This window comes from Paludisphaera soli (genome assembly GCF_011064595.1).
GTDB lineage: Bacteria > Planctomycetota > Planctomycetia > Isosphaerales > Isosphaeraceae > Paludisphaera > Paludisphaera soli.
The window spans coordinates 115,344-171,205 of record NZ_JAALJI010000013.1 but is presented as its reverse complement, the minus strand read 5'-3'; the positions used below and the strand labels follow the sequence as shown (position 1 = coordinate 171,205).

The window sequence follows — 55,862 nt, the reverse complement described above, 5'->3', positions numbered from 1 at the left end:
ACAATCCCCATCTATCCGACTCGACACTTCGACAGCCCCGATAGGACGATTTATCCAGGAAGAACCGAAAGATCCGGCTGGCGTGATGGTCTGGCAACCCTTCGGGTCCGCGTCTTCGTTAGAAAGAATTTGCTCGGGCGAGAGGAGGGCCCGAACGCGGGGCGGGGAGGCAGACATCGCCTCGGCGATACCATATCATTCTATCGTCCCTTCCCGCCCTTCAAGTATCCACCCCACGACACACCGTTCGGTCGCGACGGCCCGCCTCTTCGCGACGAATGTTGACTTTGATACCGAAGTTACTTACCATTGAGGGCGATCCCATGGTCCCCCGGAGTCCCGACGAGTCATGGCCACCGTGACGGAAAAGCTCTCTGCGGAAGAACTTGCCGAAGCCAATGCCGCCCTTGCCGGGGCCTCCCCCACGGAGATCCTGAGGTGGGCGGTCGAGCGTTTCGGGTCGCGGCTGACGATGGCCACGGCGTTCGGTCCGGAGGGGTGTATCCTGATCCACATGCTCGCGCAGATCGGGGCCACCACCCGGATCTTCAACCTCGACACGGGCTATCAGTTCGCCGAGACCCTGGCGGTCCGGGACCGGCTGATGGAGAAGTACGGCATCGAAATCGAGCTGGTGAGCGCCGAGAAGTCGGTCCCGGAGTACGAGCGAGAGCATGGCGGGCCGTTGTACGTCCGGAACTCGGACCAGTGCTGCTACGATCGCAAGATCGTGCCGCTGCGTCGCGCCCTGGAGGGCTACGAGGCCTGGATCACGGCCATTCGCGCCGACCAGTCTTCCCATCGAGCCCAGGCGAAGATCGTCGGCTGGGACGGCAAGTTCGACCTGGCGAAGGTGAACCCGCTCTTGAAGTGGACCCGCCGCGACGTCTGGGCGTTCATCGTGGCCAACAAGATCCCCTACAACCCGCTGCACGACCAGGGCTATCCCTCGGTCGGCTGCTTCCCCTGCACGAAGGCCGTGGGCGCGGGGGAAGACGAGCGAGCCGGTCGTTGGGCCGGACAGGCCAAAACCGAGTGCGGCCTGCACTCGCTGGATAGCAGCCAGCTCTGACGAGTCGCGTCGAGCGGCGGACGCCCCGCACCGAGGTCCCGGGCCCGATGAAGGTATCCGCCAAAGCCGAGTACGCCTGTTTGGCCGTTCTGGCCCTCGCCCAGCAGGGCCCCAACGCGCCTCCGCTGCGGATCCGCGACATCTCGGAATCCCACGGCATCCCGGAACGCTACCTGGTCCAGATCCTGCTCCACCTCAAGGGGGCGGGCCTGGTCGTCAGCACGCGAGGGGCCGCCGGGGGATACCAGTTGGCGAGGCATCCCGAAGCCATCTCGATCCGCGAGGTCCTGACGGCCGTCGACGGCCCCGACGACGCCTCGCGCGAGACCGCCGCCCCCAACCGCCGCGCCGCCCAGATCTTGAACCACCTGTGGGATCAGGTCCGCGCGGCGGAGCGGGCGGTCCTCGACCGGACCACCGTGGCCGCCCTGGTCGCCCAGGCCACGCCGCACGAATGGACGATCTGACGCCGGAACGGCCCGACGAAGGGAGGCACGCGATTAGCGCCGCGAACGAGTCGAATGGGGCCCTGATCACGCCTTACGGAGGCGCCCTGGTCGACCTCGTGGTTGAGGAAGGCCGGGCCGTCGCCATGAAGGCGGAAGCGAAGGATCACCCCAGCGTGACCCTGGACGAGCGCGGCGTTTGCGACCTGGAGCTTCTGGCGGTCGGCGGTTTCTCGCCGCTCCGGGGGTTCCTCGGCAAGGCCGACTACGAACGCGTCGTCCGGGAGCAACGTCTCGCGGACGGCACCTTCTGGCCGCTGCCGGTGGTCCTCCCGGTCACGCCGGGCGAGGGCGTCGCCCAAGGCGGGACCCTGGCGCTGCGCGACGTTTACGGCAACCTGCTGGCGTTCCTCCACGTCGAGGAGATCTTCCGGCCCGACAAGGAAGCCGAGGCCCGGCACGTCTATGGCGCGCTCGACGCGAAGCACCCGTCCGTCGCCTACCTCGGCCGGATCCCGAATCATTACGCCGCCGGCCGTCTCGAAGTAGTCCGCACCCCGCCGCACTACGACTTCGTCGATCTGCGACGCACTCCCGCCAAGCTTCGCCAACACTTCCGGTCCCTGGGCTGGTCCCGGGTCGTCGCCCTCCATGCCGACGAGCCGGTGCATCGCGCCCAGGAGGAGATGGCCCGGCGCGCCGCCGAACAGATCGGCGGAGGGCTGCTGATCCATCCGGTCGTCGGTGTGGCCCGGCCGGGCGACGTGGAGCATTACACCCACATCCGCTGCTACCGCGCCCTGCTCGACGACGGCCCTGGGCCGGGGGGCCCGGTCCTCAGCCTGTTGCCGCTCTCGATGAGGGTGGCCGGCCCCCGCGAGACCCTCCTGCATGCGATCGTCCGTCGCAACTTCGGCTGCTCGCACCTGATCGTCGGCCGCGACCTCGCAAGTCCCGGCGAGGCGACGGCGGAGTACGCCGACGAGTTGGGCGTCGGCCTGGTCGACGCCCGACCGATGGTCTACCTTCCTGGCCGGCGGCGGTACGAGTACGTCGACGCCGCGCCCGAGGGGGTCGAGACGGCCGCGCTCACCGACGCGCAGGTCCGCGACGAGTACCTCGCGAAGGGCCGGCTGCTCCCCGACTGGTTCAGCCGACCGGCCGTCGCCGAGATCCTCAACGAGGCCAATCCCCCCCGCTCGCGTCAGGGCCTGACCATCTGGTTCACCGGCCTCTCCGGTTCGGGCAAGAGTACCGTCGCCCACGCGCTGGTCGAGCGGCTGGCCGAGTACGGCCGCAACTGCTCGCTGCTCGACGGCGACGAGATCCGAACCCACCTGTCGAAAGGCCTGGGCTTCAGCAAGGAAGATCGCGACGCCAACATCCGCCGCGTCGGCTACGTGGCGGGGCTGGTGGCCCAGCACGGCGGGACCACGCTCTGCTCCGTCATCAGCCCGTACAAGGCCGTCCGCGACGAGGCGAGGGCTCTCTCGAAAGGGAACTTCGTCGAGGTCTATTGCTCGACGCCCGTCGACGTCTGCGAGCGTCGCGACGTGAAGGGCCTCTACGCCCAGGCCCGCGCCGCGGTCGGGGCCGGCAAGGGGATGAGCTTCACCGGGGTCGACGCCCCTTACGAGGCGCCGGAGGGCGCCGAGGTGACCCTCGACACCTCCCGGCTCGGCGTCCCCGAGTGCGTCGACGCGATCGTGGAGAAGCTGCTGGCCCTGGGCTACATCCTTCCCCAGCGACGGATCGGCGCCTGATCGCGCGAGGGAATCTTCAAGCGTCGCGGGCTCCCCGCGACGCTTGAAGGCGAGGACGCCGTCTCAGGCGGGTGCGAGGTCGGCGTCGAACACGCGGACCTGCTTCCACGTCGGCTTGTTCTCCTCGATGAACTTCATGTGCCGGGGGGCCACCTGATAGACGTCGTGCGACGCCTTCGAGTCGAAGACGACGTGGAGGGCCACGTCGAACGCCTGGTCGTTGACCGGGCGCGTCAGCTCCTTGTTCAGGGTGCCGACCCCGAAGAAGACGACACCCGGGTGGTCGGCGAGGTAGGTTTTGCAGGCCTCGATCAGGGCGTCGACGGAGGCTGGCGAGGGGTCGTGGAGCGAGAAGAAGACGCTGTGGGCCAGCATGAGTCGTCCCCGATGGGAGGAAAAGGAGTGTGGAAAGTCAGGATCCGGCGGCCGGCTTCCCGATCATGGCGCGGACCGAAGCGGCGTCGACCGGGCTGATGACGCCGCGCTCGGTGATGATGCCGGCGATCAGCTCGGCCGGCGTGACGTCGAAGGCGGGATTGTAGACGGCGACCCCCTCGGGCGCGGTCCGGAGGCCGAAGCCCTCGGTCACCTCGCGCGGGTCGCGCTCCTCGATCGGGATGCCCGATCCGTCGGCCAGGGTCAGGTCGAACGTGCTGGACGGCGCGGCGACGTAGAACGGGACGCCGTGGGCCTTCGCCAGCAGGGCCACGCCATAGGTGCCGATCTTGTTGGCGGCGTCGCCGTTGGCCGCGATCCGGTCGGCACCGACGACGACCTTGCGGATCTTGCCTTCCTTCATGACCTGCGCGGCCATGTTGTCGCAGATCAGGGTGACGTCGACGCCGCGGTTGACCAGCTCCCAGGCCGTGAGCCGGGCGCCCTGCAGGAGGGGCCGGGTCTCGTCGGCGAAGACGCGGGGAGCCTTGCCCAGCTCGTGGGCCGTGAAGATCACGGCGAGCGCGGTGCCGTAGTCGGCCGTGGCCAGGCCGCCGGCGTTGCAGTGGGTGAGGACGCCGTCCCCCTCGTCGATCAGCTCGGCCCCGAACCGGCCGATCGCGCGGCACATGGCGCGGTCTTCCTCGGCGATGGCGCGCGCCTCGTCGAGGAGGCGATCCAGCAGCGGGCCGCGGGGCTCGCGGATCGCGGCGTCGGCGGCGGCCTCCATGCGGTCGAGCGCCCAGAAGAGGTTGACGGCGGTGGGACGGCTGGTGCGGAGGTGGGCGGCGGCGGTGCGGAGGGCCTCGCGGATCGCGGCGGGATCGTCGCTGTCGGCCGTGCGGGCGCCGATCACGGCGCCGAACGCGGCGGCCACCCCGATGGCCGGGGCGCCCCGTACGCTCAGCCGCTTGATCGCCCCCCAGACCGACTCGACGTCCTCGCAATCGATCTCGACGCATCGGTTCGGCAGGAGGGTCTGGTCGATCATGCGAAGCCGCCCCGCGACGGCGTCGCCCACCCAGTAGACCGTGCGGAAGGATCCCGGGGCGGACGGGGCGGCCTCCTCGCGAAGGCCGCCCGCGGTGTCCCCATCGCGGACGATGGTCATTCCTCGTCCTCGTCCATCTCTTCTTCGTCGTCTTCCTGGGTCTCCTCGGGGTCGATCCACGAGTAGAACTCCGCGAAGACGTCCCAGATGTTCCGCAGGGCGTTGCGGACGTCGCCGGGCTTCAGGGGGCCGTGCGGGCCGGAGTAGCCGGCGACCTCGGAGGCGATCTTCAACAGCTCGAGGTTCTGCCGCCGCATCTCCAGGAAGATCTGGCTCTGGGTGTCGAGTTCGAGGGCCTCCTCCAGCGCCTCCTCGACGTCCATCTCAGGTTCGTTGTCGGGGTTGATCTCGTTCTCGTCGTGGCTCATCGTCGTCTGGACTCCCTTTGGGGAAGGCTTGCGGGGGAAGGATAACGGCCCGTCGCCGTCGATCCGGGATCGAGCGGCGACGGGCGACGGGGTGACTGGGTGTCGGGGGCGATCGGGGCGGCTCATCCCCGGACGGGCGAGCCATCCTTCCAGTCGTCGAAGGGGAGGCCGAAGGTCTTGGCGACGGCCTGATTGGTGACGCGACCGGCGTGGACGTTGACCCCCGCCGCCACGCCCGGGTCGCCCTGAGCGACGGTCCGCCACCCCAGGCTCGCGAGCTGGAGGACGTACGGGAGGGTCACGTTGCAGAGGGCGTACGTGCTGGTCCGTCCTACCGCGCCAGGCATGTTGGTGACGCAGTAGTGGACGACGCCGTCGACGACGTAAGTGGGTGCGTGGTGCGTGGTCGGGCGGCTGGTCTCGATGCAGCCCCCCTGGTCGATGGCGACGTCGACGATCACCGCCCCCGGCTTCATCCGCGACAGGTCTTCGCGACGGACCAGCCGGGGCGCCCGGGCGCCGACGACCAGGACCGCCCCGACCACCAGGTCGGCCGACTCCACGGCCTCGCGGATCGTGTGGCGGTCCGAGTAGAGGGTCGTGACGTTGGGCGGCATGATGTCGTCGAGGTAGCGGAGCCGATCGAGGTTGACGTCGAGGATCTTGACGTTGGCCCCCATGCCCGCCGCGACCTTCGCGGCGTTCGACCCGACCACGCCGCCGCCGAGCACCGCGACCTCGGCGGGCGCGACGCCGGGCACGCCCGCCAGGAGGATCCCCCGACCTTCCTGGGGACGCTCCAGGAACTTGGCGCCTTGCTGGATGCTCATCCGGCCCGCCACCTCGCTCATCGGCGTCAGCAGCGGCAAGGCGCCCTTGGCGTCGCGTAGCGTCTCGTAGGCGATCGCCGTCGCGCCGCTGTCGATGACGGCCCGCGTCAGGGCCTCGTCGGCGGCGAAGTGGAAGTAGGTGAAGAGGGTCTGCCCGGAGCGGATCAGGGGCCACTCCGACGGCATCGGCTCCTTCACCTTCACGATCAGGTCGGCCTGGGACCAGATCTCGGCCGCTTCGGCCGCGATGGTCGCGCCGGCGGCCTCGTACTGGGCGTCCGCGAGGCCGCTCCCCTGCCCCGCCCCGGCCTCGACGATCACCCGATGTCCGCCGTGGGTCAGTTCCTCGACGCCGACGGGGAGCATGGCCACGCGGTATTCGTCGGACTTGATCTCCCTGGGAACCCCAACAATCATCGGCTCGACACCCCCCGCGTCGGGACCTCGTCCCGTCCCCTCCGGCTCTCCCCGGCCGGCCCGATCGCCATAAACATTCGATCAGACTCGGGTTCCCGAATCAAGAGTTCCCCGCCTCCCGCAGCCCGCCGGTGGGACGGTCCTCGGGGTCCTGACCCGCCTGCACCAGCTTCCGGGCATCGCCCCGGACGAGCCATCGATCCTCAACGTCGCACGTCTTGGACACGTCGTCAGAAGTGGGGTCGAGACGACGGAGCTATCGAACGGGGGGTCATGGCTCGTTATGATTTCCCGGTCGCCGAGCCCGAGGCGTCGCGAATCGAGTCGGGGCGTCAGCGTCGATCCGGCCGAGGCCGTCCTTGAATGGGTGATCGTTGTCCATCGATTTGAGCGTCCAGCTTTACTTCCCGACGTCCAACGCGGCGCAGGTCCTGGAGGCGACCCGACAGGTGCTGCGGAGGCCGCGATATCGGCTGGGCATCCAGATCCAGGTGCCGGATGGGGCCGTCGTACGACTCCCGACGGAGAGCGGCCTCGGCGACAGCCAGGTCGAAGTCGAGGGCCCGGGAGGGACCAGGATGATCAAGGTCCCGACCATCTCCGCGCTCTTCCCCAACGTCATCGGCGAGGAGCCGGTGTTCTTACTAAGCGAAGAGACCCGGATCTCGGGCTTAAGCGCCGATGTCGCATTTCGGAGGGGGGGCAAGGTGGTTGATTCGCTGCCGGTGGACCTCTCTCTCGCTCGTGGTCGCGATTACCTGGAGCTGTCTCTCATGAGCCCCTCAAGCGGCTTGGTCAACCATTTCTTGCAACCGCCGTTTCGGTCGAAGCTCGGCAAGATCCTCGAGGCCGGGGGCGGGGTCGCGGCGGCCTACGTGGGGATGGGCGAGTGGTCCGCCTTGTCCGACCATCGGCTGATCGGGGTGCCCGAGGTCGGCGACGAGCCGGCGGCGATCGACGCGCTCGTCGATTTCCTCATCCGGCGACTCGGAGAGTCGTCATAGCTTCGTCCCCGGCAGATCGAGGGGATCGGCCCCGACCGGGCGGGCGAGGCGGGGCGAACGTCATGCTAGAATGGGGTTCCATTGGAGGCCGGCGCGAGGCCGCGGCGGCCGATCCCGGCGGTCCGATCGAGGAGCCTTGATCATGAGGATGTCGTCCATCCGTCGAGTCCCGGCGTTCCTTGTCCTGTTGACGACCCTGCTGGCGCGGGCCGACGAAGCGGCCGACGTCCCGAGCGCCCTGGAGGCCGACCCCGCCGGCTGGAGCGACCTGCTCGCCCCCTCGGGGGCGGGGCTGGACGCCTGGACCCGAGAGCCCATGCCGGCCGGCGGCGACCTCGTCGAGGACTCGCCCTGGAAGCTAGACGCCGCGACCGGCGTGCTGGCCGGGACGTCGCCCGGAGCGGTCCGCGAGTGGCTCCGGCTGGACCAGGTGCTGCTCGACTTCACCCTCCACGTCGAATGGCGGATCGTCCCCGACGCGGAATCCAAGTCCGCGCCCGCGAGCGGCGGCGTCTACGTGCGCAACTCGAACGACGCCGGACTCTGGCACGAGGCCCGGCTCGGAGCGTCCGGGGTGGGCTCGCTGGTCGGCGCGACCTACGCCAACCAGGTCGTCAAGCCGTTCGAGGTCGAGCCCGGCGTCAAGGACGCCCGGGTGAAGCCGGCCGGCGAATGGAACACGTATGAACTCACCTGCAAGGGCCGATCGGTGACCCTATGGGTCAACGGCGCGGTCGCCAACGAATGGAAGGGCTGCGGCGTCCCCCGGGGCTACATCGGCCTGGAGGTCGACGGCGGCCGGGTGGAGTTCCGCAACCTCAAGCTGAAGGCGCTCTGAGGCCGCGAGGCCCGGTCGACTTCAGCCCAGCTCGAACTCCAGGCCGAAGGCCCGAAGGGCGATGCGCAGGCGGTCGATCGACTCCTCGGGGACGACGGCCGAGACCGGGCCCAGGCGGTCGCCCAGCAGGGGCCGGGTCTCGGGATGCTGGAGCACGCCGTCGAGCAGGTCGGCCGACGGGGCGGTCAGGATCAGCAGCCGGCGGGCGGGCCAGGGCTTCGCCCCGCCGCTCGTCGGGGCGGGCCGCATCATCAGCCGGACGGCGGGGGGGGGCCCCTCGCCAGTGCGGCGGCGGAACCAGTCCGCGAGGATCGGGGGCGTCAGGCCCGCGTCGGCCGCGCGGTCGAGCGACGCGCCGGACACCAGGAACTTCCGCCTGGCGCCCCCGGCCCGCGACGGCGCGGAGGACGGCGGCGGCCCTTCGTCGGCGAACCGCGCCAGCTCGGCCTCGACGAGGAGGTCGGATCGGGCGGGGTCGAGCGTCAGGGTCACGCCGTCGGCCTCGACGGCCACGCAGCGCTCGGGGGGGAGTCTGTAGTCCCGCGAGGCGGTCGTGCTGATGCGGGCCGTCGGGATCTCCTGCGCGTTCTCGACCAGCAGGAAGCGGTCGCCCACGGCGACGAACGGGCGTCGGGGGGCGCCCTCGGCCTCCCACGAGATCATCGCCTGGTCGCGCTCGGCGCGGGTGTTGAACTCGATCAGGGTCGCGGCCGAGTAGAAGGTCACCTGCTCGCGACGATCGGCCCAGCGGTCGACGGCGTCCTTCACGCTCCCCGGCAACGCACGCTGGCTGTGCTGCGAGAGGACGTCGAGGATCTGCGAGGCCGTGAGCCCCCACTCCAGGCCCAGGGCGATCGACTCCTGCGTCAGCCTCAATTCGACCGCCGCGCCGATCTTGGACCACCAGGCGAACCGGCTGAGCCGACCGACCAGCGGGGGGGTCAGGCCCTGGCGATAGGCGATGACCTCCAGGTTCGGCTGGACGAACAGGAAGTGCTCGAACGTGGGGCGGGGCGGCGGCGGGGGGCCGACCGCCAGGACGTAGCGGCCCAGCGGCGTGAGCTGGACGGCGCGCCGGTTCGTCTCCTTCTCCTCGCCGACCCGGACGAGCCCCAGGGCGTAGGCCCCGCCCAGGAGGATTCGCTCCAGGACCCGAGCCGCCTGGGCCTCGCGGGTGAGCGCGGGGCCGCGCCGGTTCGGGTTCTTGAGGCGCCGGGGGTTCGTCGCGGCCGGGCTCGCGGGGTCCTCGAAGGTGATCCGCTCCCAGCCGGGGGCCACGGCGTCCAGCCTCGCGGCCAGGTCGTCGAGCGTCGTCCAGGCGTCGGGCTCCAGGGTGGCCAGCCAGAGCAAGGCGGCCGGGCGGAGGAAGGCCAGCGGCGGGCCGGGGGCCGGTCCGTCGGCGGTCGGCGTCGGGTCGGCCCATTCGTTCCAGGATCGGATGCCCAGCCAGGCCGAGGCGATCATCTGGGGGAGATGCACGGCGTTCTCGGTCCAGAACTCGGCCGGCGCGGCCTGGAGCGACTCGTCGCCGGGATCGACGTGGATCAGCCCCACGCGGCGGGCCAGGCCGATCCAGAGGGTCGGCAGGGCGGGCAGCTCCACGAGCGCGTCGTCGACGGCCGCCGAGAGGACGCCGTCCTCCTCGATCCGCTCGCGGTCGCGCTTGTAGAGGACGCCCTGCTGAGTGCGTCGCAGCGGCCCGGCCCCGGTCCGTTGCCAGAGCGCGGCGAGGCGGAGGATCGGCTCCAGGCCGTCGGATTCGCGGACCTGGACCACCGAGCCGGCGGTCGCGGCAGGGGGTTCGGCCGGCAGTCGGGGCCGCCCGCCCGAGGTCAGCGACGGGTGGGCCCAGATCTCCAGGTCTCCGGAAGCCTCGGCCGTGATCGCATGCGACGGGTCGGCCGCCTCGATCTCGGGGGGGAGGTCGACGGCGAGCAGCCCGCGTCGGACGAGCCCGGCGATCACCGCGTCGGCGTCGACCGCCAGGGCCTTCAGGGTGTGGCGGAGGCCGGCCAGGGGCCAGCTCCTGGACTCGGTCAGGCCGAACAGTCCCAGGGCCAGGCGGTCCTCGTCGGAGAGTTCCTTGCGGACGGCGGCCAGCGAGAGCATGTCGTCGAGCTGATCGGTCAGCTCGCCGGCCAGCGTCGGGGCGCGGACGGCCTCGGACTCGTGGCCTCGCCCGGCTGCGATGCCGCGGAGGAAGGCCAGCGGCGTGCGGCCGAGTAAAGTGCGGAAGACGAACCGGGGGTCGGCGTCCTCCGGGAACGGGCTGGCGGGGCGTCCCGGCCGATCGGCGGGCGTCCCCGTGCTGGGTATCGAGGCCATCGGATTTTACCTCGCCTCAGCGTGCGACCCGCGGTGTGTGGCCCATCTTCCGCAGCTCGTCGACGGCGGCGTCGGCCTCGTCGGGCTTCACCAGGAGGACGGTCTCCGAGAGCCGGGCGAGGATGAGGCGGCCGAGCGACTTCCGCGCGAGCAGCTCCTCCGCGATCACCGGCTCCGAGGTGCGGATCAGGGTCACGTTCTTGTGGAGCTTGACGGGGGTCCGGGCGTTGGCTCGCGTCATCGGGCGGGTCCAGGTCGGTGTCGGTTCGGGGCGAGGGGGCGTGCGGCCGGGCCGGGCGTCAGCCCGTGGCCTTCGACTCCTGCAGGATCTGCGCGCTCAATTCGGACTCGTCGAGGATCTCGTAGCTGTAGCCCTGCTCCGTCAGGAAAAGCTGGCGGTGGTGGGCGAAGTCCATCTCGCGGGTGTCGCGGGTGATCAGCGAGTAGAAGCAGGCGGGCCGCTCCGCCTCCTTGGGACGGAGGATCCGCCCCAGCCGTTGGGCCTCCTCCTGGCGGCTGCCGAAGGTCCCGGAGATCTGGATCATCACGTTCGCGTCCGGCAGGTCGATCGCGAAGTTGCCGACCTTCGAGAGCACCAGCTTGCGGACCGCGCCGGTGCGGAACCGGGCGTAGAGGTCCTCGCGCTCGTTGTTGGTCGTCGCGCCGGTGATCAGCGGGATGTCGAAACGGTCGGCGATCCGTCGGAGCTGCTTGATGTACTGGCCGATGATGAGCACCCGATCCTCGGGGTGGTCGTGGCGGGTGAGCAGCTGCTCGATCAGGTCCTCCTTGACCGGGTTCTCGCTCGCCAGCCGGAACTTGTCGCGCCACTCGGCGATGGCGTATTCCATGCGGAGGTTCGGCGGCAAGCTCAGGCGGATCTCGTGGCACTGGGCCTCGGCGATCCACCCCTTCGACTCCAGGACCCGCCAGGGGACGTCGTACTTCTTGGGGCCGATGAGGCTGAAGACGTCCTCCTCGCGGTGGTCCTCGCGGACGAGGGTCGCGGTCAGGCCCAGGCGTCGGCGGGCCTGGATGTCGGCCGTGATTCGGAAGACCGGGGCCGGCAGGAGGTGCACCTCGTCGTAGATGATCAGGCCCCAGTCGCGGCTGTTGAACAGGCCGAAGTGGGGGAAGTCGCCGTCCTTCTTGGGGCGGTAGGTGACGATCTGGTAGGTCGCCAGGGTCACCGGCGCGATCGCCTTGGATTCGCCGGTGTAGGTGGCGACCTGCGACTCGTCGAGGTCCGTCTTGTCGAGGATCTCCCGCCGCCACTGCTCCACGGACGTGGTGCTCGTCGTCAGGACGAGGGTCTCGGTCTTGATGGCGCACAGGGCGGCGATCCCCACGATCGTCTTGCCCGCGCCGCAGGGGAGGACGATGACGCCCGATCCCCCCTTCACGTCGCCGCCCGCGTGAAAGGTGTCGACCGCCCCGCGCTGATAGTCCCGCACCGTGAACGGGGCGCCGGACTTGGCCACCTCGCGAAGCTCGACGGCCATCGCGGCGCCCTGGGCGTATCCCGCGAGGTCCTCGGCCGGGTAGCCGACCGCGATCAGGCCCTGCTTGAGCACCCCTCGGTCCAGGTCGTCGACGGCGAAGCTCGTCGGGTCGATCCGCTGGCCCAGGTATTCGCGGACGCCTTTCTGTCGCGCAAGCTCCTCGATCAGGGGCTGGTCGGCGGCGATCAGCCGGAGTTCACCCTCGACGCGCTGGAGCTTCACCCGCCCGTAGCGGCCCACCATGTCGCGGAGGTCGGCCGGCAGGTTCGTCGGCAGCGGGAACTTTGAGAAGGTCTCCAGGCGCGAGACCATCTCCTCCGCGGTCAGGCCGGCCGCGGCCGCGTTCCAGAGCGAGAGCGGGCTCAGGCGGTAGGTGTGGATGTGCTCGGGGCTCTTCTCCAGTTCCGCGAACGGGGCGATCGCGTCGCGGGCCTCGGCGTGCAGCGGGTTGTCCACTTCCAGGAGGATCGTCTTGTCCCCCTGGACGATCAGCGGGTTGGCCGGGTTGTACTGCATGGGCTCCTTGCCGGGTCGATCGGGTGAGCAGGACGAGCAGGCCGTCGGCAGTGCGAGACCGGGACCTCGGAACGCGAACGCTCCATGTTAGACGGAGCCCACTTGGGTGGCAAGGTCACGACCGCGGCCCCGAGCCGCCCTCCGGCGGGGCCGTCTCAGGGCCGCATCCCGGCTCGACAGAGAAGCCCCGATGGGTTAAGCACGGGATCCCGCCTCGCCCCCTTTCGCCCTCAACTCAACAGGTCGGCCCGTGACGAGCGACTTCGGACAGGAGTTCCGGCGATCTCGACGCCCGCGATCGCTCCTGCTCGCGACGGCCCTGGCCGCCGCATGGCTCGCTCAGTCGAGGGCGGCGGATGCGATCGTGCCCCCCGGGACGCCGATCGCCGAAGTCGACGTCGAGACCGAAGCTCGCCGGGAGGACTTCCGAGCCCCGTCCATCCTCCGGACGGATCGCTCGACCTACTCCGGGCCCGAATCGCGGGGCCGATTCTTCGCCCCGCCGGCCCGACGCGCCGCCCCGAAGCCGCGAGCGGTCGCGATCGTCCCGGGTCGCATGGCGCCCGGACCCCGCCCCTCGCCCCGTGCGATCGACGAGGTCGCCCGCGCCCAGTATCAGGTGGCTCCGGAGGCGCCGGCGGCACCCGATGAGCCGGCCCTCCCTTAGGGGCGATCGAAGATCGGGATGATCCGTCGATCGTCGAGGACCCGCCGGTCTCCTATTCCGGGCCCCCGCCCTCGCAGGTCGAGGACATCGAGGCCCGCGACGGCCCCCACATCCCTGAGCCGATGGTCTTCGACCTGGTGCGCGGGCTGGGCGCGCGTCGCGGGGAGTTGGAGATCAACGTGCTCGGCCTGGCTCCGCTCGGCCGCCGGGGTTCGCACTTCGACTGGGCGCCGGAGGTCGAGTACGCGGTCCGCGACGGCCTGGCGATGGAATTCGAACTGCCGATCTTCGGCACCGGATCCAGGCCGCCAAGGCAGCCGTGCAGTGCACCTTCGGGAACGCCCTGGACGACGCGTTCATCCACGGGGCGCAGGGCATCCTCTACTACGACATGACGAACGGGCGCTGGAGCCCCACGGCGCTGTACCTGGCCGGGATCCGGTTCGACAAGACCTGGAGCCTGCTGGGGATGGTCGGCGGCACCATCGGCGAGCAGATCTTCCCGTTCAGCGACGGGCCGTCTACGGTCGGGACCGATGTCATCACCAACTTGACGCTCTTCGCGGACGTGACCGACGACCTCGTGCTCGGCGTGGAGACGAACCTCTCGCGTCAGCTGCGCGGCCCCTCCGTGCTCCTCGTGATGCCACAAGTCCATTGGAAGCTCTCGGAGCACATCCGCCTCCAGTTCGGCGTCGGCATGCGCGACGACATCGAAGGCCGTCACGCGGAGCTGGGGTTTCGGGCGATCTGGGAACGCTAAGGCGGATCCAAGATCTCGACGCGAATCCGATTGCGGTACGCCCCCGCGCGGTGGCCGACGCAGTCCCAGCCGCGCCCGACCGACGTGCCGGCGAGGGTCATGTAGATCGAGGCCGTCGACGTCGGCTCGTCGCCCGCGAGGCAGAACTCGATCGCATTGACCGGCGCAAGCCACCCGGCCGTGGGCGAGAGCTGCACGTCGAGCTGCGCCGACCAATCGTCCAGGGTAAGCCGGGCTACGGCCCGGTCCTCGTCGTGGAACGTGACCGCGAGCGGCTCTCCCCGACCCAAAGGCCCGGACGCCAGTTCGCGGAACGGCCCCTTCTCGCCACTCGTCGCCTCGACGATGCGGAATCGTCCCGACGCCTCCAGGAACGCGAACCGTAGCGGCCGTCCGAAGGGGTAATCCATCGGCTCCACTCCGATTCGGGCGTCCGGGCACGGCGAGAACGAGAGCGACAGGCGCCGATGCCCCGTGACGTCGACGTCGCAGAATGAGTTCAGGTGCGACCACACGGGGATCGGCAGGATCGTCAGGGACTCCAGCCAAATCGTGCGGTCGTCCCGAGCCTCCACCTGCAGCGAGGCGTCGAAGTCGGAGCGATAGCGCAGATCGAGCCCGCCCCCGGTCGCGGCCGATCCGATCAGCCGCGAGTCTCGTCCTTCCCGCTCGGCCCTCGGGACGAGCACCGTCGGCCGGCCGTCGGGCGAACGCTCCAGGAAGCGGAGGAGCGGCTGGACCGTCAGCCGCAGCCTCCCGGCCTTGAGGCTCGTCGATCCTTCACCCAGCTGGACGAAGGCGTCAGGCCCCAGCCGGGCGTTGACGTCCTCGCGTGGCAACGTCGCGAGGGAGTGCGGTTCGGAGGCCGGACGCGTGCCCGCCGGCCGCGGCAGGCTGGCGGCGGCCGTGAGGAGTCCGAAGGCGACCGCGCCGAGCCGAAGCCCGACCGCCCACCGGGCCGACGTCGCCCCCGACGCTCGCCGTCGAAAGGTCCCGAGGTGGGCGGCTGCCAGGACGGCGGCGAAGGCCGCGGGCGCCAGGAACAGCGGATCCCGAAGCCCGGTCCGAAAGCCGACGAGCAGGACCATCGCCCCCGCGAGCCAGGCGATCGGCAATGCCCCAAGCGCCGCGGCCAGCTTCGGCCCGCCATCGGGGCGACGCGACCAGAACACGCTCGACACTACCAGCGCCAGCACCAAGGGCGGCGCGACCCGGTTCCGCCACGACAAGGGGTCCGCGACCGGGAATCCCCCCGGCGCGAGCCACCACCAACCCGCCGCCCCGACCGCATGGAATCCCAGCACGAGCAGCCAAAAGATCCGCCATGGCGCGCCCATGCCATCCCTTTCACTCAGCGGGCGGGCTCCGGCACCCGTGCCGAGCGAAGCCCCATGACAACTGTAACACGACCGATCTCCGCGACAAGTCCGCGACGGGGGCCCCGGCAAACTCGAGACGCCCGAGAAGCGCCCCTTGACGCGATCGCCGGCCGCAGGCTACATTCAAGACTCACAATTCGGCGCGTATCTTATCCAGAGTGGCTGAGGGAAGGGCCCTATGACGCCACAGCAACCGGTCCACCGTCTTGGTGGATGCTGGTGCTAACTCCTGCCGAGCGCCCGTTCGGGCGAGTCCGGGAAAACCCCGGATCGTCGAACGCGTATCGGACAGATAAGATGGTCTTCGGCGGCGGCGCTGTCCTTACAGCATCGACCGTTCCCGAACCCACCTGATCGCCCCCCGTCGACACTCTGGCTTCGAGACGCACCGACGCGGACGAGCGGCTCGTCCGTCCGGCTCCGACGCGTTCCAACGGCGCGTCAGCGGGCCCGTGTCGCGTCTTTCGCACGAGGGGGTCAATCTGGTGTCAGGTGAACTGGTGACGGGCCTGAAGTGTCGGCTCTGCGGCAAGCTCTACCCCAAAGAAGCGCTCAACTTCTGCACCGACGATTTCGGGCCGCTGGAAGTGGCCTACGACTACGAGGCGGTCGCCCGCACCCTCACCCGCGAGGCGATCGCCGCCCGCCCCCGCACCATGTGGCGCTATCGCGAGTTGCTGCCGGTCGACGGCGAGCCGACCGTCGGCCGCCACGTCGGCTGCACCCCCCTGATCCGCGCCGACCGCTTGGCGAAGGAACTGGGGGTCGCCGAGCTGTACCTCAAGAACGACGCGGTGAACTACCCGACCCTCTCGTTCAAGGACCGCGTCGTCGCCGTGGCCCTCTCGAAGGCGGTCGAGCTGGGGTTCGAGACCGTCGGCTGCGCCTCGACGGGGAACCTCGCGGGTAGCGTGGCGGCCAACGCCGCGGCGGCCGGGCTCGAGGCCTATGTCCTGATCCCCGACGGCCTCGAACAGGGGAAGATCCTGGGCGCCACGATCTACGGCGCGAAGGTCGTCGCCGTCAAAGGTAATTATGATCACGTCAATCGGCTCTGCTCGCAGATCGCCTTCCGCTACGGCTGGGGATTCGTGAACGTCAACCTCCGGCCGTTCTACGCCGAGGGGTCGAAGACGATGGGCTACGAGATCGCCGAGGACCTCGGCTGGCGGGCCCCCGACCACGTCGTCGCGCCGATGGCCGGCGGCAGCCTGATCGGCAAGCTCCACAAGTCGTTCCGCGAGCTGGAGACGCTCGGCCTGCTGAACGGCCCCGCCCGCACCAAGATGTTCGGCGCCCAGGCCACCGGCTGCAACCCGATCGCCAGCACCGTGAAGACGGGCGCGGGCAAGGTCAAGCCGGTGCGGAACCCGGACACCATCGCCAAGAGCCTCGCCATCGGCGATCCGGCCGACGGCTGGTTCGCCTCGAAGATGATCCGCGAGACCGGCGGCTGGAGCGAGGACGTGAGCGACGAGGCCATCGTCGACGCCATGCGACTGCTCGCCGAGACGGAAGGCATCTGGGCCGAGACCGCCGGCGGCGTGACCCTGGCCGTCGCCCGCAAGCTGATCGAGGAAGGGCGGATCGACCGCGACGGCTCTACCGTCCTCTGCATCACCGGCAACGGCCTAAAGACCCAGGAAGCCCTGGTCGACCACCTGCCCCGTCCGGTCGTCATCAAGCCGACGCTCGAGGACTTTGAAGCGCTGGTCGAAGGCGCGGAGCTTTCGGCGGGGCTCGCGGTCGCTTCGATGTGACGCCAGACCCCCGTTTTCCGGACCGCGATCGAGGCCGGCGGCCGAAGTCGCCGGGGCCGGTTCGAGCGTCGAGGCTAGTCGAGAGGATCGTCCTCCTTCGCCGTGCGCTTGAGGGTCTCCTCGGAATCGAAGTCTACCCCGCAGAATGGGCAGTATCGCATCTGCTCGTTGATCACGAAGAGGTTCGTATTCTTCTGCATGACGAGCCGTCCCAGCGACTTTCCGCACCGCGAGCAGCGAAACGCCGAGGACATGTCCACATAAACCAGGCCTACGAAGGCCAAGGCGAGCCCGGCCAGGGGTGCGAACGGGCCGAACGCTCCCAGCAGAGGTCCGAGGAACAACCCGGCGAAGAGGACGAGGATGGCCGCCGCGTAATAACAGATCTGGCGACGCTTGTTGCGATTGAGCCGCTCACGGATCGTCATGTTGGTTCCTCGCCGCACCGTCGCGAACCTTCCGTCGGATGCAGGCTCCGACCAAACCCAACCGGCCAGGGGATGCCCGGATGGACGCCCAGGTCCACGTCGCCCCTATTAGACTCCGCCATAGAGGAACTCGCATCATGCCAGTCGTCCGCATCCCCACCCCGCTCCGCCCGCAAGCCGCCGGACAAGACAAGGTCGAGGCCTCCGGCGCGACGGTCGGCGAGGTCCTGGCCGACCTCGGTCGCCAGCACCCGGCGATCCAGGAGCGCCTGTTCGACGGCGCGGAGATCCGCCGGTTCGTCAACATCTATGTGAATAACGAGGACGTTCGTTACCTCGAAGACCTGGAGACCCCGGTCGCCGAGAAGGACGAGGTCAGCATCATCCCGGCCGTCGCCGGCGGCTGACCGCCCCGGCCCCCCCCGAAACGCGAACGACGCACGCCCCCGGAGATCCGCATGTCCGCCGCCCTCACGCCCGACCCGCTCGACCGCTACTCGCGACAGGTCCGCTTCCCCGCCCTCGGCGAGGAAGGCCAGCGCGCCTTGATGAACAGCCGGGTGACGCTCTGCGGCTGCGGCGCGCTCGGGACCGTGCTGGCGAACCACCTGGCCCGCGCGGGGGTCGGCCACCTGCGGATCATCGACCGCGACTTCATCGAGACCCACAACCTCCAGCGCCAGATCCTGTTCGACGAGCAGGACGTGGCCGACAACCTCCCCAAGGCGGAGGCCGCTGCGCGGAAGCTCCGGCGCATCAACAGCACGATCGAGATCGAGCCGGTCGTCACCGACATCGACCACACCAACGCCCTCGCCCTGATGGGCGACGCCGACCTGATCCTCGACGGCACCGACAACTTCGAGACCCGCTACCTCATCAACGACGCGGCGGTGAAGCTGGGCAAGCCCTGGATCTTCGGCGGGGTCATTGGCTCGGAAGGCCAGACCATGACGATCCTGCCGGGCGAGACCCCCTGCCTGCGGTGCGTCATCGAGACCGCCCCGCCGCCGGGCATGACGCCGACGTGCGAGACGGCCGGCGTCCTCGGCCCGGCCGTCGCCATCATCGCCTCATTCGAGGCCGTCGAGGCGATCAAGGTCCTCGCGGGCAAGAAGGAGGCGCTCAACCGCGACCTCATCATGGTCGACATCTGGGACTGGACGTTCCGCCAGCTCAAGATCTCCGGCCTGTTCGGCAAGGTCGACTGCCCCTGCTGCAAGCATCGCAAGTTCGAGTGGCTGGAAGGCGAGATGGGCTCGCACACGACGGCCCTCTGCGGCCGCAACGCCGTTCAGGTCGCCAGCCGCCGCCCCGAGCCGCTCCAATTCCCCGAGATGGCCGAGCGGCTGAAGGGCGTCGGCGAGGTCCGCCACAACGCCTTCATGCTCCGGTTCGCCACCGAGGGCTACGAGTTCACCGTCTTCCCCGACGGCCGGGCCATCATCAAGGGGACCAACGACATCGCCAAAGCGAAGACGCTGTATTCCCAGTTCGTCGGTGCCTGATCCGCCTCGCACACCGCCTTCTCGAAAGGGCCGCCGCGTCCGGCCTCCCAGGAGCCTCGCATGATCTATCTCGACAACGCCGCCACCAGCTTCCCCAAGCCCGAGCCCGTCTATCAGGCCCTGGATCGGTTCGCTCGCAACTCGCTGGCCAACCCCGGCCGGGCCGGGCACCGGATGGCGATGGCCGCCGAGAAGGCCCTGGACGACGTCCGCCACGCGCTCAACCAGTTCTTCCGCGGCGAGGGCCCCGACCGCTGGATCCTCACCCTGAACTGCACCGACGCCCTGAACATGGCGATCAAGGGCGTCGTCCAGCCCGGCGACCACGTCGTGCTGACCGACCTGGAACACAACTCGATCAGCCGGCCGATCCGGGCCCTCGAGAAAGCCGGCGTGATCACGACCACGCGGGTCGCCTCGCGAGAGGGATACGTGACGGCCGAGGACGTCGCGGCCGCCCTGACGCCGAAGACGAGCCTCGTGGCGATCACCCAGGCGAGCAACGTGCTGGGGACCGTCCAGCCCATCGAGGCCGTTGCGACGGCGGTCCGCGCCACGGACGCGCTGCTCCTGGTCGACGCCGCCCAGTCGGCCGGCATCGTCCCGATCGACTTGAAGTCGACCCCGATCGACCTGCTGGCGCTCCCCGGCCACAAGGGACTCTACGGCCCCACCGGCACCGGCGCGCTCTACGCCGGCCCCCGGGCCGACGGCCTCATCCGGCCCTGGCGCGAGGGGGGGACAGGCGGCGACTCGTCCTCGGAGACCCAGCCCACGATCCGGCCCTACTTTCTCGAAGCCGGCACTCCGAACGTCCTGGGCTTCGCCGGCCTCGGCGCGGGGATCGCCTGGGTCGCCGAACGCGGGCCCGACGCCCTCCGCAAGCACGAGGTCGGCCTGCTCCAGCAGGTCGTCGACTGGGCCGAGCGGAACGACGCCTGGCGCGTCGCCGGCCGCTGGGAGCCCGAGACCCACGCGGGCGCGCTTTCGCTGTTCACGCCGGACGGCCTCTCTCCGCAAGACCTGGCCGCCGTGCTGGACGTGTCGTTCGACATCGCCGTCCGCCCGGGGCTGCACTGCGCGCCTTACATCCACCGCAACCTGGGCTCGTTCCCGGAGGGCCTGTTGCGGCTCTCGCCCTCGCCGTTCACCACGCACGACGATGTATCCCAGTTCCTGGAGGCGCTGTCGGAGATCACTGCAGGCGTCGCCTGACGCCCGGACGCGACCACCCTTGGTGGAACCGCACTTGGCTTCCGATCCGGGCGGCGAAGGGCTAGACTCGATCCCTCCGCGGCGCCCCGTGCCGTCGCCGACTCGATCACCTGGGAGAAGACCGACTGATGTCGCTCGCCGGCCTGTTTGCGCTCCTGGTCGTCAGCCTGAACCTCGTCGCTCTGCCGTTCCTGCTGATGCTGTTGCTCACGGCTCTGGCAGCCCTCTTCTCCCCAAGGCGGACGACGCTGCCGACCGCGCCTGAATCGCGGTTCCTCATCGTGATCCCAGCGCACGACGAGCGGGTGGGGATCGCGGAGACGGTGCGAAGCTGCCGGGCGCAGGCGTATCCCGCCGAACTCTTCCAGGTTCTGGTGATCGCCGACAACTGCACCGACGACACCGCCGCGATCGCCGAGGCCGAGGGTGCCGAAGTCGTCGTCCGGAACACGCCTGACAAGCGGACCAAGGGGTACGCGCTGGAGTACCTGATCGAGAGGCTCCAGTCGACGCGCCGCTTCGACGGGCTCGACGTCCTGGTGATCATCGACGCCGACACCCTGGCCTCGGCCGACCTCCTGCGCAAGTTCGACGCCAGGATCCGCGAGGGGGCCGACTGGCTCCAGTGCTATTACACGGTAGCCAACGCCGACGCCTCGTGGCGGACGCGGCTGATGACCTATGCTTTCAGCCTGGTCAACGGCGTCGCCCCGTTCGGCATGGACCGGCTGGGACTGAGTTCGCCGTTCAACGGCAACGGCATGGCCTTCACCACCCGGGGCCTCCGGCGCGTGCCCTGGAAGGCGTACGGGCTTGTGGAGGATTACGAATTCTCGTGGATCGTCCGGATGGCCGGCGAGCGGATCGTGTTCGTCCCCGACGCCTCGGTCCGGGCGACCATGCTGGAGCACGGAGGCGAGGCCGCCGCGAGCCAACGTAGGCGCTGGGAATTCGGCCGCAGGGAGCTGAAGAAGAGGCTGTTCAGAGAGGTCCTTCGCGAACGTCGCATGGGCCTTATCGAGCGGCTGGCATCGGCCGTCGAGTTGAAGACGCCGCCGATGATGAAGCTGCTGGCCCTCCTCTTGCTCCTGGCAATGCTGAACGTCGCGGCGTTCCTCGCCTTGGCCGACCCGCTGGCTCGCCCGGCGGGGTGGGGACTCTTGGGGTCGAGCCTGCTGATGGCCGGTTCCGTAAGTCTCTACGCCCTAACGCCTTTTATCGTTTTCCACGTGCCCCTTAGCTACCTGCCGACGCTCGCTTACATCCCGTTCTACGCAGCCTGGAAGCTGACCATCCGCCTGGGGGACAAGCCGACTCAGTGGGTGCGGACGGCCAGAAGCACCGGCCGCTGAAGGCCGAGCCCTTCTCAAGGGCCTGATGATCCTCGGACCTCCAAATCGGCTTCGTTCGCTCCCGACCCAACTCGAAGCCGGTCGACGCAAGCGAGGCTCAAGCGGAATTGCGGTGAGACGGTTCGTCCAGGGGTCTGATCCGCCACTGTCCCGAGTCGGAAGTGCGTTCGACAACCCACTTGATGCGGCCAAGGATCAGGTCGGCGTCGGCGGTCCAGACGAACGGCTTGGGCGAGGCGTCATGGTGCTCCAGGTACCCCCGGATCGCCGCCTCCAGCGCCGCCACGCCGCGGAAGGCCCCGCGGCGGATCCGTTTCTCGGTGATCACGCTGAAGTGGCGCTCCACCCGGTTCAGCCGCGAGCTTCTCTTCGGCGTGAAATGCGGGTGGTACTCGGGGTGGCGGAGGAACCAATGCTTCACCGCCGGCGTCTTGTGCGTCGCGTAGTTGTCCAGCACCAGGTCTACCTCCACATCTGGCCCCTTCGCCGCGCGGGCGTCGATCTCCTCCAGGACCAGCAGCGAAACGAGGCCGGGAGCGGATGCCGCTTCCTCCCGCCGCGACGCGGGTCGGCGATTTCTTCGAGGAGGTCGGCCAGGCTGAGTGTCGCGTCCATGTGGGAAACTCCTGGGTGCAGGGTCATCCCCAGTCGCAACCACTAGGCAGCAGGTCGGTCAATAGGACCGGACGGCCCTGCCCACCGGGCACCAGCATCTTGCCTTTGGGGGTAGAATGAGGTCTGATTTGGGGATGGATCCGGGTTCTGGGAAGGGCGAGTCGGTCCTGCGGGTCTCGGGATGATCCGGGCCCCGGCCCTTTTCGCTAGAGCGTCCGATCGGCCGACCGGAACTCCGTCCCTGCGCTGTCGGCATGTCCGCAATATGCTCGAACTGGGCTGCGTCCTCGTGTGAAGCGGCCGCCGGGCGTATCACTGGAGAACTTTGATGTCTGTTCGCGTCGGTATCAATGGTTTCGGTCGCATCGGGCGCCTCGTCTTCCGCGTGCTCGCCCAGAAGCCTGAGCAGTTCGACGTCGTTGCGATCAACGACCTGGCCGATCCCAAGCACCTGGCCAACCTGCTGAAGTACGACAGCGTCCACGGCCGCTTCAACGGCACCGTCGAGGCCGCCGACAAGGCCCTGATCGTCAACGGCAAAAAGATCGCCATCACGTCCGAGAAGGACCCGGCGAACCTGCCGTGGAAGTCCCTGGGCTGCCAGGTGGCCCTGGAGTCGACCGGCTTCTTCACGAGCAAGGAGCAGCTCCAGAAGCACATCGACGCCGGCGCGGAGCGGGTCATCCTGAGCGCCCCGGCCAAGGATAAGCTGGACGCCACCATCGTCCTGGGCGTGAACGACTCGGTCATCAGCAAGGACCTGAAGATCGTCTCCAACGCCTCCTGCACCACCAACTGCCTCGCCCCGCTCGCCAAGGTGCTCAACGACACCTTCGGCATCGAGAAGGGCCTGATGACGACGATCCACGCCTACACGAACGACCAGCGCGTGGCCGACCAGATCCACAGCGACATGTACCGCTCGCGCGCCGCGGCGATCAACATGATCCCGACCAAGACGGGCGCCGCCAAGGCCGTCGGCGAGGTCATCCCCGAGCTGAACGGCAAGCTCACCGGCTTCGCCATGCGGGTCCCCGTGCCCGACGGCTCGGTCGTCGACCTGACCGCGATCATGAAGAAGAAGGTCACGGTCGAGGAGGTCAACGCGGCCGTCAAGGCGGCCGCCGACGGCCCCCTGAAGGGGATCCTCGAGTACAACCCGGACCCGATCGTCTCCAGCGACATCATCGGCAACCCCCACTCCTCGATCTTCGTCCCCGACCAGACGATCGTCATGGACGGGACCATGGTCAAGGTCCTCTCGTGGTACGACAACGAGTGGGGCTATTCCAACCGCACCGTCGAGCTGATCGCCAAGCTGGGCGCCCTCTGACATCGCCGAGCCGGGCCGGGACGGATCGACCGTCCGGCCCGCCGCGCCTCGCGACCCCATCATCGGCCCGCTTCGACGCCGTCCCCGGCCCCCCGGGGCCCGTGACGGAGCGGGCCTTTTCCCTTTCATCCCAATCCACCAGGATCCCACGATGCCCAAGCAGACCGTCCGCGACCTCGACGTGAAGGGGAAGAAAGTCCTCGTCCGGGTCGACTTCAACGTGCCCCAGACCAAGGACGGCGAGGTCGCCGACGACCGCCGGATCCGCTCGGCCCTGCCGACCCTCAAGGACGTCCTCGACCGCGGCGGGTCGCTCATCCTCATCACCCACCTCGGCCGACCCAAGGGCGACCCGGCGACCGACGCCCCGTTCAAGCTCGACAAGGTGGCCGCCAAGCTCCAGGAGCTGCTCGGCAAGCCCGTCGAGAAGGCCGACGACACCGTGGGCGAGAGCGCGAAGAAGCTCGCCGCCGACCTCAAGCCGGGCGGCGTGCTCGTGCTCGAGAACGTCCGGTTCAACAAGGGCGAGAAGAAAGGCGACCCCGACTTCGCCAAGGCGCTCGCCGGCCTGGGCGACGCCTACGTCAACGACGCCTTCGGCACCTGCCACCGCGACGAGGCCTCGATGGTCGCCGTCCCCGAGCAGTTCCCCGCCGAGAAGCGCGCGATCGGCTTCCTGGTCGAGAAGGAGCTGAACATCCTGGACACCCTGCTCAAGAATCCCAAGCACCCGTACGTCGCGGTGATGGGCGGGGCCAAGGTGTCCGACAAGATCCTCGTGATCGAGAGCCTGCTCGGCCAGGTCGACAAGCTGCTGGTCGGCGGCGCGATGACCTACACCTTCCTGAAGGCCAAGGGGATCGAGATCGGCAAGAGCCGCGTCGAGCTGGACAAGCTCGACATGGCGAAGAAGCTGCTCGACGCGGCCGGCGACAAGATCGTCCTGCCGGTCGACCACCTGATCGCCGACAAGCCCGAGACGGGCGCCGAGACGAAGGCGACCGACGGCCAGGAGATTCCCGAGGGCTGGTTCGGCATGGACATCGGCCCCAAGACGATCGAGGAGTACTCGAAGATCGTCCGCGAGGCCGGCACCGTCGTCTGGAACGGCCCGATGGGCATGTTCGAGGTCGAGGCCTTCGCCAAGGGGACCCAGGCCGTGGCGCTGGCGATGGCCGAGTCGTCGGGCGTGACGGCGGTCGGCGGCGGCGAATCGGCCGAGGCCGTCGAGAAGTTCGGCTACGCCGAGAAGGTGAGCCACGTCTCCACCGGCGGCGGGGCCTTCCTGGAGTCGCTCGAAGGCAAGCAGTTCAACTCGATCCGGGTCATCCCCGACCGTTGATCCGAGCCGACCGGCCGGGAATCGGCCGCCCCGAAGGCATCGGGGCGGCCGTCCGGCCTTCGCCATCTCAGGGGAGCGTGGTCGTCCTCGGGGGAGCCCCGACGAAGATCTGCCGGACCTCCCCGACGACGCCCGCCGGCACGCCGACGAAGGTCGCCGCGGCGGCCTTGACGATCCGGTTGTCCCCGGAGTTCTCCCAGTATTCCCGCGGCTTGTAAAGGATCGGGTGCCGGTCGACGGTCGAGATCGGCACCGCCGCGGGGGCGTCGAGATAGGCCTTGTCGTCGGCGTCGAGGCCGGACAGGGTCGGCTCGTCGGCGATGGTCCGTCGTTTCCCGGAGCCGTGGCAGCCGGAAGTCGCGAGGACCGTCGCCGCCAGGATCAGAATCGCGGTAAGTTTCAGTCTGCTCATGGTCCTCGATCCTCACGTCGGTCCGACGCTCGGGTTCGTTCCGATCCGGTGTTCCGTCACGGATCCTCGCAAGGATACCCGATGGAATCGAGGCGGGGCGGCGATCAGGGCCCCGCAGGGAGTCCAAATGTGACGCACCAGTACGGCGTGCCGTCTTTAGCGGTCGCGTAACCGAGCCCGATCTGGCTGAATCCTCCGAGGATGTTCTTCCGGTGCGGGGGGCTCGTGAGCCAGCCCCTCATGACCAACTCGGGTGAGTAATGCCCGTATGCGATGTTCTCGCCGCACCGCCGGTAGCGGTAGCCGAACTCCTCCACCCGATCCGCCACCGAGGATCCGTCGGCACCCGTATGCGTCATCTTTTCACGTCCGGCCATCTCCTCCGCGTGTCGCTGGGCGGCCTCTTGCAACGCCTCGTCGACCTCGACGCTCGGCCGCTTCTTCTCGGCTCGGGCCCGGTTGTGAAATGTCAGGAGCGACTCGCGGACGCCATTCAGGTCCATCTCGCCCGGCTGGTCGGGCTGCGGCCAGGGACGCGCCTGATCGGGGACCGTCAGCGGCCGGGGCCAGAACTCGACGGTCGTGCAGCCGGACAGGAATACAACGGTCGCGAGGATCACCCCGCGAGGACGCTTCACGCCGATCTTGACTGAGATCATGGTGGTTCCATCCGTGACCGAGATCGACGCGTGACGACGGTTGGGAACCGCCCCCCCCGCGCCTATCATACCTGATGGGCGATCGACCGACTCCCATTCCCATCGCGAGCCCGCCGGAACCATGCCGCGAGATCCGCTGTTCATCGCCTTCGACCTGGAGACCACCGGCCTCGATCCGGGCGTCGATCGCGTCGTCGAGATCGGGGCGATGGCGTTCGACGCCCACGGGCTCGTCGTCGAGACCTTCGAACGCCTGGTCAACCCCGGCCGTCCGATGGGGGAGGTCGCCATCGCTATCAGCGGCCTCGTCGACGCCGACCTCGCCGGGGCCCCAGCCGCCAGCATCGTCTTGCCGGAGTTCCTGGCCTTCCTCGAACGAGCGCCGGACGCCCCTCTCCTCGCCCACAACTCCGCGTTCGACGCCGGCTTCCTCGGCATGGAGTTGGCCCGCGCCGAGCTGACGTTCCCCGGCGTGCCGGTGCTGGACACGCTCGCCCTGGCCCGCACCACGCTCCCGAATCTCGGGAGCCACCGGCTCGACCGCCTCGTCGAGCACTTCGGGATCGCCGCAAGGGTGAGGCATCGAGCCCTGGGGGACGCCTCGGCCGTGATGGACCTCTGGTTCCGCCTGGGCGGGCCGGGCCTGGATGCGACGACGCTGACCTCGTACCCCATCTACGACGGCTCCCAGCCGGTCCGGCCGCCGCTCGGCTGGGACCGCCTCGACGAGGCCGCCGGTCGGGGGAGTCCGGTCCGGATCGCCTACGCGGGGGGATCGCGAGGCGAGGCGCCTCGCCTGGTCACGCCGCGGCGATTCGCCCATCGTGGTGGGATGCCGTATCTCGTGGCGACCTGCCACCTCGATTCGGTCGACAAGTCGTTCCGACTCGATCGCATCCGCAGCTACGAAGTCCTGGACGACCCCCGCCCCCCGGAGGCCTCGACGCCGTGCCCCGACTGCTCGTGAGCGTGAGATCGGCCGACGAGGCCCGCGCCGCCCTGGCCGGCGGAGCCTCGATCATCGACGTGAAGGAGCCGGCGAACGGCCCGCTCGGCCGCGCCTCGTTCGACGCCTGGCGCGAGGTCGCTCGGGCCGTCGACGCCCGGGTGCCGACGAGCGTGGCCCTGGGCGAACTCCCCGAGTGGCTCGACGGTCGCCGCCCGCAGGTACCCGGCGACGCCTTTGCCGGCCTCGCCTACTGCAAGCTGGGCCTCGCCGGCGCGGGGCCCGGTTGGGCGGCCGACTGGGAGGCGCTGCGGGCCGAACTCCCCACCGGCTCCAGCCGCTGGATCGCCGTCGCCTACACCGACTGGAGGGCGGCGGCCGCGCCCCGGCCTACGGACGTGCTGCGCGCCGCCCTGAGCGATTGCGTCGGCCTCCTGTTCGACACCTGGGACAAGTCCGCCCCCGCGCGGTGGGAGGTCGAGTCGGTCGAGGTCGCCGAGGCGGCGCGCCGGCGGGGCCTGATGGTCGCGATCGCCGGGGGGATGACGACCGCCACAGTCGACGTCGGGTCGCTCCTGCGCCCGGAGGTGCTCGCCGTCCGCGGCGCCGCCTGCCGCGATGGAGACCGGATGCGCGACGTCGAGACGCACCGAGTCCGCACGCTCGCCGACGCCCTCGCGGCGATGGCCGCTTCGGACTCGACCGGTGGCGGCCCGTAAGAGACGCGACCTCGACCCCGCGCGCCGCCTCTCGCCGAGATTATCCCCGTGACCGCGGTTTCCGGGTTTTCCGACCATACTCTCCTTACGGGATGCCGCGCACTTCGAGCGATCCGTGGGATGCGCCTCCAGGACGCCAAGGGTCGTCCAACCCAACCTCTCGCCTCCGGACGTGTCGCAGAAGGCGTCCGAGAGCCGCCGAACGAACCCAATTCCCCGACGACCATAACCCACTGGACAATAATGCCTTATGCCGAGAAAACTCGATTCCGGCGTGCGCGAACGAACCCAATCGAAGCCAGTTCCTGGGGTGCGTGGTCCCAGCCGGGCTCATCCTACGTCGAAGCGGACCCCCTGGGCCAGCGGCAGTTGCCTTCCGTAATTGATCGTGCAGGTCTGCCGCCGCATGTAGGCCTTCCACGAGTCCGAGCCGGCCTCGCGACCGCCGCCAGTGGCCTTCTCGCCGCCGAAGGCGCCGCCGATCTCGGCGCCCGAGGTGCCGATGTTGACGTTGGCGATGCCGCAGTCGGACCCTTCGGGCGAGAGGAAACGCTCGGCCTCCAACAGGTCCCTGGTGAAGATCGCCGAGGTCAGGCCCTGTTCGACCTCGTTCTGGATCGCGATCGCCTCGTCGAGCGTCCGGTACGGGATCGCGTAGAGGATCGGTGCGAAGGTCTCCTCGCCGACGATGGCCATGCCCGGCTTCGCCCGCACCAGGGCCGGCTCGACGAAGCAGCCGGGGCGGTCCAGCCGCTTGCCGCCGACGACGACCTCGCCCCCTTGCTCAGTCGCGCGACGGAGGGCGTCCGTCATGGCTTCTACGGCCTGCTCGTGGATCAGGGGGCCGACCAGCACGCCGTCGTCCCAGGGGTTCCCGATCGGCAAGGTCCTGTACGCCCTGGCGAGCCGATCGACGACCGCCTCATAAAGCGATTCATGCACGATCAGGCGACGGGCCGTCGTGCAGCGCTGGCCCGCCGTCCCCACGGCGGCGAACGCGATGCCACGGATCGCCAGGTCCAGGTCGGCGCTCGGGGCGACGATCACGGCGTTGTTGCCGCCGAGTTCCAGGATCGTCCGGCCCAGCCGGCGGCCGACGACCTCCGCGACGTGATAGCCCAGTCGACAACTGCCGGTCGCCGAGATCAGGGGCAGGCGCCTGTCGTTCAGCATCGGCTCGCCGACGTCCTCGATCGAGCCCAGGCAGAGGTTGAAGACCCCGGGGAAGCCTTCTTCCTCGGCGACCTTCGCGACGATCTTCTGGACGGCGATCGCCGTCAGCGGGGCGAGTGGCGAAGGCTTCCAGACGACCGTGTCGCCGCAGACCGCCGCGACCATCGCGTTCCAGGCCCAGACGGCGGCCGGGAAGTTGAACGCGGTGATGACGCCGATCGGCCCCAGCGGGTGCCACTGCTCCATCATGCGGTGCCGGGGCCGCTCGCTGGCGATCGTCAGCCCGTAGAGTTGGCGCGACAGGCCGACCGAGAAGTCGGCCATGTCGATCATCTCCTGGACCTCCCCCTCCCCCTCGGAGCGGATCTTGCCCGTCTCCAGGGTGATGAGCATCCCCAGGTCGGCCTTGCGCTCGCGCAAGGCTTCGCCGATCTTGCGGACGACCTCGCCCCGGTGCGGGCCGGGCGTCATGCGCCAGCCGGCGAAAGCCTCGACCGCGCGCCCGACCACCTCGTCGTACACGGCGCCGTTCGCGAGCTTGACGCGTCCCAGGGACTTGCCGTCGGCGGGGTTGAAGGACTCGATCTCCTCGCCGCCGGGGTCTTCGATCCAGCGCTCATGGCAGGCGCCCGACTCGACGGGGCCCAGGCCCAATCGCTTCAGGAGGTCATCGAACATCGTGCGGCTCTCCTCGTATCCCCGGCCCTGGCGAATCAGTTCCCATTCTACTGCCTCGCCCCGAATTCGTGGATAAGATGCAGGGAACCCCACGACGCCCCGATCGAGAAGGCCCCCACGTGCTCCATCGCCGACCCCGATTCCGCCAGCGTTCGTTCCGCTTCGTCGTGCGCGGGGAGCGGCTCGCCCGACGCTTCAAGCAGGTCATCCTGGGGCTCACGGCGTGCCTGTCGGCCTGCCTCCTGATCGGGACGGCGACGGGACGCTACGCGGCGTCGTGGACCTTCGGCCAGGCTCGCCGAGCCGTCGCGACGCTCACCGGCGAGGCCGACTCCCGCACCTGGATCGACGCCGACTGGCGACGCCGCCGCCTCTTCGATATGGAACAGGCGCGAGGCAAGCTGCGAGCCGCCTACGACGCCTACGACCCGAAGGTGAAAGAGCTGCTCGACGCGGCGGGCCTCGACCCCGATCACGCGCTCCTGCGCTGGGGCAACTTCGACAAGGCGCTGCTGCTGCCGTCGACGGTGTTCGAGGCGGACGACTCGGGACGTTCCTACCGCTTCCGGCCCGACGTCCGGTCGATCTGGGTGCGCAACCTCAAGAGCACCGGCGGCGTCCTCGCCTACTTCCCGATCCCGGACACGCCCAGCCTCCACGCGCTGGCCCAGGCCGCCGGGGCGATGATCGTGGCCGAGTCGGTCCAGACGACGAACTCCTGGGGCCTTCGCGGCGGCGAGCCGAACCGTGATGCGACGCTCCGGGGGATAGTCCTGGGCGACTCCTACATGCAGGGCCTGTTCGTCGGCGACGATCAGACGCCCCCCGCGTGCCTGAAGCGCGTGCTGGCCTCGCGGATGGCGACGGAGGTGGAGATCCTCAACACCGGCCACCTGGGCTACTCGCCCGAACAGGAGTACTACACCCTGCTGGAGTACGCCAAGCACTTCGATCCCCAGTTCGTCGTCCTGAGCCTGTTCGCCAACGACTTCGGCGACCTGTTCGAGGTCCTCGACGGGGAGGCCGACTGGGAAGAGAACCGCTACTGGATCGGAGAGATCGCCGCCTTCTGCAACGCCCGAGCCATCCCTTGCCTGGTCGTTCCCGCGCCGTGGGTGAATCACGTCGAAGGCCCGCGCAAGACGGCCCACTACCCCGGCCGGATTCCCGACATCCTTCCCGACGGCGTGACCTACTACGACCCGATCGAGAAGTTCGTCGAGGCCGAGGATCGGGAGAAGTCGGCGAGGCTCGGGAAGGGCGAGCCGACGACGCCGAGCCACCTCTTCAACGGCCATCTCGGCGACGGCCACTTCTCGGCCCTCGGCTGCCAGGTCTGGGCGGACGCCGTGGGGCGGCGGCTCATGCGGATCCTCGAGTTGAGGCAGGCGAGGGGTAGCCCCCCGAAGGTCGGCGGCGACCTCACTCCCCGATCACCTTGACCAGCACCCGCTTCGCCCGACGGCCGTCGAACTCGCCGTAGAAGATCTGTTCCCAGGGGCCGAAATCGAGCTTCCCCTTGGTGATCGCCACCACGACCTCTCGGCCCATGACCTGACGCTTCATGTGCGCGTCGGCGTTGTCCTCGCCAGTCCGATTATGCTTGTAGCGGGAGGGTGAGGCGTCGAACGGCGCGAGGGTTTCGAGCCACTGCTTGTAGTCCTCGTGCAGCCCGGGCTCATCGTCGTTGATGAAGACGCTCGCCGTGATGTGCATCGCATTGACCAGGACGAGGCCCTCCAGCACCCCGCTCCTGCGGACGAGATCCTCGACCTCCGCGGTGATGTTCAGGAAGCCCATGCGGACGGGCAGGTTGAACGTGAGGTGCTCGGTCACCGATTTCATCGTGGGGCACCCGAGGGGACGGACCGGATGGCGAGGACGGGGACGACCTCCATGTCGTCCACCGGCGGACCCAGGGCGGGACAGGTCTCGCCGATCCTCTCTCCTGAAAGCGAAGCCGCCCCCGATTCAGGAGGAGAGGGCCGTACTCTGGTGCGCATCGTATTCGACATCCAGGCCGCGAGCCCAGGAGTGCAAAACGGGTGCCCGGCTCCCGCTCAACTTGTGTTCGGGACGACCAGCGAGAAGGCCCGTTCCTTCCAGGATGACCGCGTGGGCTTTGCGGACCACTCCCGACGGTGAGCAGGGAATCCCTCTCCCCCACGTCGGGTCCTGGCAGCAGGTCGGGCTCTTCGATGCGTCTGAAAATGCCGAGACCGACGGCCCCTGTCAAGCGTGCATCGGGCCTGCATGAAGCCCACCTAATGAACGCGCCGACAGGGACGACGCCGATAACCCCTCTCGGTCGCGGATCTTGGGAATTTGCACGAAAATCGCACCGATCGAAATTCACGGCTCGGAGGGGGGAGGCGGAGCGGGTGGAGCTGGAGGGGATGAGGCCCGCGGGCTGATGGGTCAGCGGGCGGGCTCGGGCGACCTCGGATCAGCCGATCGGAAAGTCGCGCATGACGGCCTTGGCGATCTCCATGTAGATCGGGATGCCGATCGTGACGTTGTAGGAGAAGGTCAGGCCGAGCGACGCGGCGAGGGGGAGCGTCGGGCTGGCTTCGGGGATCGCCAGCCGTTGGACGGCCGGGACCGCGATGTAGGACGCCGACCCGCAGAGGACCGAGAACAGCACATAAGTGCCGAGCTGAAAGTCGGACCCGGTCAGCCAGGCGTAGGTGTGGACGATGAGGATGCCCAGCGTCGCGAAGAGGTTGGGGGCCAGGAGCCCGAAGGCCACGAAGTTCCAGCCGGCCGTCTTCAGGTCCCGCAGCTTCCGGCTCGCCGTCATCCCCATCTCCAGCAGGAAGAGGCAGAGCACGCCCTGGAACAGGCTGACGAAGAAGCTGTCGTCGGCGCGGGTGACTTCCGGGCCTTGGAGGCCGCTGATGAACCCGATGACGATACCTCCGAACAGGAGGTAAAGCCCGGTGTTCAGGAAGACCTCGTGCAGCAGCTTGCCGTCGAGGAAGCCCTTCTTCCGACCGTTCCCGCCGTTCGCATCGCCGTGCTCCATGCGTTCCAGCGACAGTTCGGTCTCTTCCTGAACGGCGGACGCGTGCACGACCTGGCCGTGCTCGTCGACCGGCGGGGCGATGGGCCTGGCGTCCGGGTCGTATCCGGGTTCGTCGGGCATGTTCCCGAGCGCGTCCATGCCTTGAGCTCGGTAGCGTGAGACGAGGAAGAGGGCCACGAGACAGCCGGGGATTTCCATGATCGCCAGCATGACCGGCATGTAAGCGTCGAACGCGACGTGCGCGGTTCCCAGCACGCCCAGGGTGGTCACGAAGGTGCCGGCCGAGTCCGAGCCGTAGTAGCCCGCCACGGTCGCCTGGTCGATCCGACGCATCCGGGTGAACGTCCGAAGCAGCCCGAAGGCGAGGAGCCCCATCAACGTGTTGGCCAGGAATCCGACCCCCATGAAGCCGACGATCGACTTGATCGAGTCCGGGTTGAGGTGGGCCAGTTCCTCTCCGCCGTGCCAGCCGATGGCGATCAGCAGATAGATCGTCAACGCCTGATACATGACGTAAGGGAACTCGAACTGAACGCGGAGGATCGGCACCAGGAAGCCGAGGTAGAAGAACAGCAGCAGGGGTTTGAAAAGGTTGTGTCGGAAGTTATGCCAGAATTCCTTGAGCATGCCGGAGAAGTTCGTGGCCGGCGGAGAAGTCGGCCTGGACGCGACGGTGATCCGCGAGGCCGTGATGGCGTCGGACACGGTGATCGTCGTGCCGACCTTCAGGTTGCGGATGGGCTGGACCGAGCCGTCGTCCTGCCTCAGGGTGGTCGCCCGCGTGAAATAGACCACCACGTCACGCTGACTGGCCTCGTCGTGCACGACGAGCCGGGAGTTGTCGACGTCTACGGACCTGATAGGCCCGCTCAGGTCATCGGCCCGCGTCGCCGCGGCGATCGCGAACGCCGCGACGAACAGGGTGGCGAATGTTGCGACGCGTGGGGTGCAGGGTCGACACATAGGGAAGCCTCCTACGAGCTTGCGGGCCGGAGAATCCGGGCGATCGCCGCGCAAGGTCGGTCGATCACTGCGGAAGCGGGGACGAGGACGGTGGGACGGACCGGCGGCCGGACCGATGCGATGCACCGAGGCTCAGACGACCGACTTCGACATGGCTTCAGACGTTCACCCGGCGGCGTCGTCTCGCGTCGAACGGAGCGTCCGGCGGACCGCGAGGTCCGGCGAAGGATTGGACAGGGGAGAGGAGCGGGTCAGGCGGGGGCGCCTGGACGAAGGGATCGGCTCAACACCTCAAGGGCGAGGCGAACTTGACGCGGCTCATCGCCGACGCATGATCCCGAGGGGCGTGGGAACTCGGCTGCGGGACCGGGATCACACCGTGGAGCCGATCCAGGTCAATCCCGTATTCCGACGGATCCTCGGAATCGTCCTCGTTCTTCTCCCGCTCGAGGATCTCGTCGACCTCCCTGCGGAGCGAGGGGCCCGGGTCGGGATGGGAGGGGGCGGAGCAGATGAGATCCCCGGAGATCGCCAGGCCGCAGCGCAAGCCGCACTCGGGACGATCCACCGTCAGCGGCGTCGTCGCCCAGAGCAGGGCCAGGACTGTGAAGGCGACCAGCGAGGTCTCTCTCATCGATTCGGAGGTGCCATCGTCCGCATGAGGGGGAAACCTACGCCTCCGCCGGACCCAGGGAGGCATGGCGGGGAGCGAGCCGTGGCGGCACTTCTCTGGGAAGGGCGCGTCCTCGGGCCTGTTCATGAATAATTCTTACGAATCGGCCCACGCGATGTCCAGTGGCATTCACGCGAGGGCCGAGGGAGGCCGTCGCGGCCTCGCCCGACGCGCCAGGTTCGGGCTTGGATTCTTTCCGGATCCGGATTAAGATCCGCTTGCTCGGCCGCGAGAGTCGGACTCCACGCCCCGAGGATTCGCCGCTTCAACCGTCACGGAGGACGGGATGAGACTACTCGCTCTGGTCGATTCGCCGGACCATGTCTGTTGCCGATATCGGATCCGGGCGTTCGAGCCGGCCCTCCGCGATATCGGCTGCTCGCTCACGTGCGAGCCGCTCGAGCGCGGGCTGTTCCCGAGGATGCGGCAACTCCAAGCCGCCGCCGCGTTCGACGCGGTGATCCTCCAGCGCAAGCTGCTGCCGGCCTGGCAGCTCTCCCTGCTTCGCCGCAACGCGCGGCACCTGGCATTCGATTTCGACGACGCGGTCCTCTATCGCGACTCCTACGATCGCCGCGGCCCCTCCTCGCCGCGTCGGTCGGCCCGGTTCGCCAGGACGGTCCAGGCGGCGGACGTCGTCATCGCCGGCAACGACTTCCTCGCCGACTGCGCCCTCCGCGCCGGGGCCTCGGCGGAGAGCGTCCGGACCATCCCCACTTGCGTCGACCCCGGGCTGTACGCCCCGAAGGCCTCGACCTCCCTCGGCGGCGCGCCCGAACTCGTCTGGATCGGGTCGTCGAGCACGCTGAAAGGGATCGAGGCGCGACGTCCCCTCTGGGAGCGGCTGGGACGGGAGATCCCCGGGCTCCGGCTGCGGATCATCTGCGATCGCTTCCCGGAGTTCGCCGACCTCGAAGTCGTCCCCGTGCCGTGGAGCGAGGCCACCGAGGCCGCGGATCTGGCCAGGGGCGACGTGGGCGTGGGCCTCATGCCGGACGACGACTGGAGCCGGGGCAAATGCGGCCTCAAGATCCTCCAGTACCAGGCGGCGGGGCTGGCCGTGATCGCCAACCCGGTTGGGTCCCACGTCGAGATGGTGGAACCCGGCGCGACCGGCTTCCTGGCGACGACCGACGACGAATGGCTGGCCGCCGCCCGCGCCTGCGCCGACGCCGGGGCCCGCGCCCGGATGGGTCGCGAGGCGAGACGGCGGCTCGAATCGAACTACTCGGTGACGGCCTGGGGAGCTGCGTTCGCCGCCTCGGCGACCGGGACCGACCGGCCGTCCCGCGAGCCGGCCGGCACGACCGCCCGAGGGGACGCCGGGATCGCCCCCGCGCCCTACTTCACCAGGGAGAGGACCCGGGCCGTGGGCGGTCCGCGCGCGACGGCCGCCTCGCCGCGGATGACGCGGCGGAGCCGACATGGATCGGAATAGGCTCATGACTGCAATGACCTCCAGCATCCGGGCCGAGACGCCGGCCGGCCGCATGTTCAAGCCTCCCGAATGGACCTTCGTCCAGGCGGGGGACGTCGGCTGGTGGCTCCCGCTGCGCTGGAGGGACTTCCTTCTGGGCCCCGATGGCCTTCGATTGAAGGAATGGGAGGCCGAGGGCCGGCTCCAGACGATCAAGTCGGGCCCCCATCGGGTGGTCTATCGGGTGCAGCTCCCCGGCTCGGCGATCTATATCAAGCACTTCCTGGTGCCGGATCGTCGGGCCAAGTACCGACAATGGTTCCGCCGGGGCAAGGGCCGGAACGAGGGCAAGCGCTCGCAGGACCTGGCGTCGATCGGCGTGCCGACGATCACCCCCATCGCGCTCGGCGAACGGCGGTGTCGCGGGTTCCTGTTCGACAATTTCCTGATCACCCGCGAGGTCCCCGACGCCGTCCCGCTCGACGCCTTCGTCGAGCGCGACTTGCACGAAATCGAGGAGCCCCGGAGGTCACGCCTGCGGCGCAGCCTGGCCGCGGCCCTGGGCGTTTTGACCGCTCGCCTCCACAACGCGGGCATGCAGCATATCGACTTCCACCCGGGCAACATCCTGGTCCGCCTCGGCGAGGACGACACGCCCTTCCTGACGATGATCGATCTGGACGCCCTCCGGACGGTCCGCAACTTCGGATGGGCCAAGGCGCGCCTCAACCTCGCACTCCTCGACCACTACTTCTGGACCCGCAGCAGCCGGGTCGACCGCCGCCGCTTCCTCAAGTCGTATCTGGAAGCCCGCGACGGCGCGCCGGATTCGCCGCGGGAGTTCGCGCTAGGCGTCGAGGATTCCACGCGGCGGTGGGCCGAGCGACTCTGGCGACGCTGGGGCAAGCGTTGCCGGTCGACCAACAAGTATTTCCAGGTCTACAAATCGCGCAACGCCCTCTGCATCGCCTCGCGCGACCTCGACCCGTCCGAGGTCGCCCCGCTGCTGGTCGACCCCGACGCCCCGTTCGCCTCGCCGGACGCCCGCGTCCTGAAGGACTCGCGGACGACCCGGCTGATCGAGACGACGATGATGGTCGAGGGCCGGCCGACCGCCGTGGTCTACAAGCGGTTCAACCGCAAGAAGTGGATCGACCCGGTCCTTGCGATCTTCCGCCCCTCGCGCGCCTGGCGGTCGTGGCAGGCAGGCCAGCACCTGGCCAGCCGCGGCGTCCCCACGCCCAAAAACCTGGCGTTCGTGGCCCGTCGCCGCAAACCCTGGTTCTCGCCCTTCCAGGGGGTCCTGCCTCACGAGACCTATCTGATCACGGTCAAGCACCCCGACGCCACCACGTTGTCTGAGCACGTCTTCCGGTCCCTGCCCAAATTGGACGAGGCGAGCCTGAAGGCCGAGGTCCACCGCCTCACGGGGGCGCTGGCGGGGCTGGTCCGGCTGCTCCACGAACGATCGCTGTCGCACCGCGACCTCAAGGCCTCGAACATCCTGATCCGACCCGACGCGGGCCCGGGCGAGGAATTGCTCACGCTGATCGACCTGGTCGGCGTGCGACTCAAGAACCCCCTGCCGATGCACCGTCGGGTGCAGAATCTGGCGAGGCTCAGCGTCAGCCTCGCCGACGCCCCCGGGCGGACGCGGACCACCTCGCTCCGTTTCCTCCGCGCCTACCTCCCCCAGCGGCTGGCGCGCTCGGGCGAGTGGAAGTCGTTCTGGCGGGCCATCGACGCCGCCACCCGCACCAAGCAGGCTCGGAACGAGCGCCGGGGGCGCCCGCTTTCCTGATCGGCTTCCTGGAGGGACGCGACGTGGATAGGCCCCGCAAGACACCCCGAACGACCGATTTCCAGCTCGCCGTGCGGATCGCGATCCTCGCCGGGCTCGCCTCGGCCGGCTGCTCGACCGTCGCCAAGCGGGGGCCGACCCTGCTCCCCACCTCCCACCAGCTCAAGACCGGCCCGTTCGTCCTGTACTCGAACGACCCGATCTCGAGCGACGCCCCGCCCGTGCTGGCGCTCGACCGGCTCCGCAACGACCTGGCGGTTCGCCTGAACGGCGGCGAGGAGGCCGACCCCGGCCCGATCGAGGTCTACGTCCTCGACGACCGCAATGCCTTCCTCCACCTCCTCCGCTTCTACTTCCCCGAGCTACCACCCCGTCGCGCCTTCTTCCTGGCCCAGGACGAGCAGCGGATCGTCTACACCTATCGGGGCCCGATGCTGGAGGAGGATCTTCGCCACGAGGCCGCGCACGCGTTGCTGCGAGGCCGCTTCGGCGACATCCCGCTCTGGCTCGACGAGGGGCTCGCGGAGTATTTCGAGGCCGGCCCGGACGACCTGGCCGACCGTCGACGCCGCCTCGAACGCCTCGCGGCCGACGCCAAGGAAGGCTGGCGGCCGGACCTTCGGCGGCTGGAGACCCTGGACGAGGTGCACCAGATGGACCCGCGCGACTATCGCGAATCCTGGGCCTGGGTCGATCTCCTGTTGAGCCAGCCCGGCCGCGGCACCACCCTCCTCGTCGACCACCTCAAGGCCCCCGGCGGGCCCCGGTCGGCGTCGCTGGCCGAGACCCTGGCGGCGCGAGGGACGGACGCCTCATCCCTGCTGACGCACCTCGGGGCGCAACCCGCCGATGTGGTCGCACGCAAGCCGAGGGACGTCGACCGGAGCGTCGAGCGGGTGGTCAGGATGCAAGACCGCCCCGCCGAGGCGGCTCGGCCGATCGCCGAACCGCGTCGCGCGGGGCTGTTCCGACGGATCGGGGTTTTCCTTGGGCTCTGAACGGGACTCCATCAGGCCCGCTTCAGTTCGATCGGAATCTCGTCGATCTTGGCCGCGAGGATGAAGTCGTTCTCGGTGAGGCCGCCGATCGCGTGCGTGGTGATCTCGATCGCGACGTTGCGATAGCCTTCCAGGTGGAGGTCCGGGTGGTGGCCCTCTTCCTCGGCCAGCTCGCCCACCTTCTCGAAGAAGGCGAGGCCGGCGACGAAGCTTCGGACCTTCCATTCCCGACGGATCCGCTTGCCGTCGCCGGCGAGATTCCAGCCTGGCACGACTCGCAAGAGGGCCTGGGACTCCTCCGCCGTCAGCGGCGGGACGCCTCCTTCGCAGGGGACGCACTTCCTTGAGGTGAGTTCGGTCGACGTGGGGCTGCTCATGATCGTTCTCCGGGGAGGACGGTTCCGGGCGAAGGTCCAGGGCTTGCGAAGCCCGCGCCGGTCGTCGAGCGACTCAGCGAAAACTCTCGGATTCGCCGGGGAAATCCCCCGATCGCACGTCCTCGACGTAGCGTCCGGCGGCCTGCTTCATCGCATCGCCTAGCTCGGAGTAGCGTCGGGCGAACTTGGGACGGAAGCCTTCGAGCAGGCCGAGCATGTCGTGGACGACCAGGACCTGGCCGTCGCAATCCGCCCCCGCGCCGATGCCGATGGTCGGGATCGGCACCTCCGCCGTGATCGTGGCGGCGAGCGACGCCGGCACGCATTCCAGCACCATCGCGAAGGCGCCGGCCTCGACGACCGCCTGGGCGTCGGCCCGGATCACGTCGGCCTCGCGCTGGACCTTGTAGCCGCCGAATTTCCGGACCGACTGAGGCGTCAGCCCGACGTGGCCCATGACCGGGATCTCGGCGTCGACGACCGCGCGGATCGTCGCGGCGGTCCGCCGCCCCCCCTCCAGCTTCACGGCCTGGCAGCGCGTCTCCTTCAGGATGCGGCCGGCCGACCGGATCGCCTGGGCTCGCGAGGCCTGATAGGAGAGGAACGGCAGGTCGGCCACGACGAAGGCCCGACGCGCGGCGCGGGCGACCATCTCGGCGTGATAGACGATCTGATCGAGCGTCACGCCCAGGGTCGTCTCCCGGCCCTGAACCGTCGTGCCCAGGGAGTCGCCTACCAGCAGGCAGTCGACCCCGGCGGCGTCGAACCAGCGGGCCGTGGGATGGTCGTACGCGGTGAGGACCGAGATCTTCCGGCCTTGCTTCTTCCAGGCGTCGAAATCGAGGATCGTGACGGGACGCTCGCGGTCGTCAGTCGGCATGGCCGGGAGGCTCTCCGGGGGCGAGTTCGGCCAATAGGACTTCGGGCCGGTCGATCACGACTTTGTAACGATGCCGGATCGCGTGGTGCAAGTCCAGTCGCGAGAGGTCGTCCGACTCCGCTCCCACGTCCGCAAACCAGCGGGCGCCCTTGGTTCGATAGAATTCGACGAGCTCGATCGGCGTTAGCGCGCGCGCCTCCTCGCCCCACTCCGAGGCCGCCCGGGTGGCCGCGGCGAAGGTGTACTCCATCCGGCAGCCCCGCCGGTCGGCGCGATACAGGAGGGCCTCCGGGGCGACGACCAGCCCGTCCCGCGTCGTGGATTCGGCGACCGCGCGGCCCGCCGCCTCGATCGTCTCCCACTCCTCGGGGACGCGCCAGGTCGTCTCCGACAGGTAGAGCGAGAGCCCGGCGAGCGCCGCCGCCGCTGCGAAGGCCGCCCCGGGACGCCACGCGTCGAGCCGACGCCAGGCCAGCCCCAGCCCGGCCGCCGTCGCCGGGGCGAGGCAGAGCCAGTAATACTCGTGATGCAACTTCCCCGCGAGCAGCGCCATGCTGGCCGTCGCAAGTCCGGCCCAGGTCCACCAGAGGGCCGTACCTCGACCCTGGCCGCCGCCCGTCTTCAGCCCCCAGATCGCGCCGATGAAGCCCAATGGGGTGAAGGCCCGGACGACGAGAAAGCGCAGGATGTATCGCCAGGTCTCGACCGATGCCAGCGCGCCGAGGCCGATCAGCCCGAGCCAGATGTCTCGGTTCTCGGCCGAGGCCCGCGATCCTCCCGCCGTGGCCGCCAGCCGGCCCGCCCAGGCGTACCAGGCCAGGATCGGCAGGAGCGTCGAGGTGCACAGGACGAGGCTCCTCCAATCGCGCCTCGGCGCGACTGCCAGGAAGGCGACTACCAGGATGTAGGCCGCGGTGACCTTGGCAGCCAGGCCGGCGGCCAGCAGCAGCCATCCCAGCCCCAGCAGCCGGCGGCAGCCGCCACGCCCCGCCGCGAGGTCCCAGCACGCCAGCCCGGCGGTGCACGCCCCGATCATCAGGGCGTCGGGCTGGAAGGCTCTCCCATAGCGAATCGTGATCGGCAGCATCGAGAAGGCCGCGGCCGCCGCCAGCGCCGCGGACTCGCCGTGACGGCGACGGAGCAGGGCGTAGACGCCCCAGGCCGCCAGGGTCGCCGCCGCCGCCGAGGCCAGCCTGCCGCAAACGTCGAGAGGCAGCCCCGTCAACCCCCGGACGCCGACCGTCAGCGCCTGATAGATCGGCGGCTCCACGAGGAAGTAGTTGGGGAACGGGCCCGTGTCGAGCTGGGGGTGCAGGAACCCCGAGCCGCGATCGAGGTTTCGGGCTACCATGGCCGTCGGCGTCTGCCGGCCGACGTAGTTCTCCACGATCGGCTGCCCGGGATGGAGCGAGCGCAGCACGAGCCCCGCGAGCAGGACCAGCGCCAGCCGAGCCGCCTCGGCTCGCCGGGTCGACGGCGGAGTCGACTCTCGTATCGTGCCAGGATCAATCGTCATGTCCTTCGCCGCCTCGCCTTCCCGGTCGGTGAAAAGCCTCTCATTCGACGAAAGCGGGCGAAATCCGGTTGCGTCGCCCGGATCCGCGCGTCACGATACGGGCGATCCCTTCTCGATCCTCAGCCGAGGCCGCGGGCCCCTCACCTCTCCGCGCCAGGCTCACGAAACCACGTCAGGAGGTCGCCATGCTTGTCAGCGAGATTCTCGACCTGAAGGGCCGTCGGGTGGTGACGATCGACTCCGAGGCGACCGTCAAGGAAGCCGCCGCGAAGCTGGTCCAGAACGACGTCGGCTCCCTCCCGGTCCTCGACGCCGACGGCCGTCTCATCGGCGTCCTCTCGGAACGCGACGTCCTCCGCCTGGTGCACCACCGCGGCGAGGAGTTCGGTCGTCTCCGGGTCTCGGACGTGATGACGTGCAACCCGGTCACCTGCCGCGTCGACGACTCGGTCGACGAGGTCATGGGCCTGATGAGCGAGCGGCGCATCGCCAAGGTCCCCGTCGTCGAGGAGGACTCGCTCGTCGGCGTGGTCTCGGTCGGCGACGTCATCAAGCTCATGTACGACAAGGTCGCCTCGGAGAACCGACATCTGATGTCCTACATCCACGGGGATCTTTAAACAGGTCGCCCTCAACCTCGGCCGGGGTCCGCGTCGTGGACGTCTCCCGACGCGGATTCGGGCTTCAGCTCGGGAGGCAGCTTGCCGGCCGACTTCCGGTGCAGGTCGTGGCCTTCGGGGAGCGCGCCGTTCCACCGCCCGTAGAGGGCCGTCAGGTCGGCGAGGCGGTCCACCTCGGCCGGCGTGGGCCGTTCCGGACGCATCCGCCAACCCCAGTTCCCCTCGCCGCGCCCGGGCACGTTCATGCGCGCCCGGCTGTCGAGCCCGAGGACGTCCTGCATGGGCGCCACGGCGATGTCTCCCACGGAACTCATCGCCAGCCGGATCAGGTCCCAGCCGAACTCCTTGCCGTCGCTGCCGACGAACCGCAGCGCGAACAGCCGCTCCTCCTCGATCTCCTCGATCGACTGCGTGGTCTCGACGTGCTGGTTCGAGATCCAGCCGTAGCTCGTGTCGTTGTCGTGCGTGCCCGTGTAGACGACGCAGTTGGGGACGTGCCGGAACGGCAGGTGCTTCTCGGCCTCCGGATCGGCCGCGAAGCCGAACTGGAGCACGCGCATCCCCGGCAGGTCGAATTCGTCGCGGAGCGCCTCCACCGGCGGGGTGATGACTCCCAGGTCCTCGGCGATGAACGGCAGCTCGGGGAACTCCTGCCGCAGGGCGTGGAAGAGCGCCGGCCCGGGCCCGAGGACCCACCGGCCGTTCTCGGCCGTCTCGGCGCCGCCCGGCACCTCCCAGTAGGCTTCGAAGCCCCGGAAGTGGTCGATGCGGATCAGGTCCACCTGCTTCAGCAACGCCCCGATGCGCCGGGTCCACCAGGCGTAGCCTTCGGCCGCGTGGGCGTCCCAGTTGTAGAGCGGGTTGCCCCAGAGCTGCCCGGTCTCGCTGAAGTAGTCGGGGGGCACGCCAGCGACGTAGGTCGGTCGGCCGTCGGTCCCGAGGAAGAACAGGTCGGGACGCGCCCACACGTCGGCGCTGTCGTGGGCGACGAAGATCGGGATGTCGCCGATCAGCTTCACGTCGTTCTTGCGGCAGGTCTCGCGAAGCGCCTTCCACTGCTGGTAGAACACGAACTGGACGAACTCGTGGAACCGGATCGCCTCGGCGGCCTCGCGCTCGAACGCCTCCAGAGCCTCGGGGCGCCGCGAGACCAGCTCGGGCTCCCACGAGAACCAGGCGGTGCCGCCGCGGGCCTCCTTGATCGCCATGAACAGGGCGTAGTCCTGGAGCCAGTGCTTCTCCTCGACTAGGAAGCGATGGAAGTCCGCGTCGCCCGCCGAGAACCGGCCGAACGCCTTCGCCAGCAGCCCGTTCTTGACCGCGACGGCCTCCAGGAAATCCACCTCCTCCAAGGGCTCGGCAGGCGGGGGGAGGTCCGATTCCTCCAGCCAGCCCTTCGCGACCAGGCCTTCGGGGCTGATCAGCAGCGGGTTGCCCGCGAACGACGAGTGGGACTGGTAGGGCGAGTTGCCGGCCCCGGTCGGGCCGAGGGGGAGCGTCTGCCACCAGCGCTGGCCGGCCTCGGCGAGGAAGGCGACGAATTTGTGCGCCTCGGGCCCGATGTCGCCGACGCCGAACCGGCCCGGCAAGGAGGTCGGATGCAGGAGGATGCCGCTTGACCTGGGATATCGCATTCTCGACCTCGTGAAGATCCTCGACTCGATCGCCGCCTTCGCGTCCGCCCCGGCCTGGGCCGGGAATCAGCGAGTCGTCTGCAGGAACCGTTCCAGCTCATCTCGGAAATCGGCCTTGTTCTCGATGTGCGGCATATGCCCCACGCCCGGAAGCACTTGCAACCGCGCCCCGGGTATCCCCTCGGCAAGCTCCCGGGCCACGGAGGGAGGGTTGACGAGGTCGAACTCCCCCACCAGCACCAGGCTAGGGGCCGTGATCCGGCCGATCCGGTCGCGCGCGTCGTGGCCGGCGGCCGCGCGGGCCTGTCGGGTGAACGCGGCCACGTCCTGGGGCCATTCATTACGCTCGGCGAACCGGACGAGCCCCTGGATCTGCTCGGGATGATCGTAGAACGACGGCGCCACGAGCCAGGGGAGCGTCCCCTGCGAGAACCGGACGACGTCGGGGCCGCACGACTCGCGGAGTCGGATCCAGGACTCGATCACGGCCTGGCGCCAGGCGTTCGCCCCGGCGTGGGTCGAGACCAAGGTCAGCGATCTCACCAGGTCGGGACGCCGGATCGCGGCCTCCTGGGCGATCAGCCCGCCCAGGGATTGCCCGACCAGGTGCGCCGAAGCGATCCCCAATGCGTCGAGCCACTCGGCCACGTCGTCGGCCATGTCGGCCGTGGTGTACGGGGTGTCGGCCCGCCAACTCCGTCCCGCATCGCGGGAATCGAAGGCCAGGGTCCGCCAGGACCGGGCGAAGTGTCGCTGAGCCAGGCTGAACGCGCGGTGATCCCCCCCCAGCCCGCTCAAGAACACGAGGACCTCGTCGGCATCCCCCGCCTGCTCGTAATAGAAATCGCGATCGTTCAGCGAGATGGTCGGCATCGGCGGTCCGCGGCGCGGTTGGTTCGTTCGAAAAGAAATTCCGCGAGCGGCCCGCCCGCGTCCGGCGCACCTAGCCTAAAACGAACCGGCCTCCGATTGAAGGCGGCGGGGCGATCTTCGCTGAGATTCAGCCCGAGATCGACCGCGAATTTCACCGGACCCTTGACGCGGGCCCGTCCTGGATTATGATTGATCACGTCATCGCCGCCCCCATCGTCTAGCGGCCTAGGATACTTGGTTCTCAGCCAAGGGACCGGGGTTCGAGTCCCCGTGGGGGTGCTGCCGAGTGAAAGCGACGCCCAACCGGGCGTCGTTTTTTCATGCGCCTCGCCCGCTTCCTGGCCCTCCCCTCCGCCATTTCCATTTCACTCGCCCCCTCGCCCCATTCCTTAGGTCTCCCTATGATTCCCGCGGGGACGCCGCGAGGTCGCGGATCATCTGAGGTGCCGAGCCGCGCCGGCCCGGAGCAGCGCCCGGAGGCCCGTCGTGGATGAGAGTTTGTTACGATCGATCACCCACCTTGCCGAGCGCCTGCTTTCCGATGCGGGGCGGGACGAGGTCCTTCGGGAGGATCTTCGAACTCTGGCCCGAGCGATCCTCGAGGCGACGGAAACGGCCGAGGTCCAGGCCCCCGTCGCCGAGGCACCGCCCGAGCCCGAGGCGGCCGAGACGGTCGTCGCGAGCCCGTCGTGTCCGCCGGAACCCGTCCGACCGCCCGATGTCCCGCTCCCCGAATTGACGCTGGGACGCTCCCCCTCGCCACAACCCCGCCTGGAGGTCGCCGCGGCCCCCTCCGCTCCTTCGACGACCTCGGACGAGGACCTCGCCGGGATCGAGGCCCGCTGCCGCCTGAAGGCCGAAGGTCTGCGATGGGCGGCAATGCGCCGGCGACGGATCGAGGAGGGGGCCGATTTCACCTTCGAGATCGCCCCCAGGGACCGGGAGATCCTCGACCGGGCCCGGGGCATCGATTGCTTTCTTTGGATGAACACGCCCGACTTCAGCGTCCCACGCATCCCCACGCTGCACGAGGACGCCGCCGGCTGCTTCGACGCGGTCGCGGACGGGGTCTCCCTGGTGCGCGGGATGCTGCCCGACGTGGAAGCGAACCGAAGGTTTTTCGAGCCGGCGCTCGACCTGCTGGCCGAGGCTCAGTCCGCGCTCCGTGTCGCGATCGAGCGGATCGACGGCCGCAAGGATCCCGACCAGTTCGCGGCCTACGACTGGCTCCGCGGAGTGGCGGCGCGGGAGCAGATCTACATCCGTCGCTACATGAGGCTCGACGACCCGGCCTCGCCGTCCTCCCATCCTCGCGTCCAGGTCCGAATCGAGGAGCTGGACGCCGGCATGCAAGACGTGCTCCGGCAGGGGAAGAAGCGCAAGTCGTTGATCAGCCGGCTTCGTTACCACGCGCGGAGGATCGACGCGGACCAGGGCGACGCCCACGACTGGAATAAGATCCTGGCGACGATCGTCGACCTGATCGACGCGGGCGAGCCTCCCAGCAGCGTGGAGATCCGCGAGACCCTGCTGCCGATCCTCGACCGCATGCCCGATCTCGGCGAGCCGCCGAAAAGCCTGGGGATGGTCCTTCGCGAGGTCGACCGCTACCTGGCGGCCCGCCGGCCGGACTCGGCTCCCGAGGTGCCCGAGGCCCCGACCGCCGAGGTCGCCGAGGCGGCCCGACTGCTCGCCGGCAAGGCCGTGGTGATCATCGGCGGGGCTCGGAGGCCCGAGGCCCACGCCGCGCTCAAGTCCGCACTGGGCCTCTCCGACCTGATCTGGATCGAGACCCGCGAGCACGAGTCGATCGAGCGATTCGAGCCCTCGGTCGCCCGTCCCGACGTGGCCCTGGTGATCCTGGCGATCCGCTGGTCCAGCCACTCCTTCGGCGAGGTGAAGACCTTCTGCGACGACTACGCCAAGCCGCTGCTCCGACTGCCGGGGGGATACAACCCGAACCAGGTCGCCCGACAGATCCTCCAGCAGTGCAGCGACCGCCTGCAAGACGGCCCGTCACCTGCAAGTTGAGACGGTCCCGGTGGTCAGGCGGGGTCCCCTTCGATTAAGCTGGATGGACGGCCCCGCGAGGATCGCGGCCTCGGGCCTCGCCCTCGCATGACCAGCGACCAGGTCCGCGGCCCCGCCGCGAGCGGCGCGTTCGACGAAACCAGCGGTTCGCCGAGAGAGGCCCGGACCGCACCTCTTCAGGAAGCCGGAATGTCTGAGAATCTCCCCGCGTCGGAAACCCCGGAGCCCTCGGCGCCGACGGCCCGCACCCGCGCGATCAAGACGCGCTCCATCCGCGAGGCCCAGGACGCGACCGTCCCCGAGGCGGTCGAGCGCCGGAACCCGGACCGGCTGGCCCGCGCCCTCGCCCACGCCAGGCTCGCCGCGCGAATCGCCGACGACAACCGGGCCAAGGACATCCAGATCCTGGACCTCCGCAAGGCGACCCCCCTGCTCGACTACTTCGTGATCGCCACGGCGACCTCGCGCCGCCAGGCGAACTCCATCGCCATCGAGATCGACGCCGAGATGAAGAAGCTTGGCGAGCTGAAGCTCGGCATGGAGGGCTCCGAGGAAGGCCGCTGGATCCTCATCGACTACGGCGATTTCGTCGTCCACCTGTTCTCGGGCGACGGCCGGACCTACTACGCGCTCGAGGAGATCTGGGGCGACGCGCCGCAGGTCCCCTGGCGCGACGACGCCCCCCCCGCACCGATCGAGAGCCTCCCCGACCCCTCGCCGACGCCGGCCGACCACGCGCCCGATGACGCTGATGAGGAGGAGGAAGTCGACGAGCCCGAGGCCGACGAACCGTCGGCCTGACCCGCCGGCCCCACGACTCGCTGATGGCACTGGTATTCCTCGCGGACCACGCTTCATGAACGTTCTCAATCGACTGCGGGCCGCCTTCGGCGCCGTGACGCCCGAGGGGGGGGATCCGCAGGTCTTCCGGGCCGCCGTCCGCGCGACGGCCGACCCCAAGTTCGGCGACTATCAGGCCAACGGCTGCATGGCCCTGGCGAAAGCCCTTCAGCAGAACCCGCGCGAGTTGGCCTCGGCCGTGCGCGAGGCCGTGGACCTGGAGCCGACGGCCGGCAAGCCCGAGATCGCCGGCCCCGGCTTCCTCAACGTCCGCCTGCACGACGAGTGGGTCGCCGAGCAGCTGTCCGTCCTGCTGAACGACCCGGCGCACGGACTCACGCCGCCCGAGTCGCCCCGCACGGTCGTCATCGACTTCTCCTCGCCCAACGTGGCCAAGCCCATGCACGTCGGCCACATCCGGTCGACCGTCATCGGCGACAGCCTGGCCCGGATCTTCGAGGCCTTGGGCCACAAGGTCGTCCGCGACAACCACCTGGGCGACTGGGGCTCCCAGTTCGGCATGATCCTCTGGGGCTGGAAGAACCATCGCGACGACGACGCCTACGCGACCGACCCGGTCGCCGAGCTGTCCCGCCTCTACCGACTGGCCCAGGCCCGCATCAAGGCCGGCGAGAAAGAGGTCGAGGAGGCCGCCCGAGCCGAGACCGCCAAGCTCCACGCCGGCGACGCCGAGAACCGCGAGCTGTGGACGCGGTTCATGCCGTTCTGCCTCAAGGCCCTCCAGACGATCTACGACCGGCTCGGCGTCCGGTTCGACGTCGAGCTGGGCGAGAGCTTTTACGATCCCATGCTCGCCGAGGTCGTCGCCGATCTGGAGGCGAAAGGGCTCGCGGAGGAGAGCGAGGGGGCCACGGTCGCCTTCGTCGCCGGCATGAAGGCCCCGTTCATCATCCGCAAGCGCGACGGCGCCTACAATTACGGGACGACCGACCTGGCGACGATCCGCTACCGCGGGCAGACCTGGGACCCCGATCAGGTGCTCTACGTCGTGGACAGCCGCCAGGGCGACCACTTCAAGCAGCTCTTCGACGTCGCGCGACGCTGGGGATACGACGGCGCGGCGCTGGAGCACGTCGCCTTCGGCACGATCCTGGGCGCCGATCGCAAGCCTTTCAAGACCCGCGACGGCGACGTCGTGGGCCTGGAATCGCTGCTCGACGAGGCGGTGGCCGAGGCCCGCAAGATCGTCGACGCCAACAGCCCGGGCATCGACCCCGAGACTCGCGGGCGGATCGCCGAGATCGTCGGCCTGGGCGCCATCAAGTACGCCGACCTCTCGCAGAACCGGCTGAGCGACTACGTCTTCGACTGGTCGAAGATGCTCGCCATGAACGGCAACACCGCGACCTACCTCCAGTACGCCTACGCCCGGATCCAGAGCATCTTCCGGCGCGGCGAGATCCGCCCGGAGCAGGTCCGCGAACGACGACCTCCGTTGATCCTGACCCACCCCGCCGAGCGCGGGCTGGGGGTCCGCCTGCTCCGCCTCCCCGAGGTCCTGGAGCTGGCCGCCCTGGAGCTGAAGCCCAACATCCTGACCGATTACCTCTTCGATCTGGCGAGCGCGTACAGCACGTTCTTCGAGGACTGCCCCGTCCTGAAGGCCGAGTCGGCCGAGCGACGGGACAGCCGCCTGGCCCTCTGCGACCTGACGGCCCAGACGCTGAAGTTCGGCCTGGGCCTGCTCGGAATCGACGTCGTCGACCAGATGTGAACCCCGCCCTGCGCCCCGCGCGACGGAGTCCCGACTCATGAGCTCGATCGGCCGCAAGACGCTCGCAACCCTGCTCGCCGCCTTCCTGGCGACGTCCGCCGGACACCCGACCCTCGGAGACGACGCGGAAGCCGTCCCGCACCGCTCGCCCGTCGCGCTCGCCCTGTCCGCGGACGGGACCCGGCTGCTGACGGCCAACCAGACCGCCGGTACGGTCAGCCTCCTCGACACGTCCTCGCGGAAGGTGCTGGCCGAGGCCGCCGTGGGCGAGAAGCCCGCCGGCGTGGCCTTCGCGCCCGACGGCCGTCGCGCGGCGGTCGCCAACTGGTACGGCTACGAGCTGGCTGTCCTGGCGATCGAGGGCGACCAGGTCCGCGTCGCCGGCCGGGTCGAGGTCGGCCCCGAGCCCCGGGGCGTCGTGATCGCCGCCGACGGCAAGACCGCCTACGTCGCCGTCGGGGTCACCGACGAGGTCGCGCGGGTGGACCTGGACGCCCTGGAAGTCACCGGCCGGCTCGCCGTCGGCCGCGAACCCAGGGGGCTGGCCCTCGCCCCGGACGGCAAGACGCTGGTGGTCGGCAACACCCGGTCCCGCAGCGTCGCCGTCGTCGACCTCGAGTCCTTCAAGGTGGCCAAGACCGTCGACGTCTCCGGGGAGAACCTCCGGCAGTTGACGGTCGCGGCCGACGGCCGCTACGCGTATCTCGCCAACATGAAGGACCGCCAGTTCGCCACGACCCGGAACAACATCGACCAGGGCTGGGTCGTCGGTCAGCGCCTGACCCGCATCGACCTGAAAGAGCCCGAGCCCTACGCGACGATCTCATTGGACGTGCGCGGACTGGCCGCCGCCGACGCCCACGGCGTCGCGATCAACGCCGACGGCTCCCTGATCGTCGTCGGCCTGGGCGGGACCCACGAGATCATGATCTTCCGGGCGGCCCCCAAACGCCTCCCCTGGCGCGTCGACGGCTCGCGCGACCTGATCCAGGCCGAATTGCAGAACTCCGAGGGGGACCGCTTCCGCCGGGTCGCCCTCGGCGGCCGGCCGACCGAACTGGCGTTCGCGCCGGACGGCAAGACCCTCTACGTCGCCAACTACCTGTCGGACTCCGTCCAGGTCGTCGACGCCGAGGCCGCGAAGCTCGTCGCCGAGATCCCGCTGGGCTCGCCGTCGACCGTCTCTCTGGCTCGCCAGGGGGAGATCCTCTTCCACGACGCGACGCGATCGTTCAACCAGTGGTACAGCTGCAACACCTGCCACAGCGACGGCCACACCAATGGTCTCCACTTCGACACGCTCAACGACGGCCGGCAGGACCTCCGCAACACCCACGAACGCAGCCGCAAGAAGGTCCCCACCCTGCGCCGGGTGGCCCATACAGCCCCCTGGACCTGGCACGGCTGGCAGACCAGCCTCGAAGAAGCCACGATCGAATCGTTCACCAAGAGCATGCAGGGGACGAAGCCGACCGACGAGGAAGCCCGCGCGGTGGTCGCCTATCTCGAAAGCCTAGAATTCCCCCGCAACCCTTACACCCGCCCCGACGGCTCCCTGACCCCCGAGGCCGAGCGCGGCAAGGCCGTGTTCGCGTCGGCCCGGGCCTCGTGCAACACCTGCCACCGCGGCCCCGAGTTCACCGACGGCAAGGTCCACGTCGTCGGCCTGGAAGAGCCGGACGACGCCTACGAGGGCTACAACCCCCCCTCGCTCCGCGGCGTGTACGACAAGGACCCGTACCTGCACGACGCCCGCTCCCCGACCCTGCGCGACGCCCTCACCGGCCCGCACAGCCCGGAGGCGGTCGGCGGCGAGGCCCTCAGCGAGCAGGAGCTTTCGGACCTGATCGCGTACCTCAAGAGCCTCTGATCCCGGCGGTGCGCGGTTGCTTTGCCGGGTCCGACGCCGCACAATAAGCCCACCTCTCTCGACGACGAGCAAGCAGGCCGCGATCCCGGGGTGGGCCCCTTGAACCTGACCACGACGCTCCGCGGCGAGCGCTTCGCATTCGGAAGCCTCGCCGAGGCGCTGGCGAAGGCGAACGAGGAGAAGTCGGGCGACCAGCTCGCCGGCCTCGCCGCGCGGACCGAGCGCGAGCGGGTCGCCGCCAAGATCGTCCTCGCCGGCCTCACCCTCGGCGAAGTGGTCGACCATCCCGTGATCGACCCCGACGAGGACGAGGTCAGCCGCCTAATCCTCGACCGGCTCGACGCCGAGGCCTTCGCCCCGCTCCGGGGCCTGACGCTCGGCGGCTTCCGCGAGTGGATCCTCGACGAAGCGACCACCGGCGAGACGCTCGCCGCCACGCGTGACGCGATCACGCCCGAGGTCGCCGCGGCCGTCGCCAAGCTGATGAGCAACAAGGACCTGGCCGTCGCAGCGGCGAAGATCCGCAACGTCTCGCGGTGCCGGAACACGCTCGGCGAGCGTGGCGTCCTCGGGATCCGGGTCCAGCCCAACCACCCGAGCGACGACCTCGCCGGCATCCTCCTCTCCGCGGTCGACGGCCTGACCTACGGCTGCGGCGACGCCGTGATCGGCGTCAACCCCGCCACCGACTCGGTCGACGCGGTCGAGACCATCCTTCGCGGCCTCGACCGCCTCATCGAAGCCTTCGGCATCCCCACCCAGGCCTGCTGCCTGGCGCACGTCACCACTCAGCTCGCCTGCCTCGACCGCGGCGCGCCCGTCGACCTGCTGTTCCAATCGGTCGCCGGGACCGAGGCCGCCAACCGGAGCTTCGGCGTCGACCTGGCGATGCTCCGCGAAGGCCGCGAGCGCGTGCTGGAAAGCCACGCCCGCCGCGACGTCCGCTGGGCCGGCGAGCAGGCGATGTACTTCGAGACCGGCCAGGGGAGCGCCCTGTCCGCCGGCGCGCACCACGGCGTCGACCAGCTCACGCTGGAGGCCCGCGCGCACGGCGTGGCCCGCGCATTCGACCCGTTCCTGGTCAACAGCGTCGTCGGCTTCATCGGGCCGGAATACCTGTTCGACGAACGCCAGATCATCCGCGCGGGGCTGGAGGACCATTTCGTCGGCAAGCTGCTGGGCTTGCCGATGGGGGTCGACGTCTGCTACACGAATCACGCGGAGGCCGACCAGAACTCGGCCGACAACCTGATGCTGCTGCTCGCCGCGGCGGGCTGCAACTTCTTCATGGGCGTCCCCTGCTCCGACGACGTGATGCTCAATTACCAGTCCACCAGCTACCACGACGCCCTGGCCGTCCGCGACCTCCTCGGCCTCCGCCCCGCCCCCGAGTTCGAAGCCTGGCTCGCCGGGCGCGGCCTGGGGCGGGGCGCCACGGCGATCGAGCGGGAGCAGGCGAAGGGCCGGGCGTTGCGGGGGCTCGAAGCCGTCCTCACGCAATCCGGAAACAGCAGCCCATGAGCGAGCCCGAAGCGCCCCCGATCGTCGAGGACGAGGACGCCCGACGCCTGCGAGGGCTCGGCTACAAGCAGGAGCTGGCACGTCGCCTGAGCGGCTTCTCGAATTTCGCGATCTCGTTCTCGATCATCTGCATCCTGGCCGGCGGGGTCAGCTCGTTCCACCTGGGCCTCAGCAGCGTCGGCGGGGCTTCGATCGGGCTGGGCTGGCCGCTCGTCGCGCTCTTCTCGCTGGCGGTGGCCGCGACGATGGGGCAGCTCGCCTCGGCCTTCCCGACAGCCGGCGGGCTCTACCACTGGGCCGCCATCCTGGGCGGGCGAGGTTGGGGGTGGGCCACGGCCTGGTTCAACCTCGCCGGCCTGATCACGGTCCTCGCCGCGATCAACGTCGGGACGTATCGCACGGCCGCCACCGCCCTGGGATACGGCGGCGGCGGGCTGGAGTCCTGGGGCGATCACCTGACGCAGGTCCTCGTGGTCGTCGCGATCACCGCCTCCCAGGCGGCGATCAACCACCTGGGCATCGGCGTGACGGCCAAGCTCACCGACTTCAGCGGCTACTGGATCCTGGCGGTCTCGGCGCTGCTCGCCGGCTGCCTGCTCGCCTTCGCGCCGAGTTGGGACTTCGGCCGCCTGGTGACGTTCCAGAACTACAGCGGACAGGCCGGCGGCGGCGTCTGGCCGGCGACCGCGAGCCTGGCCCTGCTGTTCGCCCTGGGGGGGTTGCTTCCCGCCTACACGATCACCGGCTTCGACGCCTCGGCCCACGCCTCCGAGGAGACCCTCGACGCGAGCGCCTCGGTACCGCGCGGGATCGTGCGATCGGTGCTGATCTCGGGGCTCGCCGGCTGGGCCCTGCTGTCCGCCGTGGTGCTCGCCGCGCCGAGCGTGTCGGAGGCCGCCGCGCAGGGCGAAGGCGCGTTCCCCTGGATCCTCCGGGGCGCGTTCCCGATCTGGATGGCGTCGGCGTTCGCGGCGGCCATCGTGACGGCCCAGTATCTTTGCGGGCTGGCGACGGTCACCTCGGCGTCGCGGATGGCCTTCGCGTTCGCCCGCGACGGCGGCCTGCCGTTCTCCCACGCGATCCGTTGGGTCTGCCCCAAACGTCGCTCGCCGGCCGTCGCGATCTGGACGACCTCGATCGCCGCGGTCGCCTTCACGCTCTACACGCCCGTCTACTCGACGATCACCGCGGTCTGCACCATCCTGCTCTACATCTCGTACGTCCTGCCCAGCCTCCTGGGCGTGCGGGCTTACGGGAAGACGTGGACGATCATGGGGCCGTGGAATCTGGGACGAGGTTTCCGCCCGCTGGCCTGCCTGAGCGCCCTCGGCTGCATCGGCCTGATCGCGATCGGAATGCAACCGCCGAACGAGCGTTCCATCTGGGCGATCGGGGCGATGACCGTCGTGCTGGCGATCGCCTGGTTCGCCGGCGAGCGGAAGCGATTCCCCGGACCTCCCGTCCTCCGAGAGGTCCACCGCCACGCCGTTCACCACGAGGCGGCCCCTCGATGAGCGATGAACTCCCGGATCGCCACCGGCCCGAAGCCCGCGATCAGCTCGCCCGCGTGCGTCGTCAGACCCCGGCGCGGATCTTGACCGGCCGGGCAGGCGGCTCGTACACGACGGCCGACTGGCTCACACTCCGGGGCGACCACGCGGCGGCCCGTGACGCCGTGAGGACCGAAGTCGATGTGGAACGCGACCTCGGGCGCACCTTCCTCGACCGCTGGGACCTCTTCGAAGTGGCCACCCGGGCCGCATCGAAGGACGAGTACCTGCTCCGACCGGACCTCGGGCGGCTCCTGAATCCCGAGGCGCGAGCCGAGATCGTGGCACGTCGGCCCGCCGGCGCCGACGTCCAGCTCGTCCTGGGCGACGGCCTGTCCGCAGCGGCGCTCCTCGCCCAGGTCCCGAGACTGCTGCCCGGGCTCGACGACGCGCTGGCCTCCGCAGGCCTCCGCGTGGGCACCCCCTTCTTCATCCGGCACTGCCGCGTCGGCGTGATGAACGACGTCGGCGAGCTCCTCGATCCGGCCGTCGTCGTCCTGCTGATCGGCGAGCGTCCGGGCCTCGCCACGGCCGAGAGCCTCTCGGCTTACCTGGCCTTCCGACCGAGATCGGGCCACGACGACTCGCGCCGGAATCTCATCTCCAACATCCACACCCGAGGGGTCCCGACCGATCAGGCTGTCGCTCGGATCGTCGACCTGTCGCGCCGGATGCTCGCCGAGCAGGTCAGCGGCGTCGCGATCAAGGAGACCTGGTCGCCCTCGCTCGCCGCCCCGTCGCGGGGCGCGATCGAGCCGTCCTGACCGGTCCCGGAATCTTCCCGTCAGGCAAGCCGGCGCATCCAATCGCGTTCCGCCCCATCGAGGCGGGCGAGACATTCGTCCGGAGAATCGGCCGACGCCAGCACCGTCAGGATCGGCTCCCCGGCCTCGATCACCGTGCCCGGGTGCGGAACGTCGGCGATGGCCGGGACGACGAAGGGTTGGAGATCCGACCACCGGGGGATCTCAACCGCCGGAAACTCCAGCCGGCACCTGGCATAGACGACGCGCTTGCCCACAAACGGCCCGGGGCCGATCGGGGTGGTCTCGTGGTCGATCTCGCCCGCCACGCAGGCACAGAGGTGGTCCCGAAGGAGGGACTGCCGCGCCGCAAGCTCGAACAGCTCCACCGAGGCGGTGTACCGCGGATTGACCTCCAGCAGCCACGGCCGGTCGTCGTTCAAGACGAAATCGGCCCCGAAGAGACCCACCAATCGGAACTCGGCCGCCAGGACCTCACCGATCCGCCGCACGAGGCCCTCGGTGCGCGGACCGAGGGTTATCGGCGCGATGCCTCCCTTGTAGAGGAACGGAGCGCCCGCGATGCCGTGGAACTGTCGGGCGAGGCCGACGAGTCGGGACCGTCCCCCCGCCGCGAGGAAGAGTGCGGAGAACGTGGGTCCCTCGATGTACCGCTGGAGATCGGCGTCGTCGTGAGGGTCGAAGCTCGATTCCCCCGCCCAGGAAACGCCCGTCCCTCCGGCCGTCGATCGGGATTTCCGGAGCCAGCCGACGAGAGGCCCCCCGGCCTCCGTAGGCTTCCTGAGGGACAGGGCCGGCAGTCCCGCATCGACGAGGGCTTGAGATACCGCCCACGGGTCGCGGACCCGGCGGAGGACTTGCGGGCCGTTCCCCAGCAGGGGAGCGACTCGCGTGAGGCGATCGACGAGGCTGGGCCGAGCCTCGATCGAGCCGGTGTAGAGCCACGCGTCGCAATCCTGGAGGGCCGAGGACGCGAGAGTCTCGACGTCCTCATCGGCCTCGAAGCGGGAGGCGTCGCCGACGAGGGCCAGGTCGGCGTCGGCGAACTGGTCCAGGCAGATGGGGCGGAGTCCCCCCCGCCGAGCGGAGAAGGCGGCGGCGCGGGTGCTGGCGCCGACGATCAGGATTCGCTCGATTCCAGACATGAAAAAACCCCACCCCGGTCAAGCCGGGGCGAGGCTCCTGATTGGCTCGCGATCGGGCCGATCGTCGATCAGCCGGCCTTGCTGATCTTCTCGGTCGGGGTCAGGACGTGCTT

50 protein-coding genes, 1 tRNA gene and 1 riboswitch (1 of these 52 only partly in view) are annotated in these 55,862 nt (G+C 69.4%); of the genes, 28 read left to right on the top strand and 23 right to left on the bottom strand.

Annotated features, from left to right (window positions below; all coding sequences use genetic code 11):
- Positions 1-349 precede the first annotated feature (349 nt).
- From G6O68_RS17610 to cysC, 3 genes are read left to right on the top strand one after another with little or no spacing between them, the layout of a single operon-like run.
- Positions 350-1,072, top strand: a complete 723-nt coding sequence (locus G6O68_RS17610) for a phosphoadenylyl-sulfate reductase (RefSeq protein WP_165249938.1) — start codon at positions 350-352, stop codon at positions 1,070-1,072.
- 47 nt (positions 1,073-1,119) lie between these two features.
- Positions 1,120-1,539: an RrF2 family transcriptional regulator gene (locus G6O68_RS17605; protein WP_165249937.1), complete on the top strand. Its 420-nt coding sequence runs from the start codon at positions 1,120-1,122 to the stop codon at positions 1,537-1,539.
- Positions 1,527-3,281 carry an adenylyl-sulfate kinase gene (gene cysC / locus G6O68_RS17600; RefSeq protein ID WP_165249936.1) on the top strand — a complete coding sequence of 585 codons (1,755 nt, stop codon included), beginning with the start codon at positions 1,527-1,529 and terminating at the stop codon, positions 3,279-3,281. The genes G6O68_RS17605 and cysC overlap by 13 nt, the downstream gene beginning before the upstream one ends.
- A gap of 63 nt (positions 3,282-3,344) precedes the next feature.
- Here cysC and G6O68_RS17595 read toward each other — a convergent pair whose 3' ends face one another.
- From G6O68_RS17595 to ald, 4 genes are all read right to left on the bottom strand, one after another.
- On the bottom strand, positions 3,345-3,656 hold the full coding sequence (locus tag G6O68_RS17595; protein WP_165249935.1) for a Dabb family protein: 312 nt from the start codon (positions 3,654-3,656) through the stop codon (positions 3,345-3,347).
- Positions 3,657-3,693: 37 nt separating this feature from the next.
- Complete coding sequence (gene mtnA / locus G6O68_RS17590; RefSeq protein ID WP_165249934.1) at positions 3,694-4,827, bottom strand: S-methyl-5-thioribose-1-phosphate isomerase; 1,134 nt, start codon at positions 4,825-4,827, stop codon at positions 3,694-3,696.
- Positions 4,824-5,135 (bottom strand): hypothetical protein, encoded by a 312-nt coding sequence (locus G6O68_RS17585; protein ID WP_165249933.1) that lies wholly within the window; start codon positions 5,133-5,135, stop codon positions 4,824-4,826. The genes mtnA and G6O68_RS17585 overlap by 4 nt, the downstream gene beginning before the upstream one ends.
- A gap of 122 nt (positions 5,136-5,257) precedes the next feature.
- Positions 5,258-6,382 (bottom strand): alanine dehydrogenase, encoded by a 1,125-nt coding sequence (ald, locus tag G6O68_RS17580; protein ID WP_165249932.1) that lies wholly within the window; start codon positions 6,380-6,382, stop codon positions 5,258-5,260.
- 578 nt (positions 6,383-6,960) lie between these two features.
- Here ald and G6O68_RS17575 point away from each other — a divergent pair.
- Both G6O68_RS17575 and G6O68_RS17570 read left to right on the top strand, forming a co-directional pair.
- Entirely contained in the window at positions 6,961-7,386 is a 426-nt protein-coding gene (locus G6O68_RS17575) for a hypothetical protein (RefSeq protein ID WP_165249931.1), read from the top strand.
- A 142-nt stretch (positions 7,387-7,528) separates the two neighbouring features.
- A complete protein-coding gene (locus G6O68_RS17570; protein ID WP_165249930.1) occupies positions 7,529-8,224 on the top strand; it encodes a 3-keto-disaccharide hydrolase in 696 nt (231 codons plus the stop codon).
- Between the two features lie 21 nt (positions 8,225-8,245).
- Here G6O68_RS17570 and G6O68_RS17565 read toward each other — a convergent pair whose 3' ends face one another.
- From G6O68_RS17565 to G6O68_RS17555, 3 genes are read right to left on the bottom strand one after another with little or no spacing between them, the layout of a single operon-like run.
- Positions 8,246-10,549, bottom strand: a complete 2,304-nt coding sequence (locus G6O68_RS17565; protein ID WP_165249929.1) for a helicase-associated domain-containing protein — start codon at positions 10,547-10,549, stop codon at positions 8,246-8,248.
- 16 nt (positions 10,550-10,565) lie between these two features.
- Positions 10,566-10,790, bottom strand: coding sequence for a hypothetical protein (locus G6O68_RS17560; RefSeq protein ID WP_165249928.1), 225 nt, complete (start codon positions 10,788-10,790; stop codon positions 10,566-10,568).
- Positions 10,791-10,848: 58 nt separating this feature from the next.
- Complete coding sequence (locus G6O68_RS17555; RefSeq protein WP_165249927.1) at positions 10,849-12,567, bottom strand: DNA repair helicase XPB; 1,719 nt, start codon at positions 12,565-12,567, stop codon at positions 10,849-10,851.
- A gap of 986 nt (positions 12,568-13,553) precedes the next feature.
- On the opposite strand from G6O68_RS17555, the gene G6O68_RS17550 reads away from it, so the two are divergent.
- Positions 13,554-13,997 (top strand): hypothetical protein, encoded by a 444-nt coding sequence (locus G6O68_RS17550; protein ID WP_165249926.1) that lies wholly within the window; start codon positions 13,554-13,556, stop codon positions 13,995-13,997.
- Here the strand turns inward: G6O68_RS17550 and G6O68_RS17545 are convergent.
- Entirely contained in the window at positions 13,994-15,334 is a 1,341-nt protein-coding gene (locus tag G6O68_RS17545; RefSeq protein ID WP_165249925.1) for a hypothetical protein, read from the bottom strand. The two genes, G6O68_RS17550 and G6O68_RS17545, sit on opposite strands and share 4 nt — an antisense overlap.
- Before the next feature lie 188 nt (positions 15,335-15,522).
- Positions 15,523-15,675: riboswitch (SAM riboswitch) on the top strand.
- Positions 15,676-15,861: 186 nt separating this feature from the next.
- Here G6O68_RS17545 and thrC point away from each other — a divergent pair.
- A complete protein-coding gene (gene thrC, locus G6O68_RS17540) occupies positions 15,862-17,136 on the top strand; it encodes a threonine synthase (RefSeq protein WP_165249924.1) in 1,275 nt (424 codons plus the stop codon).
- 74 nt (positions 17,137-17,210) lie between these two features.
- Here the strand turns inward: thrC and G6O68_RS17535 are convergent, their stop codons facing one another.
- Positions 17,211-17,564 carry a hypothetical protein gene (locus G6O68_RS17535; RefSeq protein ID WP_165249923.1) on the bottom strand — a complete coding sequence of 118 codons (354 nt, stop codon included), beginning with the start codon at positions 17,562-17,564 and terminating at the stop codon, positions 17,211-17,213.
- A gap of 137 nt (positions 17,565-17,701) precedes the next feature.
- On the opposite strand from G6O68_RS17535, the gene G6O68_RS17530 reads away from it, so the two are divergent.
- The 4 genes from G6O68_RS17530 to G6O68_RS17515 all read left to right on the top strand — a co-directional run bounded on the left by G6O68_RS17530 (position 17,702) and on the right by G6O68_RS17515 (position 21,639).
- Positions 17,702-17,971: a ubiquitin-like small modifier protein 1 gene (locus G6O68_RS17530; RefSeq protein ID WP_165249922.1), complete on the top strand. Its 270-nt coding sequence runs from the start codon at positions 17,702-17,704 to the stop codon at positions 17,969-17,971.
- A 51-nt stretch (positions 17,972-18,022) separates the two neighbouring features.
- Positions 18,023-19,072, top strand: a complete 1,050-nt coding sequence (locus G6O68_RS17525) for a ThiF family adenylyltransferase (RefSeq protein ID WP_165249921.1) — start codon at positions 18,023-18,025, stop codon at positions 19,070-19,072.
- 60 nt (positions 19,073-19,132) lie between these two features.
- Positions 19,133-20,287, top strand: a complete 1,155-nt coding sequence (locus G6O68_RS17520) for an aminotransferase class V-fold PLP-dependent enzyme (protein WP_165249920.1) — start codon at positions 19,133-19,135, stop codon at positions 20,285-20,287.
- Between the two features lie 128 nt (positions 20,288-20,415).
- Positions 20,416-21,639, top strand: a complete 1,224-nt coding sequence (locus G6O68_RS17515) for a glycosyltransferase family 2 protein (RefSeq protein WP_165249919.1) — start codon at positions 20,416-20,418, stop codon at positions 21,637-21,639.
- Positions 21,640-21,736: 97 nt separating this feature from the next.
- Here the strand turns inward: G6O68_RS17515 and G6O68_RS17510 are convergent, their stop codons facing one another.
- Positions 21,737-22,111, bottom strand: coding sequence for a transposase (locus G6O68_RS17510; protein ID WP_165249918.1), 375 nt, complete (start codon positions 22,109-22,111; stop codon positions 21,737-21,739).
- A gap of 471 nt (positions 22,112-22,582) precedes the next feature.
- Between G6O68_RS17510 and gap the strand changes: the two genes are divergently transcribed.
- Both gap and G6O68_RS17500 read left to right on the top strand, forming a co-directional pair.
- Entirely contained in the window at positions 22,583-23,587 is a 1,005-nt protein-coding gene (gene gap, locus G6O68_RS17505) for a type I glyceraldehyde-3-phosphate dehydrogenase (RefSeq protein WP_165249917.1), read from the top strand.
- A 151-nt stretch (positions 23,588-23,738) separates the two neighbouring features.
- The gene (locus G6O68_RS17500; protein WP_165249916.1) at positions 23,739-24,929 is read left to right on the top strand and encodes a phosphoglycerate kinase; all 1,191 of its coding nucleotides are present in this window, start codon (positions 23,739-23,741) and stop codon (positions 24,927-24,929) included.
- 67 nt (positions 24,930-24,996) lie between these two features.
- On the opposite strand, the gene G6O68_RS17495 is transcribed toward G6O68_RS17500, so the two are convergent.
- A complete protein-coding gene (locus tag G6O68_RS17495) occupies positions 24,997-25,341 on the bottom strand; it encodes a hypothetical protein (protein WP_165249915.1) in 345 nt (114 codons plus the stop codon).
- Positions 25,342-25,445: 104 nt separating this feature from the next.
- Positions 25,446-26,000: a CAP domain-containing protein gene (locus tag G6O68_RS17490; protein ID WP_165249914.1), complete on the bottom strand. Its 555-nt coding sequence runs from the start codon at positions 25,998-26,000 to the stop codon at positions 25,446-25,448.
- 121 nt (positions 26,001-26,121) lie between these two features.
- On the opposite strand from G6O68_RS17490, the gene G6O68_RS17485 reads away from it, so the two are divergent.
- Entirely contained in the window at positions 26,122-26,967 is an 846-nt protein-coding gene (locus G6O68_RS17485; RefSeq protein ID WP_165249913.1) for an exonuclease domain-containing protein, read from the top strand.
- Positions 26,949-27,665, top strand: a complete 717-nt coding sequence (locus G6O68_RS17480; protein WP_165249912.1) for a (5-formylfuran-3-yl)methyl phosphate synthase — start codon at positions 26,949-26,951, stop codon at positions 27,663-27,665. Before G6O68_RS17485 ends, G6O68_RS17480 begins: the two co-directional genes overlap by 19 nt.
- Positions 27,666-27,995: 330 nt before the next feature.
- Here the strand turns inward: G6O68_RS17480 and amaB are convergent, their stop codons facing one another.
- Complete coding sequence (gene amaB, locus G6O68_RS17475) at positions 27,996-29,516, bottom strand: L-piperidine-6-carboxylate dehydrogenase (RefSeq protein WP_165249911.1); 1,521 nt, start codon at positions 29,514-29,516, stop codon at positions 27,996-27,998.
- A gap of 119 nt (positions 29,517-29,635) precedes the next feature.
- Between amaB and G6O68_RS17470 the strand changes: the two genes are divergently transcribed.
- Positions 29,636-30,958, top strand: a complete 1,323-nt coding sequence (locus G6O68_RS17470) for an SGNH/GDSL hydrolase family protein (RefSeq protein ID WP_165249910.1) — start codon at positions 29,636-29,638, stop codon at positions 30,956-30,958.
- On the opposite strand, the gene G6O68_RS17465 is transcribed toward G6O68_RS17470, so the two are convergent.
- The 3 genes from G6O68_RS17465 to G6O68_RS17455 form a co-directional block, all read right to left on the bottom strand.
- Complete coding sequence (locus G6O68_RS17465) at positions 30,939-31,361, bottom strand: secondary thiamine-phosphate synthase enzyme YjbQ (protein WP_165249909.1); 423 nt, start codon at positions 31,359-31,361, stop codon at positions 30,939-30,941. The two genes, G6O68_RS17470 and G6O68_RS17465, sit on opposite strands and share 20 nt — an antisense overlap.
- Before the next feature lie 601 nt (positions 31,362-31,962).
- The gene (locus G6O68_RS17460; RefSeq protein ID WP_165249968.1) at positions 31,963-33,168 is read right to left on the bottom strand and encodes a sodium-dependent bicarbonate transport family permease; all 1,206 of its coding nucleotides are present in this window, start codon (positions 33,166-33,168) and stop codon (positions 31,963-31,965) included.
- 619 nt (positions 33,169-33,787) lie between these two features.
- On the bottom strand, positions 33,788-34,138 hold the full coding sequence (locus tag G6O68_RS17455) for a hypothetical protein (protein WP_165249908.1): 351 nt from the start codon (positions 34,136-34,138) through the stop codon (positions 33,788-33,790).
- Between the two features lie 325 nt (positions 34,139-34,463).
- Here G6O68_RS17455 and G6O68_RS17450 point away from each other — a divergent pair, with 325 nt between their 5' ends.
- Genes G6O68_RS17450 through G6O68_RS17440 form a run of 3 tightly spaced genes read left to right on the top strand, consistent with a single transcriptional unit; the run spans position 34,464 to position 38,393 of the window.
- A complete protein-coding gene (locus G6O68_RS17450) occupies positions 34,464-35,615 on the top strand; it encodes a glycosyltransferase (RefSeq protein WP_165249907.1) in 1,152 nt (383 codons plus the stop codon).
- Between the two features lie 4 nt (positions 35,616-35,619).
- Complete coding sequence (locus tag G6O68_RS17445) at positions 35,620-37,395, top strand: lipopolysaccharide kinase InaA family protein (protein ID WP_165249906.1); 1,776 nt, start codon at positions 35,620-35,622, stop codon at positions 37,393-37,395.
- Positions 37,396-37,418: 23 nt separating this feature from the next.
- Positions 37,419-38,393: a DUF1570 domain-containing protein gene (locus G6O68_RS17440; RefSeq protein ID WP_165249905.1), complete on the top strand. Its 975-nt coding sequence runs from the start codon at positions 37,419-37,421 to the stop codon at positions 38,391-38,393.
- A gap of 11 nt (positions 38,394-38,404) precedes the next feature.
- Here G6O68_RS17440 and G6O68_RS17435 read toward each other — a convergent pair whose 3' ends face one another.
- From G6O68_RS17435 to G6O68_RS17425, 3 genes are all read right to left on the bottom strand, one after another.
- Positions 38,405-38,770, bottom strand: a complete 366-nt coding sequence (locus tag G6O68_RS17435) for a 4a-hydroxytetrahydrobiopterin dehydratase (RefSeq protein WP_165249904.1) — start codon at positions 38,768-38,770, stop codon at positions 38,405-38,407.
- 73 nt (positions 38,771-38,843) lie between these two features.
- Entirely contained in the window at positions 38,844-39,650 is an 807-nt protein-coding gene (gene panB / locus G6O68_RS17430) for a 3-methyl-2-oxobutanoate hydroxymethyltransferase (RefSeq protein WP_165249903.1), read from the bottom strand.
- Positions 39,640-41,166, bottom strand: coding sequence for a glycosyltransferase family 39 protein (locus G6O68_RS17425; protein ID WP_165249902.1), 1,527 nt, complete (start codon positions 41,164-41,166; stop codon positions 39,640-39,642). The genes panB and G6O68_RS17425 overlap by 11 nt, the downstream gene beginning before the upstream one ends.
- 185 nt (positions 41,167-41,351) lie before the next feature.
- Between G6O68_RS17425 and G6O68_RS17420 the strand changes: the two genes are divergently transcribed.
- Entirely contained in the window at positions 41,352-41,786 is a 435-nt protein-coding gene (locus G6O68_RS17420; RefSeq protein ID WP_165249901.1) for a CBS domain-containing protein, read from the top strand.
- A gap of 11 nt (positions 41,787-41,797) precedes the next feature.
- On the opposite strand, the gene malQ is transcribed toward G6O68_RS17420, so the two are convergent.
- Positions 41,798-43,420 (bottom strand): 4-alpha-glucanotransferase, encoded by a 1,623-nt coding sequence (malQ, locus tag G6O68_RS17415; RefSeq protein ID WP_165249900.1) that lies wholly within the window; start codon positions 43,418-43,420, stop codon positions 41,798-41,800.
- Between the two features lie 66 nt (positions 43,421-43,486).
- The gene (locus G6O68_RS17410; protein ID WP_165249899.1) at positions 43,487-44,293 is read right to left on the bottom strand and encodes an alpha/beta fold hydrolase; all 807 of its coding nucleotides are present in this window, start codon (positions 44,291-44,293) and stop codon (positions 43,487-43,489) included.
- A gap of 206 nt (positions 44,294-44,499) precedes the next feature.
- On the opposite strand from G6O68_RS17410, the gene G6O68_RS17405 reads away from it, so the two are divergent.
- The 8 genes from G6O68_RS17405 (at position 44,500) to eutC (ending at position 54,604) form a co-directional block, all read left to right on the top strand.
- Positions 44,500-44,572: transfer RNA gene (locus G6O68_RS17405), tRNA-Glu, on the top strand.
- A 207-nt stretch (positions 44,573-44,779) separates the two neighbouring features.
- Positions 44,780-46,324: a hypothetical protein gene (locus tag G6O68_RS17400; protein WP_165249898.1), complete on the top strand. Its 1,545-nt coding sequence runs from the start codon at positions 44,780-44,782 to the stop codon at positions 46,322-46,324.
- Between the two features lie 189 nt (positions 46,325-46,513).
- The gene (rsfS, locus tag G6O68_RS17395; RefSeq protein ID WP_165249897.1) at positions 46,514-47,125 is read left to right on the top strand and encodes a ribosome silencing factor; all 612 of its coding nucleotides are present in this window, start codon (positions 46,514-46,516) and stop codon (positions 47,123-47,125) included.
- 55 nt (positions 47,126-47,180) lie between these two features.
- Complete coding sequence (argS, locus tag G6O68_RS17390) at positions 47,181-48,899, top strand: arginine--tRNA ligase (RefSeq protein ID WP_165249896.1); 1,719 nt, start codon at positions 47,181-47,183, stop codon at positions 48,897-48,899.
- Positions 48,900-48,936: 37 nt separating this feature from the next.
- Complete coding sequence (locus tag G6O68_RS17385) at positions 48,937-50,769, top strand: beta-propeller fold lactonase family protein (RefSeq protein ID WP_165249895.1); 1,833 nt, start codon at positions 48,937-48,939, stop codon at positions 50,767-50,769.
- A 99-nt stretch (positions 50,770-50,868) separates the two neighbouring features.
- Positions 50,869-52,290, top strand: a complete 1,422-nt coding sequence (locus tag G6O68_RS17380) for an ethanolamine ammonia-lyase subunit EutB (protein WP_165249894.1) — start codon at positions 50,869-50,871, stop codon at positions 52,288-52,290.
- Positions 52,287-53,804 carry an amino acid permease gene (locus G6O68_RS17375; RefSeq protein ID WP_165249893.1) on the top strand — a complete coding sequence of 506 codons (1,518 nt, stop codon included), beginning with the start codon at positions 52,287-52,289 and terminating at the stop codon, positions 53,802-53,804. Before G6O68_RS17380 ends, G6O68_RS17375 begins: the two co-directional genes overlap by 4 nt.
- Positions 53,801-54,604 (top strand): ethanolamine ammonia-lyase subunit EutC, encoded by an 804-nt coding sequence (eutC, locus tag G6O68_RS17370; RefSeq protein WP_165249892.1) that lies wholly within the window; start codon positions 53,801-53,803, stop codon positions 54,602-54,604. Before G6O68_RS17375 ends, eutC begins: the two co-directional genes overlap by 4 nt.
- A 20-nt stretch (positions 54,605-54,624) precedes the next feature.
- Here eutC and G6O68_RS17365 read toward each other — a convergent pair whose 3' ends face one another.
- Positions 54,625-55,749, bottom strand: a complete 1,125-nt coding sequence (locus G6O68_RS17365; RefSeq protein WP_165249891.1) for an ATP-grasp domain-containing protein — start codon at positions 55,747-55,749, stop codon at positions 54,625-54,627.
- Positions 55,750-55,817: 68 nt separating this feature from the next.
- Positions 55,818-55,862 carry the final stretch of a DUF6370 family protein gene (locus G6O68_RS17360; protein WP_165249890.1) on the bottom strand. The gene runs 303 nt beyond the window's last position, so 45 of the gene's 348 nt are visible here — the last part of the coding sequence; its start codon lies beyond the right edge, outside the window; it ends in the stop codon at positions 55,818-55,820.

Excerpts from the sequence above, each read along its gene's own strand:
- G6O68_RS17610 (WP_165249938.1), top strand. The coding sequence starts at position 350 with ATGGCCACCGTGACGGAAAAGCTCTCTGCGGAAGAACTTGCCGAAGCC.
- G6O68_RS17605 (WP_165249937.1), top strand. The coding sequence starts at position 1,120 with ATGAAGGTATCCGCCAAAGCCGAGTACGCCTGTTTGGCCGTTCTGGCC.
- cysC (WP_165249936.1), top strand. The coding sequence starts at position 1,527 with ATGGACGATCTGACGCCGGAACGGCCCGACGAAGGGAGGCACGCGATT.
- G6O68_RS17595 (WP_165249935.1), bottom strand. The coding sequence starts at position 3,656 with ATGCTGGCCCACAGCGTCTTCTTCTCGCTCCACGACCCCTCGCCAGCC.
- mtnA (WP_165249934.1), bottom strand. The coding sequence starts at position 4,827 with ATGACCATCGTCCGCGATGGGGACACCGCGGGCGGCCTTCGCGAGGAG.
- G6O68_RS17585 (WP_165249933.1), bottom strand. The coding sequence starts at position 5,135 with ATGAGCCACGACGAGAACGAGATCAACCCCGACAACGAACCTGAGATG.
- ald (WP_165249932.1), bottom strand. The coding sequence starts at position 6,382 with ATGATTGTTGGGGTTCCCAGGGAGATCAAGTCCGACGAATACCGCGTG.
- G6O68_RS17575 (WP_165249931.1), top strand. The coding sequence starts at position 6,961 with ATGATCAAGGTCCCGACCATCTCCGCGCTCTTCCCCAACGTCATCGGC.
- G6O68_RS17570 (WP_165249930.1), top strand. The coding sequence starts at position 7,529 with ATGAGGATGTCGTCCATCCGTCGAGTCCCGGCGTTCCTTGTCCTGTTG.
- G6O68_RS17565 (WP_165249929.1), bottom strand. The coding sequence starts at position 10,549 with ATGGCCTCGATACCCAGCACGGGGACGCCCGCCGATCGGCCGGGACGC.
- G6O68_RS17560 (WP_165249928.1), bottom strand. The coding sequence starts at position 10,790 with ATGACGCGAGCCAACGCCCGGACCCCCGTCAAGCTCCACAAGAACGTG.
- G6O68_RS17555 (WP_165249927.1), bottom strand. The coding sequence starts at position 12,567 with ATGCAGTACAACCCGGCCAACCCGCTGATCGTCCAGGGGGACAAGACG.
- G6O68_RS17545 (WP_165249925.1), bottom strand. The coding sequence starts at position 15,334 with ATGGGCGCGCCATGGCGGATCTTTTGGCTGCTCGTGCTGGGATTCCAT.
- G6O68_RS17535 (WP_165249923.1), bottom strand. The coding sequence starts at position 17,564 with ATGACGATCCGTGAGCGGCTCAATCGCAACAAGCGTCGCCAGATCTGT.
- G6O68_RS17530 (WP_165249922.1), top strand. The coding sequence starts at position 17,702 with ATGCCAGTCGTCCGCATCCCCACCCCGCTCCGCCCGCAAGCCGCCGGA.
- G6O68_RS17525 (WP_165249921.1), top strand. The coding sequence starts at position 18,023 with ATGTCCGCCGCCCTCACGCCCGACCCGCTCGACCGCTACTCGCGACAG.
- G6O68_RS17520 (WP_165249920.1), top strand. The coding sequence starts at position 19,133 with ATGATCTATCTCGACAACGCCGCCACCAGCTTCCCCAAGCCCGAGCCC.
- G6O68_RS17515 (WP_165249919.1), top strand. The coding sequence starts at position 20,416 with ATGTCGCTCGCCGGCCTGTTTGCGCTCCTGGTCGTCAGCCTGAACCTC.
- gap (WP_165249917.1), top strand. The coding sequence starts at position 22,583 with ATGTCTGTTCGCGTCGGTATCAATGGTTTCGGTCGCATCGGGCGCCTC.
- G6O68_RS17500 (WP_165249916.1), top strand. The coding sequence starts at position 23,739 with ATGCCCAAGCAGACCGTCCGCGACCTCGACGTGAAGGGGAAGAAAGTC.
- G6O68_RS17495 (WP_165249915.1), bottom strand. The coding sequence starts at position 25,341 with ATGAGCAGACTGAAACTTACCGCGATTCTGATCCTGGCGGCGACGGTC.
- G6O68_RS17490 (WP_165249914.1), bottom strand. The coding sequence starts at position 26,000 with ATGATCTCAGTCAAGATCGGCGTGAAGCGTCCTCGCGGGGTGATCCTC.
- G6O68_RS17485 (WP_165249913.1), top strand. The coding sequence starts at position 26,122 with ATGCCGCGAGATCCGCTGTTCATCGCCTTCGACCTGGAGACCACCGGC.
- amaB (WP_165249911.1), bottom strand. The coding sequence starts at position 29,516 with ATGTTCGATGACCTCCTGAAGCGATTGGGCCTGGGCCCCGTCGAGTCG.
- G6O68_RS17465 (WP_165249909.1), bottom strand. The coding sequence starts at position 31,361 with ATGAAATCGGTGACCGAGCACCTCACGTTCAACCTGCCCGTCCGCATG.
- G6O68_RS17460 (WP_165249968.1), bottom strand. The coding sequence starts at position 33,168 with ATGCTCAAGGAATTCTGGCATAACTTCCGACACAACCTTTTCAAACCC.
- G6O68_RS17455 (WP_165249908.1), bottom strand. The coding sequence starts at position 34,138 with ATGAGAGAGACCTCGCTGGTCGCCTTCACAGTCCTGGCCCTGCTCTGG.
- G6O68_RS17450 (WP_165249907.1), top strand. The coding sequence starts at position 34,464 with ATGAGACTACTCGCTCTGGTCGATTCGCCGGACCATGTCTGTTGCCGA.
- G6O68_RS17445 (WP_165249906.1), top strand. The coding sequence starts at position 35,620 with ATGACTGCAATGACCTCCAGCATCCGGGCCGAGACGCCGGCCGGCCGC.
- G6O68_RS17435 (WP_165249904.1), bottom strand. The coding sequence starts at position 38,770 with ATGAGCAGCCCCACGTCGACCGAACTCACCTCAAGGAAGTGCGTCCCC.
- panB (WP_165249903.1), bottom strand. The coding sequence starts at position 39,650 with ATGCCGACTGACGACCGCGAGCGTCCCGTCACGATCCTCGATTTCGAC.
- G6O68_RS17425 (WP_165249902.1), bottom strand. The coding sequence starts at position 41,166 with ATGACGATTGATCCTGGCACGATACGAGAGTCGACTCCGCCGTCGACC.
- G6O68_RS17420 (WP_165249901.1), top strand. The coding sequence starts at position 41,352 with ATGCTTGTCAGCGAGATTCTCGACCTGAAGGGCCGTCGGGTGGTGACG.
- malQ (WP_165249900.1), bottom strand. The coding sequence starts at position 43,420 with ATGCGATATCCCAGGTCAAGCGGCATCCTCCTGCATCCGACCTCCTTG.
- G6O68_RS17410 (WP_165249899.1), bottom strand. The coding sequence starts at position 44,293 with ATGCCGACCATCTCGCTGAACGATCGCGATTTCTATTACGAGCAGGCG.
- rsfS (WP_165249897.1), top strand. The coding sequence starts at position 46,514 with ATGTCTGAGAATCTCCCCGCGTCGGAAACCCCGGAGCCCTCGGCGCCG.
- argS (WP_165249896.1), top strand. The coding sequence starts at position 47,181 with ATGAACGTTCTCAATCGACTGCGGGCCGCCTTCGGCGCCGTGACGCCC.
- G6O68_RS17385 (WP_165249895.1), top strand. The coding sequence starts at position 48,937 with ATGAGCTCGATCGGCCGCAAGACGCTCGCAACCCTGCTCGCCGCCTTC.
- G6O68_RS17375 (WP_165249893.1), top strand. The coding sequence starts at position 52,287 with ATGAGCGAGCCCGAAGCGCCCCCGATCGTCGAGGACGAGGACGCCCGA.
- eutC (WP_165249892.1), top strand. The coding sequence starts at position 53,801 with ATGAGCGATGAACTCCCGGATCGCCACCGGCCCGAAGCCCGCGATCAG.
- G6O68_RS17365 (WP_165249891.1), bottom strand. The coding sequence starts at position 55,749 with ATGTCTGGAATCGAGCGAATCCTGATCGTCGGCGCCAGCACCCGCGCC.